The sequence below is a fragment of the Streptomyces sp. NPDC101225 genome (assembly GCF_044767585.1).
Classification (GTDB): Bacteria; Actinomycetota; Actinomycetes; order Streptomycetales; family Streptomycetaceae; genus Streptomyces.
This window is the reverse complement of sequence record NZ_JBIWOE010000055.1, coordinates 1-47,308: the sequence shown is the minus strand read 5'-3', so window position 1 is coordinate 47,308 and position 47,308 is coordinate 1. Positions and strand designations below refer to the sequence as shown.

Genomic DNA, 47,308 nt, shown 5'->3' with positions numbered 1-47,308 from the left:
GCACCCCACTCAAACCGAACCCACCCACCGCCAACGACGCACCCTCCCCCACATCCACCACCGCATCAGCGGCTGTGGCGACCACCTTGTCCATCCGTGAAGCCCCATCCCGTCCGTGTACCCGGTCCTCAATTACTCAGGGCACTGAGCACTTCGGTGAAGTTTCTTTCACGCTGCCACTGTCCCCGCAAGGCGTCAAGACCTCGACGAAATGCGAGGTCAGTGACGGCCTCCGGGAGGGAGACAGTTCTTGTGGTCTCCGGGTATCGTCAGTGCACCAACGAATTCGACCTCGGGAGCGCACATGGCCGCGGTGGACCTCACCACCCACCCCGGGCACCTGGCCCGGCGGCTGCAGCAGGCCCACTACCTGCTGTGGAACACGATGGTCTCGGAGGAGATCACCTCGCCGCAGTTCGCGGTCCTCAACGCGCTCGTCGCCGAGCCGGGCCTGGACCAGCGCACGGTGGGGGAGCGGGTGGGGCTCGACCGGTCGACGATCGCCGAGGTGATCAGCCGGCTCGGCAGGCGGGGGCTGGTGGACAAGGTGCGTGATCCGCAGGACGGCCGCCGTTTCCTGCTGCGTCTGACCGAGGAGGGCCTGCGCACCCACCGCAAGCTGACCGTGCGCACGGCGCGGATGAACCAGGTGTTCCTGGCGCCCCTGTCCGCCGACGAGCAGACGGTGTTCTTCGAGCTCATCCGGCGGGTCGCCGACGCCGCCGAGGGGCTCCGCAACCCGGTGGAACCCCTCGTGGCACAGGGCTGACCCGGTCACGACGCCTGGGCCAGCACCACCCACACCTGGCCCTTGGCGAAGTTGACCGGCTTGCCGTCCTTCGTCGTGAAGTCGGTGCCGTCCGTGGCCTTGCCGCGCTGCCAGTCGACGTCGTAGACGCGCCCGTCGCGCAGGACGCTCGCCGTTCCCGAACCCACCGTCTCGGTGTACGGCGTGTTGTTGCCGAGGACGTCGTGGAAGGCGGACTTGTGCACCTTCACGTACTGCACGACGACCGTCGCGGGTGCCACCCGCTTGCCGTCGGTCGTCACGGTGGGCGTCCCGTCCATCGCGACCAGGTAGCGGTGCAGGCGCGGGGACCAGGTGAAGGTGAAGCCGGCGGCCGGGTAGTGGACCGTGCGCGCGGTCTCGCGCCTGCCGCCGGCGGGCGCGGCGCCGTAGCGGAAGCCGGTGGTGAGGGCGGCCGGGCCCGGTGCCGAGTGCATCAGGCGGGCGGGCCGCAGGTAGAGGTTGTGGGGTGCGGGTTTTCCGCTGCCCCGGAAGTAGGCGCCGGTGGCCTTCGAGGGCGGCTCGGGGTTCAGGGGTGCCTGGTCGATGAGCGGCAGCAGTTTGTGCTGGGCGCCGGAGAAGGCGAGCGTCGGATTGTCGAACTGGCGCAGCAGCTCCAGGTCCGACTCGCGGGCGCTGCGCACCGGCCCGACGGCCTGCGGCAGCGTGGTCGCGTACACCGCCATCAGGCGGCTGAGGCCGCCCTCCACCTGCTCGGCGTAGACGACGTCGGCGGCGTCGAGGCCGGTCTGGGGCCGGGCCGCGGGCGCGTTGTCGATCTTCACGGCGAGTACGGGGCGGACCGCGGCGGTGTGCCGCGGGGTCGGCGTCCTCAGCTCGCCGCGTCCGTCGTCGGCCGGGCCGTGCTGTCCCGTGCAGCCGGCCGCCAGCGCGGCCGTCACCGAGGCGGCGAGCAGCGCCACCGTCGTCGAGGTGCGTCGCAGGCGTTTCTTCCGTCTCATGTTCACCGTGGTCACCACATCCCGTGTAGATGATTGTGCGCTTATACGTTCATTGGTGGCCATACCCGCGTGGTTCTGATTGCGCGCGTTGAATACGCCCATTGGCCCCTCGACCCGCTTCGGGAGGCGGACGCGCGGGTACCCGGGCCGCACCGCGGAAGGGGACGGACCGGAGCGACGGAGGGAGCGCCACGCGATGAAGGCAGTGACCTGGCAGGGGAAGCGGGACGTACGGGTGGAGGACATGCCCGATCCGAGGATCGAGCAGCCCACGGACGCCGTCGTCCGCATCACGTCGACCGGGCTGTGCGGCTCGGATCTGCACCTGTACGAGGTGCTCACGCCGTTCATGACGCCGGGCGACATCCTCGGACACGAGCCGATGGGCATCGTCGAGGAGGTCGGGCCCGGGGTACCGGATCTCGCGGCGGGCGACCGGGTCGTGGTGCCGTTCCAGATCGCCTGCGGCACCTGCTGGATGTGCCTGACGGGGCTGCCGACGCAGTGCGAGACCACCCAGGTGTCGAGCGAGGGCATGGGGGCCGCGCTGTTCGGCTACACACGGCTGTACGGTGCGGTGCCGGGCGCCCAGGCCGAGTATCTGCGCGTGCCCCAGGCCCAGTTCGGGCCGATCAAGGTGCCGCAGGGCCCGCCCGACGACCGCTTCGTCTACCTCTCCGACGTGCTGCCGACCGCCTGGCAGGCGGTCGAGTACGCGGGCGTCCCCGAGGGCGGCAGTGTCGCCGTGCTCGGTCTCGGGCCGATCGGCGACATGGCCTGCCGGGTCGCCCAGGTGCGCGGTGCCGGACAGGTGTTAGGCGTCGACCTGGTGAGCGACCGGCTGCGCCGGGCCCGCGCGCGGGGTGTGGAGACGTTCGACATCAGGAGTTTCGACGGCGAGAAGGAACTCGTCGCCGCGATCCGCGACCGGACCGACGGCCGCGGCCCCGACGCGGTGATCGACGCGGTGGGTACCGAGGCACACGGCGGCGCGGCGGCCCGGCTGGCCCAGGCGGCCTCGTCCGTCCTGCCCCGCAGGATCGGCGGGCCGTTCGCCGAGCGCTTCAGCATCGACCGGCTGGCCGCCCTGCACACGGCGATCGACCTGGTGCGCCGCGGCGGCACGATCTCGCTCAGCGGGGTCTACGGCGGCACGGCCGACCCGATTCCGCTGCTCACGCTGTTCGACAAGCAGATCCAGATACGCATGGGACAGGCCAACGTCCGCCGCTGGAGCGACGAGATCATTCCGTATCTGACGGACGAGGACCCGCTCGGCGTCGACGGGTTCGCCACCCACCGGCTGCCGCTGTCGGAGGCGCCGCGCGCGTACGAGATGTTCCAGCACAAGCGGGACGGCGCGGTGAAGGTGCTGATGACGCCGTGAACGGCACGGCGGGCGGGGCTCAGCGGGGGGAGCGCAGGATCTCGGCGAGGTCGTAGCGGACCGGCTCCTCCAGCTGCGCGTACGTACAGCTCTCCGGAGCGCGGTCCGGGCGCCAGCGGCGGAAGCGGGCCGTGTGCCGAAAGCGCGCGCCGTTCTCCATGTGGTCGTAGGCCACCTCCGCGACCCGCTCGGGGCGGAGCGGCACCCAGGACAGGTCCTTCTTGCCCGACCAGCGGCTCGGCGCGCCGGGCAGCCGGGCGTTCTCGTGCGCGGCCTCGTCGGCCCAGGCCGCCCACGGGTGGCCCGCCGGGTCCGCCATCCGCAGCGGCTCCAGCTCCTCGACGAGTTCCGCGCGCCGCTTCATGGCGAAGGCGGCCGACACGCCCACGTGCTGGAGGCGGCCCCGGTCGTCGTGGAGCCCGAGCAGCAGCGAGCCCACGACCGGGCCGCTCTTGTGGAAGCGGTAGCCGGCGACGACGACGTCCGCCGTCCGCTCGTGCTTGATCTTGAACATGGCGCGCTGGTCCGGCAGGTAGCGCAGGGTGAGCGGCTTGGCGACGACACCGTCCAGGCCCGCCCCCTCGTACTGCTCGAACCAGTCCCGCGCGACCTCCACGTCGGTGGTCGCCGGCGCCAGGTGGACGGGGGCGGTGACGCCCGCCAGGGCGCGCTCCAGCAGCGCGCGCCGGTCGGTGAGCTCCACGTCCAGCAGGGACGCGTCGGCCAGGGCCAGCAGATCGAAGGCGACGAAGGACGACGGGGTGCGCTCGGCGAGCGTGCGCACCCGGGAGTCGGCGGGGTGGATGCGTTCGGTGAGCGCGTCGAAGTCGAGCCGTCCCTCCCGGGCGATCACGATCTCCCCGTCCAGCACGCACCGCTCGGGCACCCGCTCCGTCAAGGCGGCCACCAGCTCAGGAAAGTACCTCGTCAGAGGCTTTCCGGTACGGCTGCCGAGCTCGACCTGGTCGCCGTCGCGGAACACGATCGCCCGGAACCCGTCCCACTTCGCCTCGTACTGCATGCCCGGGGGAATCGTCGCCACCGACTTGGCGAGCATCGGTTTCACGGGCGGCATCACCGGAAGATCCATGGTTCCGATTCTGCGCGCATACAGCGGCTGCCGCCCGGTGTGCGAGGTTTACGGGAGGCGCCTACGGTGGCGGCATGGGTGCAGCGGTGGAACTGGAGGCGGGCGGCCGCACGGTCCGGCTGTCCAGCCCGGACAAGGTCTTCTTTCCCGAGCGCGGTTTCACCAAGCTGGACCTCGCCCGCTACTACATCGCGGTCGGCCCCGGCATCCTGCGCGCCCTGCGCAACCGGCCCACCACCCTGGAGCGCTACCCGGACGGGGTGACCGGCGAGTCCTTCTTCCAGAAGCGGGCGCCCAAGAACATGCCCGGCTGGATCCCGACCGCCCACATCACCTTCCCCAGCGGCCGCAGCGCCGACGAGATGTGCCCGACCGAGGAGGCCGCCGTGCTGTGGGCCGCCCAGTACGGCACCCTCACCTTCCACCCCTGGCCGGTGCGCCGCGACGACGTCGACAGCCCCGACGAACTGCGTATCGACCTCGACCCGCAGCCCGGCACCGACTTCGACGACGCCGTCCGCGCGGCCCACGAACTGCGCGCCGTCCTCGACGAGTTCGGCGGCCTGCGCGGCTTCCCCAAGACGTCCGGAGGCCGCGGCCTGCACGTCTTCGTGCCGATCGAGCCGCGCTGGACCTTCACCCAGGTCCGGCGGGCCGCCATCGCGGTGGGCCGCGAGCTGGAGCGGCGGATGCCGGAGCAGGTGACCATCAAGTGGTGGAAGGAGGAGCGGGGCGAGCGCATCTTCGTCGACTACAACCAGACGGCGCGGGATCGCACCATCGCCTCCGCCTACTCGGTGCGCCCCCGCCCGCACGCCCCCGTCTCCGCGCCCCTGACCTGGGACGAGGTCGGGGTGGCCCACCCTCAGGACTTCGACATCGCGACCATGCCCGCGCGCTTCGCCGAACTCGGCGACGTGCACGCGGACATGGACGACCGGCGCTTCTCCCTGGAATCCCTGCTCGAACTCGCCCGCCGGGACGAGCACGACCACGGGCTGGGCGATCTGCCGTACCCGCCCGAGTACCCCAAGATGCCGGGGGAGCCCAAGCGGGTACAGCCGAGCCGGGCGAAGAAGACGGACGGCACGATTCCGGGTTAGCGGCCGCTCCGCACTGACGCGTCCTCCCCCGCGGCGAGCGTGTGAGCGCTCTCACCCGCCCGCCCGCCTGGGGTTATCCTGATCGGCACCCGCCGATGAGGAGCCCCGAAGTGACCGACGCAGCGCCGCGACCCACACTGGAGGCCGTGGCCGCCCGGGCCGGCGTGTCGCGGGCGACCGTGTCCCGGGTGGTGAACGGCGGCGACGGGGTGCGCGAACCCCTCGTCGAGCGCGTGCGCCGCGCGGTGGAGGAGCTCGGGTACGTGCCGAACCAGGCCGCCCGCAGCCTGGTGACACGGCGGCACGACGCCGTCGCCGTGGTCATCGCCGAACCGGAGACCCGCGTCTTCGCCGACCCGTTCTTCGCCCTCCAGCTGCGCGGTATCAGCAAGGAGCTGACCGCCCACGACAACCAGCTCGTGCTGCTGCTCACCGAGGGCCGCGACGACCACGCCCGGGTCGGGCGGTATCTGGCGGGCGGCCATGTCGACGGCGCGCTCGTCTTCTCCCTGCACCTCGCCGACCCGCTGCCCGGGCTGATCCAGCACGCCGGTGTGCCCACCGTGTTCGGTGGACGCCCCGGCTGGAGCGACGGCCGCAGCGACGCGGTGTACGTCGACTGCGACAACCGCAGCGGGGCGCGCGAGGCGGTGGAGCACCTGGTCGCCCTCGGCCGCACCCGGGTCGCGCACATCACCGGGCCGCTCGACCAGACCTCGGCCGCGGACCGGCTCGACGGTTTCCGGGACGCACGGGTCGACGCCGATCCGCGGCTGGTCGTGGAGAGCGACTTCACGCCGGCCGGCGGCGAGCGGGCGATGCGTGAGCTGCTGGCACGGCGGCCCGACCTGGACGCGGTCTTCGCCGCCAACGACCTGACCGCCGTGGGTGCCCTGCGGGTGCTGCGCGAGCACGGGCGGCGGGTCCCGGAGGACGTGGCCGTCATCGGGTTCGACGACATGCTGCCGGTGGCCGAGCAGAGCGAGCCGCCGCTGACGACGGTGCGTCAGGACATCGAGGAGATGGGGCGGTTGATGGCCCGGCTGCTGCTGCGCCGGCTCGGCCAGCGGGCCCCGGAAGAGGGGGAGACGGGCCCGCCGTCCAGCGTGGTGCTGCCCACCACGCTGGTACGGCGCGCCTCGGCGTAGCGCTCCGCGGGCCGGGCGGATGTGCGGCTGCTGCGGTGCGGCCGTGCGGCTGCGGTGGTGCGGTTGTGCCGTGTCGGGTTGGTTCTCGGCCGTTGCGGCGTCACGGCCGGTCGCGCCCTTCCCCGCCCCCGTGAAGGGGCGCCTGCCCGTGCTCGCTCACGGCTGTTGCGGGGCGCTCTTGATCACGGCGAAGCGGGCGCCGTAGGGGTCGGCCAGCTTGGCGATGCGGCCGACGCCCTCGATGTCCGTGGCGGGGGCGCGCACGCTGCCGCCCAGCCGGCGGGTCAGGGCGACCGCGGCGTCCGTGTCGGCCACCTCGAAGTACGGCAGCCAGTAGGCGCTCTGCTCCGCGGGGTCCTCGGCCAGGTCGACGATGCCGCCGAACATGGCGTCCTCTCCGGCGCCGACGGGGTTGACACAGGTGTACGTGCCGCCGGGGAAGGGCACCGCGGAGGTCTCCAGACCCAGGGTCTCGTGGTAGAACCAGGCCGCCTGGGCCATGTCGAGGGTGTAGAGCTCGACCCAGCACAGGGCGCCGGTCTCGTTGGCCTTGTCGACGCCCTTCGTGCGGCCCGGCTGCCAGATGCCGAACGGCACGCCCGCCTTGTCGCCGAGGATCGCCATACGGCCCTCGCCCATCACGTCCATGGGCTGCATGAGCACCGAGCCGTGCGCCTGCTCGGCCGCCTTGGCGGTGGCGTCCGCGTCGGCGCTCTGGAAGTAGACGGTCCAGGAGGGCGGCCCCTGCTCGGGGGTGGTCTGCATGCCGCCGGCCACGGTCCCGCCGTCCAGCTGGAAGAAGCCGTAGCCGCCGGCGTCCGGGCCCGCCGACCGGAACTGCCAGCCGAAGAGACCGCCGTAGAAGGTGGTGGCGCCGTCGATGTCGGAGGTGCCGACGTCGATCCAGTTCGGAGCGCCGTTGACGAAACGGGTGGTGAGCATCATCGCCCTCCTCGGAAGGGTCCCGTTCTCTGCACTGCCGAGTCTTGCATCCCGCACCGACAATCGCTGCCGGAGTGTCCGGGCGGGGCGGAGGAGGCGCTTCACCGGGCGCGCCGGCCGTGACGACCGGGAACGGCCGACGGGGCTCGGACGGGTTCGCGGCGTGCTCCGCGCGCCGCCGTGCGCCACCGGGGGCGGGCGCGCCACCATCGAGGCGGCCGCGGGCCCCGGCGGCGGCGTTGATCGGGCGTTGATCGAACGTTTTTCGCCGCCCGGCACGCTCTCGCCCATGCACATCGACATGACAGCCCCGACGGACCTCGCCTGGCAGGCCGAGGCGCTGTGCGCGCAGACCGGGGCCGACTTCTTCTTTCCCGAGCCGGGCAGCTCGGTGCGTGAGGCCAAGCGCATCTGCGGCCTGTGCGAGATGCGTCCGGTCTGCCTGGACTACGCCCTGCGCAACGACGAGCGCTTCGGTGTCTGGGGCGGCCTGTCGGAGAAGGAACGGCTGGAGCTGCGGCGGCGCGAAAACCGGTGAGCCCGGCAGGCCCGGATGCGGTTAGGATCCCAGGGCGCACCCGGGCGTAGCGCAGAGGCAGGCGCACCCGCCTTGCCCAGGCGGACGACATCGGTTCGAATCCGGTCCCCGGGCTGCGTCCGTGGGCCCTGTCGAGCAGAGGCAGACTCGCCGCCTTCTCAGGGCGGATACGCCGGTTCGAATCCGGCCGGGGCCCACCCGCAGGGGACGGTAGCGCAGAGGCAGGCGCACCTTCATGGCATGAAGGACACGCCGGTTCGAATCCGGCCCGGCCCACCACACGGCAGGGCAGGAACGGGGCGGGACACATGACCGACGTGATCGGCGACGAGGAGCTGGCCGCCTTCCACCGCACCATGGGCCGGCTGCGCGAGCTGCCCGTCGACGACCCCGTGCGGCTGCGCGCCGAGCAGGTCGCCGCCTCCTTCGCCCGCGACGGCCGGCTGCGGCGGCGCAAGGCGCGCGGTGCCAAGCTGTCCGCGGCGGACGCCGACGCGATGGCCGCGACCGCGACCGGCGCCCGGGACCGGCGCGAGGACGCGCCGCTCGCCCTCCCCGGCAGCCCGGGCGTCTTCCGCAGGCCGCGCAGCTGCTACGTCTGCAAGTCGCCCTATCGGCAGGTCGACGCCTTCTACCACCGGCTCTGCCCGGACTGCGCCGCCGACAACACGGCACGGCGCGCCCTGAGCACCGACCTGGGCGGGCGCCGCGCGCTGCTCACCGGCGGCCGCGTGAAGATCGGCTTCCAGCTCGCGCTGATGATGCTGCGCGACGGCGCGCAGCTCCTGGTCACCTCCCGCTTCCCGCACGACACGATGCGCCGCTTCCGCGCCGAGCCGGGCAGCGAGACGTGGCTGGACCGGCTCGCCGTGCTCGCCGTCGACCTGCGCGATCCACGCCAAGTGCTGGGGCTGTGCGAGGAGTTGCGTGCCGAGGGCGAGCCGCTCGACATCCTCGTCAACAACGCCGCGCAGACCGTGCGGCGCCCGCCCGAGTCGTACGCCCTGCTCGCCGGGGGCGAGTACGACGGGCTGCCCGAGGGCGCCCGGCAGGCGCCCGGCTTCACCCCGATGCGGATGCTGGGGAGCGGCGCCGCGTCGCTGCCGGTCGCGCTGCGCGAGGCCGACGAGGCCGGGCTGCTGCCCGACCCGTCGCCGGAGAACTCCTGGTCGGCGCGGCTCGGCGCGCTCGACCCGGCCGAGGTCCTGGAGACCCAGCTGGTCAACGCCCTCGCCCCGGCGCTGCTGTGCGACCGGCTGCTGCCGCTGCTGCTCGCCTCGCCGCACCCGCGCCGCTACGTCGTCAACGTCACCGCGGTCGAGGGCAGGTTCGCCGTCCGCAACAAGATGGCGGGCCATCCGCACACCAACATGGCCAAGGCCGCCCTCAACATGCTCACCCGCACCAGCGCCGCCCATCTCGCCGGGCGGGGCGTCCACATGTGCGCCGTCGACACCGGCTGGATCACCGACGAGAACCCGGCGCCGAAGAAGGAGCGCATGGCCGGGGCCGGATTCCGCACCCCGCTGGACATCGTGGACGGGGCGGCACGCGTGTACGACCCGATCGTGCGGGGCGAGGCCGGCGATCCGGTGTCCGGGGTGTTCCTCAAGGACTACCGGGAGGCCCAGTGGTGACCGGGGAAGCGGGCACTCCCGCCGGGGCCGGCCGTGACGGCGCGGTCGCCGGGGTCGGCGCGGTGGCCGGTTGCGCCGGTGTGCCGCGCGTCGTGCCCCGGCCGGTGGCCGAACTCGGCCCGCTGCTGGACTGGCTGCGGGCCGGACGCCCGGCGGGGGAGCGGCTGGACTTCTCGGCCGGTACGGCCCTGCCCGACGGCCGGCTCGACCTGTGCAAGCAGAGCCTGGGTGCCCGGGGCGCCGCCCTGGTCGCCGGCGCACTGTCCCAGGGCCCCTCTCCGGTACGGCATCTGCTGCTGGGGACCGACGCGCTGGGCGACGACGGAGCCGCCGCCGTGGCCGGGACGGGCGCCGGCGTCGAGACGCTCTACCTCGGCTGCAACGGCATCACCGCGGGCGGCGCCTGCCGCATCGCCGACCAGCTGCGGGCCTCGCCCCAGGTGGTGACCGGTGTGTGGCTCAAGCGCAACCCGCTGGGCGGCGGGGGCGGCCGGGCCGCCGCCGAACTCCTTGATTCCGCACGGTCGCTGCGCACCCTCGACCTCGTGCAGACCGGCCTGGACGCGCCCGGGGCCGGCGTCCTCGCGGACGCGCTGCTCGCCGCGGCGGGCAACGGCCGCCGGATCGAGCGGCTGTTCGCCGGCGGCAACCCGCTCGGGCAGGCCGGAGCGGCGGCGCTCGCCGAGGTGGTGGCGGCCGGCGCGGTCGACGAACTGTACGTGTCCGCGGCCCGGTTGGGGGACGCGGGGGCGCTCCACCTGGCCGACGCGCTCGGCCGGGCGCCGTACGGACGCCTGGCGCGGCTGTCCGTGGCCGGCAACGGCATCGGCCCATCGGCCGCCGCCCGCCTGGTGACGGCGGCGACCGCGGCCGGGGTCACCCTGCTGGACCTCGGCCGGGTGCGGGCGGCGGCCGTGCTCGGGGCGGCGGACAACCAGGTCGACCTGGCGGCCGCCGCGACCATCGCGGACGCGCTCGCGCGGTCCGAGCACCGGCTGGCCCATCTCGTGCTCGCCCACACGGGGATGCGCAGCCGCGAGGCGCACCGCCTCCTGGACACCGCGCCCCGCGCCGCCACGGCGACGCGGTTCGTGCTGGGCCGCGGGATCGCCGCGAGCGTCAAGCGCCGGCTGGAGGCGCTGAGCGCACACGTCCCGCTGCCGTCGGTCCCGGCCGATGTCGCCGCCGTGCGCAGTGTGCACCGTACGCCGCCGCCGGCCGGAGCCGGCGGGGTGCGCTGAGCACGCCCGGTGTCAGCGCCGCAGCGTCATGAACACCTCGGTCCAGAACCGCTGCTGCCGCGCCGACGCGCCCACCAGGTACGTCGCCCGCAGCTTCGCCGGCAGCAGCGCGACCAGGCGGCTCACGGCGGCGCGGTGCTTCTTCAGCTGGGACAGCTCGGCATTGGCGAGGATCTGGTGGACCACGTCGCTGTCGTCGCCGCCCTCCAGGGAGTGGCCGGCGGCGCGGCGCAGCCGGGCCTCCCACGCGTCCACGTCGCGTGCCAGCTCACGCAGGCCGGTGACCGGGCGGCCCTGGAAGCGGTCCATCAGCGCGGTCAGCGGCACGGGGGCGTACTCGCCGTCGCCGAGGTAGACGGTGCCCATCTCCAGCGGCAGCCCGCGCCGGTGCAGCTCGATCAGCCGCTGCAGCGTGCGCTTGGTGATCCATGCGCGGCCCTCGTCGTCGATGTCGTGCTTCCACCACTCCAGGACGGTCTCGGCGTCCTGGCCGTAGCGCGCGAGCAGCCACTCGTTGGCCGGTATGTCCTCCGGCTCCACCTGCAGCGAGGCCGTGAACCGGGTCGCCTGCGCGATGTTGTTCCGCGCGACGAGCAGCTTGCGGCCCAGGTGGTAGGGCGGATTCTGCACCGCGATCTGCGCCCGCAGATGCTCGATCCGCCGGCCCGCCAGCGACCACTCCTGGGTGATCTCCATGAGCTTGGCGAACGCGGCCTTGTCCTTGGGCCGGTTGTACTCGTCCCACACGACGGCCTTCGCCTCCGGCCCCGTGAACCCGGCCGCCAGCAGGTTGTCCAGCGTGCCGTCCGGCGAGGGGACCGGCGCGCACAGGTCCTCGACGTTCGTCACCGGCAGCGAGAAGTACAGCGGCTCGTGGCCCAGGCCCTCACGCAGCGTCTCGCGCACCAGCTCCGTCTTGCCGCAGCCGGGCGGTCCCTGCAGCAGCACCGTCCAGCGGTTGCGCAGGGCGGCGCGCACGACCTGCCGTACCGGGTCGGGAATCCGCGGCGGATTGGGCACGCCGAGCGCCTCGGCGATGCGGTCCAGGATCTCCGCCGTGCGGTTCTGCCCCGGTCTGCCGTCCGGGCCGGGCTCCGCGAGCCGCAGCCGCTCGCCGTCGACCAGAGGCAGCCCCCAGCGCAGCGGGAAGCCCTCCTTGGCGTTCGCCAGGACGTGGTCGAGGGTGCGCGGCGACAGCAGCTCGCGCAGTGCCGGGGACAGCGACGCCCACAGGGAGAAGACCGCACCCAGGTCCCACGGGCGGTACCTGGCCGCCAGATGGCGGCGCCAGGCCGTGTCGTTCGCCGTGATCCGCAGGGTCACCATGCGGTCCAGCAGCGCGAGGTCGCTGCGCCGGGCCGACGTCTCGGCCTGCGACTCGTTGTCGGTGAGGAAGACGCCGACGCAGCCCAGCGCACGCAGATCGTGCTCACCGAGCGTCCAGTTGCAGGCGATCTGCATCAGCTGCGACTGGATGGTCTCGCCCGCCTGCAGGGAGTCGTCGACGAGCAGCACGAACGGCCGGCCGGGCTTGAGCTGGCTCATCACCAGCTGGCGCAGCACCAGTTCACCGGTGTGCGGGTCGCGCACCGGCGCGTTGACCAGCAGGTCGTCCGGCGTCAGGTTCGCCGCCGGGACGTACACCAGGGTCGTGTCGGGGTGGGCGCGGGCGATGTGCGAGAAGAACGTCGCCGTCTTGCCGATGCCGTGTTCGCCGAAGACCTGGCCCGTGTGACCCATGTCGATCATCGCGTCGATGAAGGTCTCGAGGCGGGAGAGCCCGGCGGGTCCGCGCGCCGCGTCGCCGCGGTTCGGCCGGCCTTGTCGCGCGGGCATGTGCCGCGTGGTCATGAATCCCTCACCTCGATCCTGTCGTGACGCGATGGCAGTCCATCGCCGGGGTGTGCCGCTCGGGCCATTCGTCGCCGCCCTCGGTGATCAGCCAGATCCATTTGTCCGGCTCGGCGGGTGTGATCGGTGGGGCGTAGCCGTCGGTGAGCATCACCACGGCGTCCGGGGTGACGTCGAACCGCCGCCCGTGCACCTCCGTACGCCCCTCCACGTAGTCCGCGACCGCCTGGAAGCTGGTGCCCCCGCCGCCGAGGACGCGCTCGCCCGGCCTGAACGGCATCACGTGGGCGTCGAAGGACAGCCAGTGCGCCTCGACGCCGTCGATCCGGCCCACCAGCCGGGTCAGCCAGGTGATGACGTGCTCCGGCATGGAGCCCGAGGTGTCGTAGGCGACGACCAGCACCTTGTCGCGGACCGGGCCGCGCCGGGAGAGCATCGGGTCCTGGCCGAGGGCGGCGAGCAGCGCACCGCGCTTCTTGGGGTACACCAGCCGCTCGCCCTCGCGCAGCTTGGAGCCGAGGACGTCCACCAGCCAGCGCTGCCACCAGTGGACCGTGCGCGTGCGGGTGGTCTCGCCGCGCAGCGCGCCCGCGCCGAGGCTGCCCCAGATCTTCGCGGCGCGCGCGTTCCCGTCCTCGGTGCGGCTCATCAGGTCCAGCAGCTCGCCCTCGGCGCCCGGATGGCCGCGGCGGGCCGCCAGCAGGGAGTTGAGCAGCGCGGAGGAGGCGACCGCGTCGACGGTCTCCTGGTCGGCGGGGACGGCGTCGTCCAGCAGGTGCAGGCACAGCCGCCGGTCCGGGACGGGCGGCCGGTGCATCCGCTTCAGCTCGCCGTACACCCGCATGTCCGTCCCGGTGAACGTCTCGTACGGCACCGGCCGCAGGCCGTGCGCCGTCAGATCCGCGACGTAGAGGCCGTGGACCCGGCGCGGGTCGACGCCCGTCGGGCGGCCGTCCAGCAGCGGCAGCTCCTCACGGCCGAGACGGACGAGGGCGACATGGTTGACGGACACCTCGGCGGCCAGCTCGAAGACCGGGTCCTCGCGCAGCTCGGGGTCGGCGAACAGGTGCCGCTGCAGCAGGTGCCGCGCCTCGTGGAACAGCACGAACTTCACGCCGTCCAGGCCGAGTCCGACGAAGAAGGCGGGGTTGTAGAGCAGCAGGCAGGTGCCGTCGCCGGAGGCCACCACGGCCGCCGTGTCCACCGCCGTCGTGGGGATCTGGTGGTGGCACTTGGCGTACAGCCACGACGCCACCGCCGACTCGGTGAGGCCGAAGTCCAGCAGCGCGGCCTCCTTCAGCCGCCGCGCCTCCTCGACGACGGCCTCGTCCGCCGGGCGGTAGCGCTCCAGCGCCCTGCGGTCGGCCAGGTCGACCACCGGGCGCCGCCGCCCCCGCTCTCCGTACGCCATGTCCCGCCCCCGTGCCCGTGTCCCCCGTGGATCATTGGTACCAGCGCCCCACCGACAACCGGCCAACGCATTACGCTCGGGCCTCAAGGGCGGGGCCGTAGCGCAGCGGCAGGCGCGCCGGTCTCCAGAACCGGAACACGCTGGTTCGAATCCAGCCGCCCCGCCCCCTGCGCGGGCGGTCCCCGTCAGGCGACGGCGCCCGCCGTCGCCACGAGTTCCGGCACGGTGCCGTGGAAGCCGTCGACCAGCTGGGCCAGCACCGCCCAGGCCTCCTCGCGGCCGCCCAAGTGGTCGCGGACGAGCGGCCGCAGCGCGTCCTCGGCGTCGCGGACGCGGGCCGGGAAGAGCAGGTGGCCCAGCGAGAGCACCTGGAGGGTGTCCGAGGCGGGGCCGTGCGCCGTCGCGTACTCGGCCGGGCCGTCCAGCACTCCCGCCCCGCGTACGCGGTTCGTGAACTTGCGGTGCACCCCGAACTGCGTCCGCAGCCGCGGCGGGCAGTCCGGGCGCACCGCCAGGGCCCAGCGCGCGTAACCGGGCAGCGGGCGCTCCGCATCCGCCTCGCCGACCGTCCGCCAGTCGGCGCGCTCCAGCACCATCGAGGCCGCCTTCCGCGCGGGTGCCATGGCGGTGGCCCGGCGCAGTGCGCCGATCAGTCCCTGCCGGGCGTAGCAGGCGGGCACCGGGGGTTCCCCGCTGTGGCGCAGGACGGGGGCGACCGGGACCCGCGCCGTGCGGCCGGGACCGAACGGCACACCGCGCAGGATGGCGCGGCGCATGAAGTCGTCCGCGTGGGAGTGGCGCCACACCACGGCGTTGAGGTCCGGGTCGTCCTCCTCCAGCACCCACAGCAGCACGGAGGAGGGCACCGCCCGCCACGTCCACGAGGAGATCAGCCGCGCCCGTTCGCCGGCGCTGTCCACGCGCGTGTGCGGGGGCACGCCGATCCGGCGCCGCACCCGCTGCGCCGCCCCGGCGTCGATCAGGTCCAGCAGAAAGCCGGCCGCGCGCCGGGACGTGCTGTTGTCACCCATGGCCCGCATGATGGCGCGGGCCAGGGGTGATCCGCACCGGAAATTCGGCGCATGGGAACGTCGGCGCACCGGATGTGCGCTGCACCGCGGATCCGGTGCGCCGTCAGGCTCCGGCCCGGGCCGCCATCCGTGCCTTGCGCGCGGCGAGCTTCTCGTCGAACTTCAGGGCCTCCGCGTCGAGGCCGCCCATGAACAGGCCGAGCTCCTCCTGGGCCTGGACGCCCTCCGGGCCCAGGCCGTCGATCTCCAGGACCTTCAGGAAGCGCAGCACGGGCTGGAGGACGTCGTCGTGGTGGATGCGGAGGTTGTAGACCTCGCCGATGGCCATCTGGGCCGCCGCGCGCTCGAAGCCGGGGATTCCGTGGCCGGGCATGCGGAAGTCGACGACGACGTCGCGCACCGCCTGCATGGTGAGGTCCGGGGCGAGCTCGAAGGCGGACTTCAGGAGGTTGCGGTAGAAGACCATGTGCAGGTTCTCGTCGGTCGCGATGCGCGCCAGCATGCGGTCGCAGACCGGGTCGCCCGACTGGTGGCCGGTGTTGCGGTGCGAGATGCGGGTCGCGAGTTCCTGGAAGGCGACGTACGCGACCGAGTGCAGCATCGAGTGGCGGTTGTCCGACTCGAAGCCCTCGCTCATGTGGGACATCCGGAACTGCTCGAGCTTGTCCGGGTCGACCGCGCGCGAGGCGAGCAGGTAGTCGCGCATGACGATGCCGTGCCGGCCCTCCTCGGCGGTCCAGCGGTGCACCCAGGTGCCCCAGGCGCCGTCACGGCCGAACAGCGAGGCGATCTCGTGGTGGTAGCTGGGGAGGTTGTCCTCCGTCAGCAGGTTCACCACGAGCGCGGTGCGGCCGATCTCGGTGACCTTGGACTGCTCCTTCTCCCAGGCCTCGCCGTCCTCGAAGTGACCGGGGAAGTTGCGGCCGTCCGACCACGGCACGTACTCGTGCGGCATCCAGTCCTTGGCGACCTTCAGATGCCGGTCGAGTTCCTTCTCGACCACTTCCTCCAGGGCGTACAGCAGCCGGGCGTCGGTCCAGACGGCGGGAGCGCCGAGGTGCGGGGAAGTGATCGTCACGGGAACTCCAGGGGACGCGACAGCGGGGACGGGCCGGCGAGCGGTGCCGGAACCTACGGGATCGTAGGCTACGAAACCGTAGGTTACGAAGCCGTAGGTTAAGGGCGCTGTAAAGATCCCTGATCAGGTGGGCTGCCCAAGGCGTCCGAGGCCATGTCAAAACGGTCCGGGACCCGCAGGTCCCGGCGCCGCAGGGGTGAGTGGGTCACCCGTCAGGCGTACAGGTCCCGCATCCGGACCGAGAGACATGTCACACAGCCTTCGAGCTTCTCGAACTCGCTGATGTCCACCACGACGGGCTCGAAGCCGAGATCGGCGAGCAGTTCCGCGGACTTCGGGGCGCTCGCCGCCATCAGCAGCTTCTCGCCGCCGAGCTGCACCACATGGGCGCCGCTCTCCTCGGGCACCGACAGGAAGCGCGGGAACAGCGAGGGCCGGTCCACCTTCGGGATGTGCCCGATGACCGTCCCGTCGGGCAGCGCGGTGACCGCCGACTTCAGGTGCAGCACCTTGCTGACGGGTACGGCGACGATCCGCGCCCCCAGCGGCTCCAGGGTGGCGCGCAGCTGCTGGACGCCGGCCGCGTTGGTGCGTCCGCCCCGGCCGACGTAGATCGTGTCGTCGATCTTCAGCACGTCGCCGCCGTCCAGGGTGCCCGGCTCCCAGATCCAGTTCACCGAGCAGCCCAGGCGCGCCACGGCCTCCTCGACCCCGGCCGTCTCCTCCCGCCGGGACTCGGCGCCGGGCCGGGTGATCAGCGCGACGTTGCGGTACATGACGACGGTGTCCTCGACGAACACCGCGTCGGGGCAGTCGTCCTCGGGGTCGACCTCGATGGTCTGCCAGCCGTGCAGGCCCAGGGCCTCGACATAGGCCTCCCACTGCTCCGCCGCGAGATCGGCGTCGACCTTCTCCCGCTCGATGTGCGTCACCAGCCCGTCGGCGAGACGCGGGCCGGGGCGGCGGACGAGGGCCTTCTTGCTGGGCACGACGGGACTCCGTAACGGCGGGACGGCGGACCGGGCCCCTCGGTGGGGGCCCGGACGGCCATCATGCAGCGCGGATGTGCGCGGGCAAAACCCCCGTTGCCAGGATGTGCCCCTCCTGAGACGCGCCGCCGGGACGCGTCATCCCACCTCCTCCGGCGCGGTCTCGCGCAACTCGCCGTCCAGCAGCAGCCACCGGGTGATCCCGATCGACTCCAGGAACGGCAGGTCGTGGCTGGCCACGACCAGTGCTCCCTCGTACGACTCCAGGGCCGACGTCAGCTGCCGGACGCTCGCCATGTCGAGGTTGTTCGTCGGCTCGTCGAGCATCAGCAGCTGCGGGGCCGGCTCGGCCAGCATCAGCGCGGCCAGGGCCGCCCGGAAACGCTCGCCGCCGGACAGCGTCGCCGCCTTCTGGTCGGCGCGCGCGCCGCGGAACAGGAAGCGGGCGAGGCGCGCCCGGATCCGGTTGTTGGTGGCGTCCGGCGCGAAGCGGGCCACGTTCTCGGCGACGGACAGCTCGCCGTCGAGGACGTCGAGCCGCTGGGGCAGAAAGCGCAGCGGCACGTGCGCGTGCACCTCGCCCGAGACCGGATCCAGCTCACCCGCGATCGTCCGCAGCAGCGTGGTCTTGCCCGCGCCGTTGCGCCCGATCAGCGCGATCCGCTCCGGACCGCGCAGGTCCAGCCCGCCGGCCACGCGCGCGCCGTGCGCGAGCTCCAGATCCCGCAGGGTGAGCACGTCCCGTCCCGGTGGAACGGCCGTGAAGGGCAGGTCGACGCGGATCTCGTCGTCGTCCCGTACGGCGTCGGCCGCCTCGTCGAGGCGCTCCTTCGCCTCGGTCAGCCTCTCCTCGTGCATGATGCGGTGCTTGCCCGCGGACTCCTGCGCCGCACGCTTGCGCGCCCCCATGACGATCTTCGGTTCGCGCTTCTGGTCCCACATCTTCTGCCCGTAGCGTTTGCGGCGGGCCAGCTTGACCTGGGCGTCGGCCAGTTCGCGCTTCTGCTTGCGGTAGTCGGCCTCGGCGACGCGCACCATGCGCCCCGCGGCCTCCTGCTCGGCGGCGATGGCCTCCTCGTAGGCGGAGAAGTTGCCGCCGTACCAGGTGACCTCCCCGGAGCGCAGGTCGGCGATCTGGTCGACGAGTTCCAGCAGTTCGCGGTCGTGGCTGACCACGACCATGACGCCCGGCCAGGCGGACACGGCCGCATGGAGCCGTCTGCGCGCGTACAGGTCGAGGTTGTTGGTCGGTTCGTCCAGGAGCAGGACGTCCGGGCGGCGGAGCAGCAGGGCGGCCAGCCGCAGCAGCACCGACTCACCGCCCGACACGTCACCGATCCTGCGGTCCAACTCGATGTGGCCGAGCCCGAGTTCGCCGAGGGTGGCGAGGGCTCGCTCCTCCACGTCCCAGTCGTCGCCGACCGTCTCGAAGTGCTCCTCGGACACGTCGCCCGTCTCGATGGCGTGCAGCGCGGCCCGCCGGGCGGCGATGCCCAGCGCCTCGTCCACCCGCAGACGGGTGTCGAGCGTGACGTTCTGCGGGAGATACCCGACCTCGCCCGTGGTGCGGACGACGCCGTCGGCCGGGGCGAGTTCACCGGAGACGAGTTTCAGCAGGGTCGACTTGCCCGACCCGTTGACGCCGACGAGCCCGGTCCTGCCGGGGCCGAAGGACACGTCCAGGCCCTCGAAGACGGACGTGCCGTCGGGCCAGGCGAAGAAGAGGGACGTACAGGTGATGGATGGAGACATACGGGCCTCGCGGTTGCTTGATGCGGTCAGGGGCAAACGCGTATCGAGACACCGGTGACCCACGGCGGGAGAGCGGGGTTCCACAGAGGGAGGAGGCCTCGCAGAACGGGGCCGGGGCGTGAAGAACGCCCTGTTCCGTCGGGACGGCTCGACTGCCGAGGTCGCACACGGCGCACACCTGTGGTGTGTCACACGGTGTCTCAGGACCTCAGAGGAGCAACGTCCTTCTCCGATCGACGGCAGCAGAATCGCTGTACACCGTACGAGCGGCTCTGGCGGCTGTCAACGCAATAACGAACTACCGTGATCTTGACGATGCCGCAGCAAGGAGACCTCGTGCCCCACGGTTCGCTCTCGATCCCGGCCCGGCTGTGCCTCCTGGCCTGGGACCCCGCCGGCGCCGAGGCGGCGGCCGCGCACCTGGTGCGGGCCGGCGCCCTCATCGAGCTGGTCCGGCGCGGCCTGCTCACCGACGAGGACGGCATCGCCACCCCGGCCGACCTGGACACCCTCACCGGGGACGCCGTCCTCGACGGGCTGCTGGAACTGGTCCGCGAGTCCATGCCGCACCGCTGGCGGGCGTGGGTGGGCCTGCACGCCCGCGTGACGGCGGACGCCGTGCGGGAGCAGCTGACCGCCGACGGCTGGCTGCGGGCGGAGAAGAAGCGGGTGCTCGGTGTCTTCCCGAGCGTGGAGCACGTCCTGCAGCGCGAGGACGCCGTGGCCGCGCTGCGGCAGGAGGCACGGGACGTGTGGCGGGGGCGCGGCGAGGTCTCCGGGCAGGAGGCCGCCGCCGTGGCCCTGGCGGCCGCCGCGGGGGTGCGCGGTCTGGTCCCGGACGGCAGCCGTGAGCAGCTCAAGGGGCGGGTCGAGGAGCTCGTCGGGCGCGGCGGGGCGGGCGGGGTCCTCGGCGAGTTGTGCTCGGCCCTGACGTCGGCGCCCTGACCCCGGACGTACCGGTCGGATTTCTGCCAGCCTCCGCCCCGCGCCCGCTGGTTGGGTGGGCGGCATGACGACGAACGAGAACCTTCGCGCGCGTGCCCTCGCCTTCCGCTCCCTGCACGTCCCCGGTACCCCGCTCGTGCTGCCGAACGCCTGGGACGTCACCAGTGCCCGCATCGTCGAGGGCGCCGGTGCCGCGGCGGTCGCGACCACGAGCGCGGGTCTCGCGTGGGCGCTCGGCGCGGCGGACGGCGACCGGCTGGCGCGCGACGCGGCCCTCGGTGCCGTGGCCGGGATCGCCGCCGCCGTGGACGTGCCCGTCAGCGCGGACATCGAGTCCGGCTACGCGCGGGACGCGGCGGGTGTCGCCGGCACGATCCGCGCGGTGATCGAGGCGGGCGCGGTCGGCGTGAACATCGAGGACGCGCTCCACGAGGCCGGGACGGGGCCGTTGCGTCCCCTCGCGGAGCAGGCCGAGCGGACCGCGGCCGCACGGGAGGCGGCCGACGCGGCCGGGGTGCCGCTGTTCGTCAACGTCCGCATCGACACCTTCCTCAGGGGCGCCGGGGGAGTGGACGAGACACTGGAGCGGGCCGCCGCCTTCCTCGCGGCGGGCGCCGACGGGATCTTCGTCCCCGGGGCCGTCGACCCGGGGACGGTCAAGCTCCTCGTCGACGGGATCGAGGGACCGCTGAACGTGCTGGCCGGTCCGGGCGCGCCGCCGGTCGCCGAACTGGCCGCGCTCGGCGTGGCCCGGGTGAGCGCCGGCTCGAGCATCGCGCAGGCCGCCCACGCACTGGTCCGGCGCGCCGCAGGGGAGCTGCTGGGCGCGGGCACGTACGACTCGCTGGCGGGCGGGCTGGACTACGGCGAGCTCAACACCCTGATGGGCGGGGGCCGTCAGGCCGCGTCGCGCATCAGTTCCGCGAGGCCGTGATCGAGGTCCAGCTGCAGGTGCTCCATGCCGACGGGGACCAGGGCGTTGGTGGCGGAGAGGAACCGGTGTATCGCGTCCGAGTGGACGTGCACGACGGCGGTGCCCTCGGGGGCGTGGAACTCCAGGACGGTGCGCTCGTAGCCGTAGGGGCGCACCCGGACGTCGCCGTCGCCCGCGGGCTCCTCCAGGCCGTCCGTGAGGAGTTCGCGCGAGAAGGTCCAGCAGACGTCCACGCCCTCCAGAGTGGCCGGGGCGGGGAAGGTCATGCGGACCGCGAACGGATCGCTGCGGTCGTAGTGCAGCGTCGCCGGGATGCTGGGCATACGTGGCGCGGCGGCCACGAGGCGGGCCTCCACGGACTGCTCGATGACGGTGGACAACGCCTTGCTCCCTTGTTGACGGCCGGACTGCTGGACGGTGGGGCGGATCGGCCCGGGCTCCGGTGCCGATGGGACCGGGCACTGCTAGAGACGCCGGAATCGGCCAATCCGTGCACCCCGATTTCGAGTGACCTCCGTCACCGCGTTCATGCACAGGAGTGACGGGGTCCACTTTCCGTGCACTCCTGTGCATTTGCGGTTCGGTCGGGTCCTCTGGACGGTGTCCGCGGGGTGGACTAGCTTCGCCCGCCATGAGGCGCATGGGGAGCTCGCGACGCATCAGACGTACGTTCCGCACGGTGGCCGTGGGGGCGGTGTGTTCGGCGGCACTGGCCGCGCCGACCGCCACACCCGCGCAGGCGCAGGAATCCGCACCGGCGTCAAAGGGTCATCGGGCACTCCACTGGGCGCTGAAGGACACCGGCGCGAGCGGCGTGCGCTTCCGGGGCCTGTCGGCCGTGGGCCGGGACACGGCCTGGGTGGCCGGCGCCGAGGGGACCGTGCTGCGCACCACCGACGGCGGGGCGAGCTGGCGCGACGTCTCGCCGCCGGGCGCGGGCGAACTGGAGTTCCGGGACATCGAGGCGTTCGACGCGCGCCGCGCCGTGGTGCTGGCCATCGGCGAGGGCGAGGCGTCCCGCGTCTACCGCACCGAGGACGGCGGTGCGACCTGGACCGAGTCCTTCCGCAACACCGACGCCCACGCCTTCTACGACTGCCTGACCTTCTTCGACCACCGTCACGGCCTGGCCATGAGCGACCCGGTGGACGGCAGGTTCCGCATCCTGTCGACCGCCGACGGCGGCCGTTCCTGGACGGTGCTGCCCGGCGACGGCATGCCGCCCGCCCTGGACGGGGAGGCGGGCTTCGCGGCGAGCGGCCAGTGCCTGGTCGCCTCCGGTCCGTCGGACGTCTGGCTGGCGACCGGAGGCGGTGCACGCGCGCGTGTGCTGCACTCCCGCGACCGCGGGCGTACCTGGACGGCCGCCGACACCCCGATCCCGGCGGGCGACCCGGCCAAGGGCGTCTTCGCGCTCGCCTTCCGCGACCGCACCCACGGCCTCGCCGTCGGCGGCGACTACCGCCCCGGCCAGACCTCGCCGCGGGCCGCCGCCCGCACCGCCGACGGCGGCCGCGCGTGGCAGCCGTCCGCCCAGCCGCCGCCCGCCTACCGCTCCGGCGCCGCCTGGCTCCCGCACAGCCGCACCACCGCCCTCGCGGTGGGCCCCACGGGCACCGATGTGACCACCGACGGCGGCCGCACCTGGCGGACGGTCGACACGGGCTCCTACGACACCGTCGACTGCGTGTCCGGCCCCGCGCCCACCTGCTGGGCGGCCGGCGAGCAGGGGCGGGTGGCCCGGCTGGAACGCTGACGCGGGACACCGCGAGGCGGGTGGTCGTTCCCCGCCGCAAAGGCCCGCCGCGCCGTCGGCAAGGACGGACCGGCCCGCGACCGGCTCCACGACGAGGCCGGGCGGTGTGGCGGGGGTGGCTGCGGCGGCCCTGAACGCGAGGAGGAGCCGAGGCGCGGCTCAGCCGAGCGTCTGCCGGTGGTGCGCCAGCTCCGGAGCCGTCTTCGTGGCGCGGAACTCCGTGATCCGGTAGGCGCACACACCGGCGACGGCGAAGGGGTCGCCCGCGACGATCTCCTCGATGCACGCGCGGTCCTGTGCGACGGCGAGCATCACCCCGCCGTCGCGGGGCTCCTTGCGCCCCGACGCCAGGATGACGCCCTTGCCGTACTGCTCGTCCAGCCACGCCACATGGTCCGGCAGCAGGGCGTCCACGGCGTCGAGCGGGGCGGTGTAGGTCAGCTCCAGTACGAACATGATCGCGAGCCTACGCCGCGCGGTCCGGGCCCGTACGCTCGTTCCCATCATGACGACCGTGAGCATCCCCGCGGGCTGGCCCGCGACCGAGGAAGAGGCCCGTGCCGTCCAGGACGAGCTGCGCGGGCGCGTGCTGCTCGACGAGGTGGGACCGCCACCCGGCACGGGGTACGTGACCGGCGTCGACGTGGCCTACGACGACGAGCGGGACGTGGTCGCGGCCGCGGCGGTGGTGCTGGACGCGGGGACCCTGGAGGTGGTCGAGGAGGCCACGGCCGTCGGCCGGATCTCCTTCCCGTACGTGCCCGGTCTGCTCGCCTTCCGCGAGATCCCCACGGTCCTCGCCGCCCTCGGCGCGCTGGCGTGCCCGCCCGGCCTGGTGGTGTGCGACGGCTACGGCCTCGCCCACCCGCGCCGCTTCGGCCTCGCCAGCCACCTGGGTGTCCTGACGGGGCTGCCCACGATCGGCGTCGCCAAGAACCCCTTCACCTTCACCCACCACGATCCGGGCGCCGCGCGCGGCAGCGCCTCACCGCTGCTGGCGGGCTCCGAGGAGGTCGGCCGGGCCCTGCGCACGCGGGACGCCGTCAAGCCGGTCTTCGTCTCCGTCGGCCATCGCGCCGGCCTCGACAACGCCTGCGCGCACACCCTGGCGCTGACCCCCGCCTACCGGCTCCCGGAGACGACGCGCCGGGCGGACGCGCTGTGCCGCCGGGCGCTTCAGGAGGCGACGATCCGCCACTGACCGACCTCGCGGTACCCCGAGTCGTACACGGCGGCCTCGTCCCCGGGCTTGGCCCCTTTTCCGCCAACGGCCGCGGGATCAAGGGCCGCGGCGGCGGAAAGTCTCCAACCGCGCTTGCGGGAGTGGGCCTGCGCGCGTGGTGATCCGAGTACGCGTACTGAGTAGCCGTACGGATGTGGCCGCGGTGCGCCGGCGGACAGGCTGTGCCGCATGACGACGCACCGGGCCCCGAAGCCCCTCGCCGACCCCGACCGTCCCGTAGAGCGGGCCGTGACGGCTGTGCTGATCCTCGCCGTGCTGGCCGGGGTCGGCTGGATCGCCGGGATGATCTACACCGTGGCCGGCTGGTCGATGTAGGGGCGGCCGAGGGCCGGCCCCGGCCCCCGTCCCGGCCTCAGCGGCCGGCGGCGACCCGGAAGGTGATGCCGGCCGCGCGCAGACGGTCGGTCAGCGCGTCGCCCATCGCCGCCGCCGTGGTCACCTGACCGGCCGTCGGCGGCAGGTCGTCGAAGGCCAGCGACAGCGCCGACTCGGCGAACATCTTGGCGGTCTCGCCGTAGCCGGGGTCGCCGCCCGCGACCTCCGTGAACACCCGCCGGCCGCCGCCCTCGCCCACGAAGCGGACCTTGAACCAGCTCTTCGCGCGCTTGTCGGCGTCCGGCCCCTCGCCGGGCCTGAGCCGGTCCGACAGCCAGCGCCGCGCGGGCGGCAGCTGGGCCGCCGTGAACAGGCCGCCGACGGCCGCGACCCCGGCCAGCGCGACGGGCAGGCGGCGCACCGCCGCGTAGTGCCGGTAGCGGAAGTCGGGGCCGTAGCGCTCCAGGGCCTTCGCCGAGCGGTGCACGATCTGCGGGTCGATGGTCGGCAGCGGCAGGGCCCACGCCCCGACCTCCTTGGCGAACTTCGGCGCCGCGGTGGGCGCGGCGGCCCGCCGCCCCACCAGGCGCGGCTCGTGCCGCCTGCGGTCCCGTTCGGCGGCCAGCATCGGGCGCACCCGCGCGAACTGGCCCAGCGCCGAGGCGAACGTGCCGCCGGAGAAGGTGGCGTCCGCCGTCACGTATCCGTCCACGGTCAGCGGCACGCCCTCGGGCAGCTGCTTGACGGTGAAGTACGCCCCGAGGTCGTGCGGGACCGAGTCGTAGCCGCAGGCGTGCACCAGCCGGGCGCCGGTCTCACGCGCGCGTGCGTCGTGGCGCACGTAGGTCAGGTCCACGAACTCGGGCTCGCCGCAGAGGTCGAGGTAGTCGGTGCCGCTGTCGGCGCAGGCGGCCACGAGGTCCTCGCCGTAGGTGATGTACGGGCCCACGGTCGTGGCCAGCACGCGTGCCTGCCCGGCGAGCTCGCGCAGGGCGTCCGGGTCGGACACGTCGGCGCGCAGCACACCGATCTTCCCGCCGCCGGGCAGCCGTTCGCGCAGCCGCTCCAGCTTGCTCGCGCTGCGGCCCGCGACGGCCCAGCGCAGCCCGTCGGGCGCGTGCGCGGCCAGGTACTCCGCGGTGAGCTCCCCGACGAAGCCGGTGGCCCCGAAGAGCACGATGTCGTACGGGCGGTCCGCCCTGTTCAGCCTGCTCATGACACCTCTCGGTCCGCAGCTCGCGCCGTTGTCGGTGGCCGAGGTTAGCGTGAGGAGGCGGCCGCACGGCCGCGGACCCCGACAATTGGCTAAGCGCTTGCTCGCTCAGGTCTTGTGTTCGGTGGAACGTGTTCTTAGCATCACTGGTGTTACATCAGTTGTGTCACAGTGCTGGGGGCTGGATGACAACGGCAGAGACGCCGGCGGCCGGGCAGGGCCCGCTCACCGGCGTGCGCGTGGTCGAGCTGGCCGGGATCGGGCCGGGCCCGTTCGCCGCCATGCTCCTCGCCGACCTGGGCGCCGACGTGGTCCGGGTGGACCGCCCGGGCGGTGCCGGGCTCGCCATCGACCCCGCGTACGACGTCACCAACCGCAACAAGCGCTCGGTGATCGTCGACCTGAAGTCCGCGGACGGCGCCGCGCGCGTCCTGGACCTCGCCGAACGCGCCGACATCCTCGTCGAGGGCTACCGCCCCGGCGTGGCCGAACGCCTCGGCGTCGGCCCCGAGGCCTGCCACGCCCGCAACCCGAGACTCGTCTACGGCCGTATGACCGGCTGGGGCCAGGACGGCCCCCTCGCCCAGCGCGCCGGCCACGACGTCGCCTACATCGCGCTCACCGGCACCCTCGGCATGATCGGCGACCCGGACCGCCCGCCGGCCGTTCCCGCCAACCTGCTCGGCGACTACGCGGGCGGCTCGCTGTACCTGGTCGTCGGCGTCCTCGCCGCCCTGCACCACGCGCGCGCGGGCGGCACCGGGCAGGTCGTGGACGCCGCCATCGTCGACGGCACCGCCCACCTCTCCGCGATGATCCACGGCATGCTCGCAGCCGGCGGCTGGCAGGACCGGCGGGGCGCCAACCTCCTGGACGGCGGCTGCCCGTACTACGGCACGTACGAGACGGCCGACGGCCGGTACATGGCGGTCGGCTCCCTGGAGCCGCAGTTCTACGAGGAGTTCGTGACCCTGCTCGGCATCCCCGAGCACACCGGGGCGCGCAAGGACTGGGCCCGCTGGGGCGAGCTGCGCACCGCGGTCGCCGCCCGCTTCAAGTCCCGCACCCAGCGGGAGTGGACGGCCGTCTTCGAGGACTCCGACGCGTGCGTGGCGCCCGTGCTGTCGCTGCGCGAGGCCCCCCACCACCCCCATCTCGCCGCCCGCTCCACCTTCACCGGCCACGGCGGCATCACCCAGCCGGCGCCGGCGCCCCGCTTCTCCGCGACCCCGACGGCCGTACGGACCGGCCCCGCGCGGCCCGGCGCGGACACCGCCGGCGTGGCGCGCGACTGGGACGTACCCGACCTCGTGAAGGACACCTCATGACGGACCAGGAATCCATGAAGGGCCCCGGATGAAGCGGCAGATCTTCGCCCCCGAGCACGACGCGTTCCGCGAGACGGTGCGCGCCTTCCTGGCCAGGGAGGTGCTCCCGTACTACGAGCAGTGGGAGAAGGACGGCATCGTCTCCCGCGAGGCCTGGCGGGCGGCCGGCAAGCAGGGCCTGCTCGGACTCGCCGTGCCCGAGGAGTACGGGGGCGGCGGCAGCGCCGACTTCCGCTACAGCGCCGTCCTCGCCGAGGAGTTCACCCGCGCGGGCGCCGCTGGCCTCGCCCTGGGCCTGCACAACGACATCATCGGCCCGTACCTGACCTCGCTCGCCACCGAGGAGCAGCGGCGGCGCTGGCTGCCCGGGTTCTGCGACGGCTCGATCATCACCGCCATCGCCATGACCGAGCCGGGCGCCGGCTCCGACCTGCAGGGCATCCGCACCCACGCCGCGGACCGGGGCGACCACTGGGTGCTCAACGGCGCCAAGACGTTCATCTCCAACGGCATCCTCGCCGACCTGGTCGTCGTGGTCGCGAGGACGACCCCCGAAGGCGGTGCGCACGGGCTGTCGCTGCTGGTCGTCGAGCGCGGCATGGAGGGCTTCGAACGCGGCCGCAACCTCGACAAGATCGGCCAGAAGGCCCAGGACACGGCCGAGTTGTTCTTCCACGACGTGCGCGTGCCGAAGGAGAACCTCCTCGGCACCCTCGACGGCGCGTTCGTGCACCTGATGACGAACCTCGCCCAGGAGCGCCTGAGCATCGCCGTCTCGGCGATCGCCGCCGCCGAGCACCTGCTGGAGATCACCACCGACTACGTCAAGGAGCGCGAGGCCTTCGGCCGGCCGCTCGCCACCAAGCAGCACATCCGCTTCGAGATGGCCGAGATGGCCACCGAGTGCGCCGTCACCCGCACCTTCCTCGACCGCTGCATCGAAGCGCACGCAGACGGTGGGGCCGGCGCGCTCGACGCCGTCGACGCGTCCATGGCGAAGTGGTGGGCGACCGAGCTGCAGAAGCGCGTCGCCGACCGCTGCCTCCAACTGCACGGCGGCTACGGCTACATGACCGAGTACCCGGTCGCACGGGCCTTCACCGACGGCCGCATCCAGACCATCTACGGCGGCACGACCGAGATCATGAAGGAGATCATCGGCCGTTCGCTGCTCGGCTGAAGCCTCCCGGCCGGCCCACCCTCGACCCGGCCGGCCGACCCTCACCCCCGAAAGGCTTGCTTGTGAGCACCGAAGCGTACGTGTACGACGCGATCCGCACCCCGCGCGGCCGCGGCAAGGCGAACGGCGCCCTGCACGGCACCAAGCCCATCGACCTGGTCGTCGGGCTCATCCACGAACTGCGCGACCGCTGCCCGGGCCTGGACCCGGCCACGATCGACGACATCGTGCTCGGCGTCGTCGGCCCGGTCGGCGACCAGGGCTCCGACATCGCCCGGATCGCCGCGATCGCCGCGGGACTGCCGGACACCGTCGCGGGCGTGCAGGAGAACCGCTTCTGCGCCTCCGGCCTGGAAGCCGTCAACATGGCCGCCGCCAAGGTCCGTTCGGGTTTCGAGGACCTCGTCCTTGCGGGCGGCGTCGAGTCCATGTCGCGGGTGCCGATGGCCTCCGACGGCGGCGCCTGGTTCAACGACCCGATGACCAACCTCGCCACCAACTTCGTACCGCAGGGCATCGGCGCCGACCTCATCGCCACCATCGAGGGCTTCTCGCGCCGGGACGTCGACGAGTACGCGGCCCTCTCGCAGGAGCGGGCGGCCACGGCCGTCAAGGAGAACCGCTTCGAGCGCTCCCTCGTCCCGGTGAGGGACCGCAGCGGCCTGGTCGTCCTCGACCACGACGAGCACCCGCGCCCGGGCACCACCGCCGACTCCCTCGCCCGGCTGAAGCCGTCCTTCGCGGACATCGGCGACCTCGGCGGCTTCGACGCCGTGGCGCTGCAGAAGTACCACTGGGTCGAGAAGATCGACCACGTCCACCACGCGGGCAACTCCTCCGGCATCGTGGACGGCGCCTCCCTGGTCGCCATCGGCACCAAGGAGGCCGGCGAGCGAGGCGGCCTCACGCCGCGTGCGCGGATCGTCTCCGCGGCGGTGTCCGGCTCGGAGCCCACGATCATGCTCACCGGCCCCGCGCCCGCCACCCGCAAGGCCCTGGCCAGGGCCGGCCTGACCATCGACGACATCGACCTCGTCGAGATCAACGAGGCGTTCGCCGCGGTCGTCCTGCGGTTCGTGAAGGACATGGGCCTGTCGCTGGACAAGGTCAACGTCAACGGCGGCGCGATCGCCCTGGGCCACCCGCTCGGCGCCACCGGCGCGATGATCCTCGGCACGCTCGTGGACGAACTGGAGCGCCAGGACAAGCGCTACGGCCTCGCGACGCTCTGTGTCGGCGGCGGCATGGGCATCGCCACGATCGTCGAGCGCGTCTGAAGACCCCAGCGGCCACACGAGACTTCTACGGAGACCCCCTGATGACCGAGAGCACCACCATCCGCTGGGAACAGGACGAGACCGGCGTCGTCACCCTCGTCCTCGACGACCCCCACCAGTCCGCGAACACCATGAACCAGGCGTTCCGTGACTCCCTCGCCGCCGTCACCGACCGCCTGGAGGCCGAGAAGGACTCCATCCGCGGCATCGTCTTCACCTCCGCCAAGAAGACCTTCTTCGCCGGCGGCGATCTGCGCGACCTCATCCGGGTCACCCCCGAGACCGCTCAGGACCTGTTCGAGGGCGGCATGGCGATCAAGCGCAACCTGCGCCGCATCGAGACCCTGGGCAAGCCGGTGGTCGCCGCCATCAACGGCGCGGCCCTCGGCGGCGGGTACGAGCTCGCCCTCGCCTGCCACCACCGCGTCGCCCTGGACGCACCCGGCTCCAAGATCGGCTGCCCCGAGGTCACCCTGGGCCTGCTGCCCGGCGGCGGCGGAGTGGTCCGCACGGTCCGCCTGCTCGGCATCGCCGACGCCCTGCTGAAGGTGCTGCTCCAGGGCACCCAGTACAACCCGAGGCGGGCGCTCGACAACGGCCTGGTCCACGAAGTCGCCGCCACCCGGGACGAGATGCTCGCCAAGGCGCGCGCCTTCATCGACGCCAACCCCGAGTCGCAGCAGCCCTGGGACAAGCCGGGCCACCGCATCCCGGGCGGCACCCCCGCCGACCCCAGGTTCGCGGCCAACCTGCCGGCCTTCCCGGCCAACCTCCGCAAGCAGACGAGCGGCGCGCCCTACCCGGCGCCGCGCAACATCCTCGCCGCGGCCGTCGAGGGCTCGCAGGTCGACTTCGAGACCGCACAGGTCATCGAGGCCCGCTACTTCGTCGAACTGGCCGCGGGCCAGACCTCGAAGAACATGATCCAGGCGTTCTTCTTCGACCTGCAGGCCGTCAACTCCGGGGCCAACCGCCCGGACGGCGTCGAGCCGCGCAAGGTCCGCAAGGTCGCCGTGCTCGGCGCCGGGATGATGGGCGCGGGCATCGCCTACTCCTGCGCCCGCGCGGGCATCGAGGTCGTCCTCAAGGACGTCTCCCTGGAAGGGGCCGTCAAGGGCAAGGGCTACTCCGAGAAGCTGTGCGCCAAGGCCGTCTCCCGCGGCCGTACGACCCAGGACAAGGCCGACGCGCTGCTCGCCCGCATCACGCCGGCGGCGGACCCGCAGGACGTGGCCGGCTGCGACGCCGTGATCGAGGCCGTCTTCGAGAACCCCGAGCTCAAGCACAAGGTCTTCCAGGAGATCCAGCACCTCGTCGAGCCGGACGCGCTGCTGTGCTCCAACACCTCCACCCTGCCGATCACGGTGCTCGCCGAAGGCGTGGAGCGCCAGGCCGACTTCATCGGCCTGCACTTCTTCTCGCCGGTCGACAAGATGCCCCTCGTGGAGATCATCAAGGGCGAGCGCACCGGCGACGAGGCCCTGGCGCGCGCCTTCGACCTGGTCCGCCGGATCAACAAGACGCCGATCGTCGTCAACGACTCCCGCGGCTTCTTCACCTCCCGGGTGATCGGCCACTTCATCAACGAGGGCGTCGCCATGGTCGGCGAGGGCATCGAGCCCGCGTCGGTCGAGCAGGCGGCGGCGCAGGCCGGCTACCCGGCCAAGGTCCTGTCCCTCATGGACGAGCTGACCCTCACCCTCCCGCGCAAGATCCGCAACGAGTCCAGGCGGGCCGTCGAGGAGGCCGGCGGCACCTGGCCGGCGCACCCCGCCGAGGCCGTCGTCGACCGCATGGTCGACGAGTTCGACCGCCCCGGCCGCAGCGGGGGAGCGGGCTTCTACGACTACGACGAGAGCGGCAGGCGGGCGGGCCTGTGGCCGGGCCTGCGCGAGCACTTCACCAAGCCGGGCCACGAGATCCCGTTCGAGGACATGCAGGAACGCATGCTCTTCTCCGAGGCCCTCGACACGGTCAGGCTCCTCGAGGAGGGCGTCCTCACGTCGGTCGCCGACGCCAACATCGGCTCCATCCTCGGCATCGGCTTCCCCGGCTGGACCGGCGGCGTCCTCCAGTACATCAACGGCTACGAGGGGGGCCTGCCCGGTTTCGTGGCCCGCGCCCGCGAGCTGGCCGAGCGCTACGGCGACCGCTTCACCCCGCCGGCGCTGCTGGTGGAGAAGGCGGAGAAGGGGGAGCGCTTCTCGGACGCGTGACGGCACGGGCGGGGGCGGCGCGGGCCCGACGTGTCGCTGAGCGGTACGCAGGTCTTGCCCCGCGCCCCCCGGGCCCCCGACCCTGACCCGCGAACGCTCCGCACGGCCACCGTCCCCCGGAGGAGCCCCCATGGGTCAGCGTCCCGCCCTCGCCGTCCTGGACATCCTGCGCGGCGAGGGCGTGGACCGCGTCTTCGGCAATCCCGGCACCACCGAACTCCCCTTCCTGGCGGCCCTCGCGGACGCCCACGGCGAACCCGAGTACGTGCTCGGCGTCCACGAGGGCTCCGTCGTCGCCATGGCCGACGGCTACGCCCGCGGCACCGGCCGCCCCGCCTTCGTCAGCCTGCACATCGCCGCCGGCCTCGCCAACGGCCTGATCGGCCTGCTCAACGCCCGCCGCTCGCGCACCCCGCTCGTGGTGACGGCCGGTCAGCAGGACCGCCGCCACCTCCAGCAGGACCCGATGCTCTCCGGCGACCTGATCGGCCTGGCCACCCCGGCGGTGAAGGCGGCGTACGACATCCAGCACGCCCGCGACCTGCCGCTGGCCCTGCGCCGCGCCTTCGCGCTCGCCGTACGGCCGCCCGCGGGACCGGTGTTCCTGTCCCTGCCCATGGACGTGCTCGCCGAGGGCACCGAGGTCGAGGTCCCGGCCCGCACCCCCGCGCCGCCGCTCGGCCCGGCCGCCGGACTGGAGCGCGCCGCGCTGCTGCTCGGCGCCGCGGCCCGCCCCGCGATCGTCGCCGGGGACGGCGTGGGCCGCGAGGGCGCCGTGGACGCTCTCGTGCGGACCGCCGAGATGTGCGGCGCCGTCGTCCACCACCAGCCGATGGCGGACTGCCTCAACTTCCCCACCACGCACCCCCTCCACGCCGGGATGCTGCCGCCCCGGCACGACGCCATCCGCACGGCCCTCGCCTCCTACGACACCGTGCTGATCGCCGGGGCGCACGCCTTCACACCGCACCACTACAGCCCCGGGCCCCCGCTGCCGCCCGGCCTCACGGTCGTCCAGCTGGACTCCGACCCGCACGAGATCGGCCGCAACTTCGCCGCCGCGGCCGGGCTGGTGGGCGCGCTCGCTCCCTCGCTGCACCGCCTGGCGGAGCTTCTGCGGGACCGGGTGCCCGCCCCCACGGCCAAGGCCCGCATCCTGCGCGCCGGCGAGCGGCACACCGCCGACCGCGACCGGGCCGAGTCCGCCGCCCGCGCCGCCTACTCCCCGGCACCGCTCGCCCCCTGGGCCGCCGCCCACGCGGTGGCCCGCGGACTGCCACCGGACGCGATCGTCGTCGAAGAGGCCATCACCGTCGGCCTGTTGCTGCGCCGCCTGGTCCGTCTCGAACGTCCCGGCAGCTACACGCACACCGTCGGCGGCGGACTGGGCTGGGGCATCGGCGCCGCCGTCGGCCGCGCCCTGGCCGAACCCGGCCGCCCGGTGGTCGCCGTCCTCGGCGACGGCTGCACCCTCTTCGGCCTCCAGGGCCTGTTCAGCGCCGCCCGACAGGACGCACCCGTCCTGTTCGTCGTGATGAACAACGGCGTCTACCAGACCCTCCAGGACACCTACGCGGCCCTGGGCAACCCGGGCCCCTGCCCCGGCACCGACCTGGGCGGGCTGGACTTCACCCAGGCGGCCCGCTTCTTCGGCGTCGACGCCGTCCGCGCGGCGAGCGCGGACCACCTGCGCGAACTGGTGCGGGGAGCGGGGGACTTGACCCGGCCGCTGCTCGTCGACGTACCCCTGCGGCCCTGAACCGGGCTCCCGGGCGCCCGGCGAGGGAGGGACCGTTGCCGTCCTCGGCCGCGGTCCCCACCCGCGCCCACCCCGTCGGCCCCCGGACTGCCCACCGCCGGGGCCGTACGCCCCCTCGGCCGCTGCGTCCCGGGCGTGTGTCGCCGGGTGGGCCGCCACCGTGGCGCGGCCGACGTCGCGTCCGCCGCCCGTCCACAAGTGTCTCCGGCCGCCGTGCGGGGCCCCGGCGGCCGGAGACCCGGCAGACGAGGTGCCCGGTCGCGCCGGGCCAGGGCCCGCACCGCGGCCGTCCGGGAGGCGTTCCGGCTCGACGACCGGCACCACCGGGTCCGGAACCGGCCGGACAACGGCCACCACGCCCCGGACCGCTGCCCGGCACCGCGTACGGCACCGCGTACGGCGCGCGGCACCGCGTCCGGCGGGCCGCTGTCGCGCCGCGGGCCCACTCACCACGCCCCGCACCTTGTCACCCGCCCGGCCAGCCACCACCATCGGTCCATGACGGACGGTCAGCTGCCGAAGTCGGTGCTCGCCCGGGGGGTCATGGTGCTGCGCGCCTGCGGCGGCTCCGAGACCGCCCTCACACTGGCCGAGCTGGCCCTGTCCACGGGGCTGCCGAAACCGACCGCGCACCGGCTGGTCGGCGAGCTGGTCCGGCTCGGCCTGGTCGAGCGCACCGAGGCGGGCAGCTACCGCATCGGGCTCGGGCTGTTCGTGCTGGGCCAGTCGGCGCCGTCGGTGCGGGAGCTGCGGGACACCGCCCTGCCCTACCTCGGCGACCTGCACGAGGCGACGCTGGAGAACGTGCACCTGGCCGTCCCCGACGGCACCGACACGCTGTTCCTGGAGAAGGTCACCGGCCGCCGCGCGACCCCGATCGTCTCCCGCACCGGGGGCCGGCTGCCCGCGCACTGCACCGCCACCGGCAAGGTCTTCCTCGCCCAGGACCCGCGCCCGCCGCACCGCACCCTGACCCGCCTCACCCCGCGCACCCTGGTCCTGCCCGGCCAGCTCGCCCGTGACCTCGCCCTGACCCGGGCCCGCGGCTTCGGCGTCAACCTGGAGGAGGCCGAGGTCGGCATCTCCGCCGTCGCCGCCCCGGTCTACGTCCGCGACCACGGCCCCCGCCCGATCGCCGCGATCTCCGTCACGGGCGGCACCCGCCGCCTGGACGTCGACCGCATGGGCGCCAGGGTGTGCGCGGCGGCACGGGCCCTGACCCGCGCGCTGTCGGCCTGAACCACCCCCACCAACGCTCCGGTTCAGCCCGGTTCCGGCACCGCCTGCTGCATCGCCACCGCCAGCGCATGCTCCGTCAGCCGCTCCCCGTGCACCTCGTCCGTCACCCGCCCCCGCACGAACACCAGCACCCGGTCGCACACCTCCGTCAGCTCGGCGAGGTCCGTCGAGGCGAGCAGCACCGCCGCGCCGCCCGCCGCCAGTTCGCCGACGATACGGTGCATCTCGGCCCGTACGCCCACGTCGACGCCGCGCGTGGGGTCGTCGAGGACGACGATCTCCGGGTCGGTCGCCAGCCACTTGGCGAAGACGACCTTCTGCTGGTTGCCGCCGGAGAGGCGGGCCACGACGTCGTAGGGCCCGCCGCGCAGCCGCAGCCGTCGCGTCAAGTCCGTGGTGCGGCGCACCAGTTCGGAGCGGGAAGGCAGGACGCCCCCGCGGCCGAGCGCCAGCCAGCTCACCGTCGTGGTGTTCTCCCACACCGGCCGGTCCGGCATCAGGCCGTAGCGCTTGCGGTCGCTCGGCACGAAGGCGACGCCCGCGCGGACCGCGTCCCGCAGCGAACGCGGCGCCCCGCGGCCCGCGACGTCCACCCGCCCCGCGGACACCGTCCGGCGCCCGCACACCACCTCCAGCGCGTCGAGATGCCCCGCCCCCTGCAGCCCGGCGACCCCGACCACCTCGCCCGCCCGCACGGTGAAGGTCACGTCCGTCAGGCGCCCCGGCACGCGCACCCCGGACAGCACCACCACCGGGGGCCGGTCCACCACGGCCCGCGCCCGGCGCGGCGGCACCGGCGGCCGGCTGCCCAGCATCGCCGTGACCAGCTGCGGCACGCCGATCTCCGCCCGCGCCACCCCCGCCAGCGCCACCCGCCCGTCGCGCAGCACCGTCACGCGGTGCGCGAAGCGCATGACCTCGTCCAGGAAGTGCGTGACGTACAGGACGGCGATGCCCCGCCCGGTGAGGGTGCGCAGGACGTCCGCGAGCCGGTTGACGGCGGCGATGGACAGGGCCGAGGTGGGCTCGTCGAGGATCAGCAGCCGCGGGCCGCGCAGCAGCGCCCGCGCGATCTCCGTCAGCTGCTGGTCGGCCAGGGAGATTTCGCCGAGCTCCTGGCCGAGGTCGAGGTCGAGTCCCAGGTCCGCCAGGACGGGCCGGGCCGCCCGGTCCATCGCGCCGCGGTCGAGCAGGCCGAAGCGCCGTGGCGGCCCCGTGGGGAAGAGGTTCTCGCGCACGGTCAGGTCCGGGAACAGGCTCAGCTCCTGGGAGACGACCGCCAGCCGGCTGCCCGGGGCGGTCCGCACCACCCCCTCGTCCGCGGCCAGCACCCCGGAGAGGATGCGCACCAGCGTCGACTTGCCCGCCCCGTTCTCCCCGACCAGGGCGTGCACCTCGCCGCCCCGCAGCCGGATGCCGGACCCGTCCAGGGCCCGTACACCGCCGTAGGACTTGACCAGACCCTGGGCCACCAGGATGTCCCCGTCCGTCATCTCAGCGGGCGTCCTTCAGCGGCTTGATCCGGGCCTGCTGGTCGGCCAGGAGCTTGTCGATCGTCGGCTTGTACCAGTCGTAGGCGGCCGTCGCGGACTTCTGCCGGGCGATGACGTCGTCGATGTCGGCGGAGTCGACGACCCCGCCGGGGGAGAGGAACCAGCCCTGCGGCAGCTTCCCGTCCTTGTGGCGCACCGAGTCGACGAGGATCGCCGTGGAGAGATAGCCCTTGAGGAAGTGCTGCGGGTCGATGGTGACGAAGTTCGAGCCGTCCTTGACCGCCTCCAGCGTCTTGGGGTCGACGTCGAAGCCGGCGGTCAGCCAGGTGCCGTGCCGCGTCTTCTTGATCTTGGCGAGGTTGTAGCTGTCGGCGTCCCCGACGCCGAGGAACGCCAGCGCCTCGGGGTGCGCGTTCACCTGCGACGACCAGGAGCTGTAGTTCTGCCCGGGATCGCTGTACGTCTGGAAGGGGCCCAGGACCTTCACCCCCGGCGCCAGCTTCCTGAACGTGTCGGAGATGCCCTTCGCCCGGTTGTCCAGCACGGGAGTCCCCGGGTTGGGCACGCCGATGACGATCTCGCCCTCGGGGTGTGCGCCGAGCCGCTTCAGCGCCTCCTTGGCCATCAGCTCGCCGAGCGCGTAGTTGTCGTTGCCGACGTAGAAGCCGATCTTGCTGCCGTCGGTGGGGGCGGTGTCCAGCGCGACGAGGGGGACGCCCTTGTCCACGGCCTGCGCGGCGGGCCGGGTGAAGATCGGCGGGTCGAGGTTCTCCAGGACGATGCCGTCCCTGGCGGTGGTGGTGAGGTTCTGGAAGAGCTGCGCCTCGGCCGGGCCGTCGGTGTTCGGCGGGCCCACCGCCTTGAAGTTGACCTTCCCGGCGTGGCCGGCGGCGCTCTCGGCGCCGAGCACCATCTCGTGCGCGAAGTTGAGCGAGATGTTGGCGACCGCGATGCCCATGTCGAGCTCGCCGCTCTTGCTGCCGGGGCTGTGGTCGCCGCAGCCGGCGGCGCCGAGCAGCACCAGAGCGCCGCACGCGGCGGCGGTCGTACGGAGTCGGGGATGCATCACGGCCTCCAAGAGCCTTGCGCAGGCTGGGTGTTCACTTGCGTCGGCGTCCGGTGCGCCGCAGCGCGCTGTCGGCCGCGACGGCGACGAGGATGACCGCGCCGGTCGCGAACGACGTCCAGTTGATGGGTACTTCGAAGAACACGAGCCCCGAGGCCACGACCGCCAGGATCATCGCCCCGGCCACCGCGCCGATCACGGAGCCGCGGCCGCCGGCCAGCGGGGTGCCGCCGATGATGCAGGCGGCGATGGCCTGCAGTTCGTAGCCCTGGCCCAGGGTCGGGTCACCGGCGCCGTAGAAGGCGAGGGCGAGCACGGCGGCGCACGCCGTGGTGAGCCCCGACAGGGCCAGGGCCTCGACGCGGGTGCGGACCACCGGGATGCCGCTGAAGGCGGCGGCGTCGGGGTTGGACCCGATCGCCCGCACCCGGGCCCCGAAGCGGGTGCGGGCGAGCACCACGGCCAGCACCGCGAGCACGGCCGGCAGCACCCACAGCGCGAACGGCACCCCGCCGGGGTCCCCGCCCACGACGGTGAAGAACGAGTCGTCCAGCGGCAGATCGGTGATCTGCTTGCCGTCGGCGAGGGCGAGACCGACGCCCCGGTAGAGCATCAGGGTGCCGAGGGTGACGATGAAGGACGGCAGGGCGAGCAGTGTCGTCACCAGCCCGTTGAACACACCGAGGGCGATCCCGGTCAGCAGCATCACCGGCACCGCCAGCCACGGGCTGAGCCCGTCGCGCACCAGCAGCGCCCCGACGACCAGGCACATCGCGTAGCTGCCGCCCACCGACAGGTCCACCTCGCGCATGGCGAGGACGAAGACCATCCCGCACGCCATCAGCGAGACGTAGACGGAGTTGTGGGCCGTGGAGAGCAGGTTGGAGGTGTCGAGGAAGTCCGGGTAGCGGATGCCGATCCCGGCGATCAGCAGCGCGAGCACGAGCAGCACGCCCAGCTCGTCCCGGAGCAGCCGCCCGGGCAGCGGGGCGAGCCGGCGCAGCCCGCCCCACTGATCGCGGGCGCGCTCGGCGTCGTCCACGGCAGGCTCGGTCTCGGTCATCGGGCACGGCTCCCGTACGGCTGGTACTGGCGGCAGGACCTGGCCGCAGCGTCGGCCCCCGGAGGGCGGGCGGCAACAGAGCCGTTTCAGCGAGTGGAATGCGTCCTTGCCGAGCGACTGACGGCTCATCACACTCGGGCCATGGACACGCGTACCGCCCTGGTGACCGGAGCGGCACAGGGCCTCGGGCAGGAGTTCGCCGTCGCGCTCGCCGGGCGCGGCTACCGGGTCGCCGGGCTCGACATAGCCCCGCAGACCGAGACCGCCGGGAGGATCCTGGACTATCTGGGGCTGGTGGGCGACGCCGCCGACGACGAGCAGGTGCGGGCCGGGATGGAGCGCGTGATCGACCGGTTCGGCACGCTGCACGTGGTGGTCAACAACGCGGGCGTCTACCCCGCCGGGCCCTTCGAGGAGACCACGCTCGAGGACTGGCGCCGGATCATGCGGGTGAACCTGGAGGCGCCGTTCGTGGTGACGCGGGCCGCGCTGCCGTACCTGAAGGCGGCCGGGTGGGGCCGTGTCGTCAACATCGTCTCCGCCGCGGTGTTCACCGCACCGCCCGACATGGTCCCCTACGTCACCTCGAAGATGGGCCTGATCGGCTTCACGCGTGCGCTGGCCTCGGCGCTCGGCCCGTACGGCATCACCGCCAACGCGATCGCGCCCACCATGGTGCGCACCGCCACCGCCGAGCGGACGGTCGGCGCGGACGGCGGCTTCGAGGCGGTCCGCGCCGGACAGGTCGTGCGGCGCACCCAGCAGCCGTCCGACCTGGTCTCGACGCTGCTGTACGTGGTGGACGAGGGCAGCGGCTTCCTGACCGGGCAGACGCTCAACGTGTCAGGCGGAGCGGCCTTCCTGTGACGTGGCCGGCTCCGGCTGCGTGTCCGCGAGCCACTGGTGCACCTCCTCCTTGAGCGAGCGCTGGAAGGTCGTCAGCAGGGCCTGCACCACGAGGGGCTGCATGTGCGCCGACAGCAGCTTCACGTCCTGCTCGTCCCGCTCGGCCACCTCGCCGCGGAACAGCTGCGACAGCTCGTGCGCCGCCGCGCGCGAGTGCTCGATCAGCACCGTGCGGGAGGCGAGGATGGCCGCCTCCGACAGGGGCACGTCCAGGAGCTGCACCCCGAGCCGCAGCAGCCCCGAGTCGACCCGGAAGGCGTCCCCGTCGGCCCGGACGACGCCCATGGCGGCGAGCCGCTCGGTGTCGTCCGCGCTGAGCGGTCGCCCGGCCCGGCGGTGCAGCTCCTCGGCCGTGAGCGTCTCCACGGTGTCCGGGGCCCAGGACGCCACGACGGCCCGGTGGATCGCCAGGTCGTGGTGGCTGAGGCCGGGTGGCAGCTGCTCCATGTACCGCTCGATCGCCGCCAGGGTCATGCCCTGGTGCTGCAGCTCCTCGATGAGGGCCAGCCGGGCCAGGTGCTGCTGCCCGTAGCGGCCGACCCGGCGCGGACCGATCACCGGCGGGGGGAGCAGCCCCTTGGTGCTGTAGAAGCGGACCGTGCGGACGGTGATGCCGGCCTGCGCTGCCAGTTCGTCGACCGTGAGCGTCGGCTCCCCGGTGTCGCTGTCGGTGTCGGTCGTCATGTGCAGCAGTATCGCTGTCTCACCAGAACTGTGAAACCCGTACGGCGTGGCCGCCCGGGGCGTACGAGGCCGTTGCGCCGTCCTCGACGCGGGAACCGACGGAGCACACGGGGTGGCCCGCCCGGAAACCCCGGAGCCGTTGTCGGTGGGGGGCCGTACGGTGGCGTCATGCCGAGGACCGTCCGGACCCGGGGTGACGCCACCGTGCCGCCGGTGAAGGGCGTCGCGGTGACCGTGTACGACCATGGAGAGGGCGGGACATGAGCCGCGACATCGACGTTCTCGTGCTGGGCGGCGCGGGTGTGGACACGATCGTGCACGTGCCGCGGCTGCCGCTCCCGTATGCCGACAGCTACATGATCGAGCAGGGCATCCGCACCCGGGCCGGCCAGACCGGCGACTTCGTCGCGCTGGGCCTCGGCGCGCTCGGCCTGCGCGTGCACCATCTCGACATGCTCGGCGACGACCCCGAGGGCGACCTGGTGCGCGCCCTGCACCGGGAGCGGGGCATCGCGCTCACCGCGGTCCCGCAGCCCGCCGGGACGAAGCGCGCGGTCAACCTCGTCAGCCCCGACGGCAGGCGCCTGTCGCTGTACGACGCGAGCCGCACGCCGGTCGAGGACCGCTTCCCCGAGGACACGGTGCGGGCCCTGGCCGCGGCGAGCCGCCATGTCCACGTGACCATCACCCGGCCCTGCGCCGACACCCTGCCGCTCCTGCGCGAGACGGGCGCGACGATCTCCACCGACCTCCACGACTGGGACGGCGAGAACCCCTACCACGAGCCCTTCGCCCACGCCGCCGACGTCGTCTTCCTCTCCGCCGCCGCCCTCACCGACCCGGAGCGCACCATGCGCCGCATCGCCGACCGCGGACGCGCGGAGGTGGTCGTCGCCACGGCGGGCGCGAAGGGCGCCCACCTCCTGGCCGACGACGAACTCACCCACATCCCCCCGGCCGCCCCACCCGCTCCGGTCCTCGACTCCAACGGCGCGGGAGACGCCTTCGCGGCGGCCTTCCTGTTCGGCTGGCTGAACAGGGAGACACCGCGCCGCAGCGCCGTCTACGGCACGATCGCGGGCGCCCACGCCTGCACGGTCGCGTCGACGGAGACGGACTCGACCGGCCGGGAGGACCTCCTGGCGAGGGCCGAGGGTCTGTGAGGGTGGCGGGGAACCGCGCGACCCGCCACACCGGCCCGCAGCCCCCACACCACCGAACCACTTCGCTAGTGCACGTCGTTCGTGGCCGCGATCCTCTTCCACGACTTCGGCTGCACCACGGCGGACTTGGCGAGAGCCGTCCCCGCCGGGGCCGCGGGCTTGCTCGGCCGGAACAGCCAGGTGTCGAAGAGCGAACTCAGCGACCTGCCCGACACCTTCTCCGCGTACGCCTCGAAGTCGGCGACGGACGCGTTCCCGTACGCGTGCTCCCGGGGCCAGCCCTTCAGGACGGCGAAGAACGCGTCGTCGCCGACGGCGTTGCGCAGGGCCTGGATCGCCAGCGCCCCGCGGTCGTAGACAGCGATGTCGAACTGGTGGTCAGGACCGGGGTCACCCGGCTCGACCGTCCAGAACGCGTCGTCCGCCGGATGCGAGGCGTACACGTAGTCGGCGAGTTCCTGCGCCGTGCCCTCGCCCTCGTGCTCGGACCACAGCCACTGGGCGTACCGCGCGAAGCCCTCGTTGATCCAGATGTCCTTCCAGCCCTTCAGCGACACGCTGTCGCCGTACCACTGGTGCGCCAGCTCGTGCACGACGACGGAGGCGTTGGAGCCGTTCGCGAACTGCTTCGGGCTGTAGTAGACCCGCGTCTGCGTCTCCAGCGCGTACCCGGTGGTCGTGTCGGGGACGTAGCCGCCGGCCGAGCTGAACGGATAGGGCCCGAAGTAGCCGCTGAGCCAGTCGACGAGTTCCCCGGTCCGCTCCACGCTCGCCCGCGCCGCACCGTCGTTGTCGCCGAGGTTCTTGCTGTAGGCGTTGACGACGGGCACCCCGTCCTCGGAGGTGCCGGTCGTGATGTCGAACCTGCCGATCGCCAGGGTCGTCAGGTAGGTGGCCTGCGGCTTGTTCTCGCGCCAGTTGTAGCGCGTCCAGCCGAGCTGCGAACTCCTCGACCGCAGCGTGCCGTTGGACAGCGCCTGCGTCCCGTTCGGCACGGCGACGGACACGTCGTAGGTGGCCTTGTCGAGCGGGTGGTCGTTGCTCGGGAACCACCACCAGGCGGCCTCGGGCTCGTCCGCCGCGACCGCGCCGTCCGGCGTGCGGTGCCAGGTGGTGAAGCCGTAGGCGCTCTTCGACGACGGCACGCCGCTGTAGCGCACGACCACGGTGATCGCCGTGCCCTTCGCCAGCGGCGTCCTCGGCGTGATCACCAGTTCGTGCCGGCCGGAGGTGGTGAAGGCGGCCCTGGCGCCGTTGACCCGCACCTCGCCGACGTCCAGCAGGAAGTCGAGGTCGAAGCTGGAGAGGTCCTGCGTGGTCTTCGCCAGGATCGTCGCGGTGCCGGACAACTCGTCGGTCGCGGGCCGGTACTTCAGCCGCAGGTCGTAGTGGGAGACGTCGTATCCGCCGTTGCCGTAGGCCGGGTAGTAGGGATCGCCGATGCCCGGAGCGCCGGGCGGGTAGCTCGCGGCGGACGCCGGGATCGCCAGCATCAGGGAGGCCGCGGCGAGGGCGCCCGGTGCGATGAATCTACGGTGCACGAAAGCTCCAAGTCGTAGGGGCTCGAGGTCTGTCCGGAGCCTGGGGCGCCCCTGTGCCACTGGGCATCCCCACGGCCCCGCCGGTCACACGACCGCCATTCGGCCGTCCTGAACCACCCTGTGACAAGGCCCGATCCGGCCACGCACGTCCCGCCCGGCGTCTCATGTCCCGCACCTCGGCGAGCGTCCCGCCGGCCGGCGGCGCGGCGGCCTTCGCCCGCGCCACGGCGGGCACCACGGCCGCACCCGCGGCAACGCCCCTGAAGGGTGTACGCGACCCGGGCGCCTCCCACCGCGTCCCCATCGGCTGTGCGAGCCGCGGAGAGTCTCCCGCGACTCAGCCCGCGCCCCTGTCTTCCAGGGGCGCGGGGGAACTGCGCGACCAGCCACGACGATGCCACAGACGCATGCACCGCACCCCGCGGAGCACTACAACGGGGCCGGGCAAGCCAGCCCGGCCGCCTCCTCCGCGCACCCCCACGCCACCGTCACACCCGCCCCGCCGTGCCCGTAGTTGTGCACCAACACCCTTTCGCCGTGCAGGACTTCACGCTCCAGCCGCACCGCGTCCCGCACCGGCCGTAGCCCCACGCGGTGCCCCAGCACCCGCGCCCCCGCGATCTCGGGCCGCAGCGCCGCACAGCGCCGTACGATCGCCTCGGCCACCGCCGGATCCGGCCGCAGCGACCAGGCGTCCTCGTCGGCCGTGCCGCCCAGCAGCAGGCGTCCGGGCTGCGGGAAGAAGTACGCCATCTCCCCGTCCGGGCCGGTGGAGACGAGCCAGGTGCGGATGCCGGGGTTCTCCACCACCACCAGCTGTCCGCGCACGGGCCGCACGGACGCGTCCGGAACGAGCTCGCGCGCCCCCAGTCCCGTGCAGTTGACGACGACCGGGGCGTCGGCCTCCGAGAGGCCGGCGACCGTACGCTCCTCCACCACCCCGCCCGCCTTCACCAGCCGCTCCCGCAGCCACGGCAGATGCGTGAGCATGTCGACGAGCGGCAACCGCGCCCACAGCCCGCTCCCGGCGTACTCCCCGGGCGTCGACGCGCGCAGCCCCGGCACCCGGGAAGCCGCCCAGGACTCGGCTCGGTCGAGATCCGCCTCGCCCAGTACCCCTTCGACCAGGCGTACGCCGGTCACCTCGGGATCGCCCGCCAACTCCTCGTACACGTCCAGGGACCGCAGCGCCCACTCCCGTGCCCGGGCCACCGGCTCGATCCGGTACGGCCACCACAGCGCCCCGGCAACCGCCGAGGTGGTCCGCTCGGCGGGATCCCGCGTCCACACCCGCACCCGTACACCGCGCTCGGCGAGAACGACGGCGGTGGTCAGCCCGACGACCCCGCCTCCCACGACGATGACATCGTTGTTCACGGCGCCCTCCCTCCAGGGACGGTAGCGGAATGTGTCATGCCGTGCTCGGAGAGCTCCGACTGCGGGAATACTCACAGCATGTCCGCCGGATACGCGACCTTCGGCCTGGCACCGGCGATGCGCGCCGGTGGCGTCCTCAGCAACGGTGACTACCAGATCCACCGGGACTTCGTGGACTTCATCGTCGACGGGCGGCCGCTGCTGTTCCAGCTCTCCGACCTCGACGCCGTCTCCCCGCTCGCCTCCGACGTCCCGCCCGCGATCTTCACCGAGCAGGTCCGCAGCCTCCTGCTGGAGGCGCGGGCACCGCTCCCGGACGGCCGCTACGTCGTCTACGGCTGCCCGGAGTGCGCGGACCTGGCCTGCGGCGCGGTCACCGCGGTCATCGAACGCGACGGCGAGGACTTCATCTGGCGGGACTTCGCCTGGCAGACCGACGAACACGCCGATCCGGTACGCAACGGCTACCACGGGATAGGGCCGTTCCGCTTCCGGGGCGAGCAGTACCGCGAGGCGCTGGCCGCGCTGCTCGACGGCGAGAGCGCCCCGGGCACGCGGCGCCGGGTCCTGCTCATCGGCGCGCGGGTCGCCCTGCTCGCCAAGCTCGCCGCCGCGCTGCGCGCCATCGGCATCGGCGCCGACATCGCCCATGACGCGCACGGCGTCCCCGCCGACGAACTGCGCGGCTACGGTGCGGTCGCCTTCGGACGCGCGATCGGCCAGGAGCGGCGGGAGGAGGTGCGCCGCTGCTTCGAGCAGGCAGGCGTCGAGGTGGCGTACGTCGAGGGCCTCGCGCCGATCGTCCCGCTGCTCGTCGCGCAGATCGAACACGCCCTGGACCGCAGCCCGGTGGAGCAGCGCCGGCTGACCCGGCTGGTGGCGGCCGGCGGCGAGGCGGGCCTCGAGGTCACCTCGCCCTGCCGGGTCCGGCTGACCGCGTACCGCCTGGACCGGCTCTACCGCGCCCACGCCCACGACGTCTTCGACGGGGTGCTGGAGGCCGGCCGGCACCGCATCGCGCTGGACGCCAGGACGGTCAGGGGCCAGTCCTTCGTGGTGGCGCGGACGGCGGGGAGTGTGCTGGTGGAGACCATGGCCCGGTGAGAACGGCGGGGCGGCGCGGGTCCGTCGGCGGTTAGGATCGGCGGCCTGATGACTGCCACACTCGTCGCCAAGAACCTCGCCGCCGGGCACGGCGACCGCTCCCTGTTCGCCGGACTGGACCTCGTCGTCGCGCCCGGTGACGTGATCGGCCTGGTCGGTGCCAACGGCGCGGGCAAGTCCACCCTGCTCAGGATGCTCGCGGGGCTCCTCGCGCCGGAGCAGGGGGAGCTCAGGCTCTCCCCGCCGTCGGCGACCGTCGGCCACCTCCCGCAGGAGCCGGAGCGCCGCCCCGGTGAGACCGTGCGGGAGTTCCTGGCCCGCCGCACCGGCGTCGCCGAGGCCCAGCGCGTGATGGACGAGGCCACGCAGGCGCTGGTCGACGGCGCACCGGGCGCCGACGACGCCTACGCGACGAGCCTGGAGCGCTGGCTCGGCCTCGGCGGCGCGGACCTGGAGGAGCGGGCGGAGGAGGTCGCCGACTCCCTCGGCCTCGCGGTGGACCTGGACCAGCCGATGACGTCCCTGTCCGGCGGCCAGGCGGCCCGCGCCGGACTCGCCTCCCTCCTGTTGTCCCGCTACGACGTCTTCCTGCTCGACGAGCCCACCAACGACCTCGACCTGGACGGCCTGGAACGCCTCGAACGGTTCGTCTCCGGCCTGCGCGCCGGCACCGTCGTCGTCAGCCACGACCGCGAGTTCCTCACCCGCACGGTCACCAAGGTCCTCGAACTCGACCTCGCACAGGGGCAGATCAACCTCTACGGCGGCGGCTACGCCGCCTACCTGGAGGAACGCGAGGTCGCACGCCGGCACGCCCGGGACGACTACGAGGAGTACGCGGACAAGAAGGCCGCCCTCCAGGACCGGGCGCAGACGCAGCGCTCCTGGATGGACAAGGGCGTGAAGAACGCCCGGCGCAAGGCGGGCAACGACAACGACAAGATCGGCCGCAAGTTCCGCAGCGAGGCCGGTGAGAAGCAGGCGGCGAAGGCCCGGCAGACCCAGCGCATGATCGAACGGCTCGAGGTCGTCGACGAACCCCGCAAGGAGTGGGAGCTGCGCATGGAGATCGCGTCGGCCCCGCGGTCGGGCGCCGTCGTGGCCACCCTGCGCGACGCCGAGGTGCGCCGCGGCGACTTCACCTTCGGACCGGTGTGCCTGCAGATCGACTGGGCGGACCGGGTGGCGGTGACCGGGGCGAACGGCGCCGGCAAGTCGACCCTGCTTGGCGCCCTGCTGGGCCGCCTCCCGCTCGACTCCGGTGCCGCCGCCCTCGGTTCCGGCGTCCTGGTCGGCGAGGTCGACCAGGCCCGCGAGCTGTTCCACGGCGCGGAGTCCCTGCTGGACGCGTTCGGCGCCGCCGTACCCGACACCGAGCCGGTCGAGGTCCGCACCCTGCTGGCCAAGTTCGGCCTCAAGAGCGATCACGTCCTGCGCCCGGCGGCGACCCTCTCCCCGGGGGAACGCACCCGCGCGGCCCTGGCGCTGCTGCAGGGCCGGGGCGTCAACCTCCTGGTCCTGGACGAGCCCACCAACCATCTGGACCTGCCCGCCATCGAGCAGCTGGAGTCCGCGCTCGACGCCTACCGGGGCACACTCCTGCTGGTCACCCACGACCGCCGCATGCTGGACGCGATCCACGTCACCCGCCGCCTGGAGGTGGCGGACGGGAAGGTGACGGAACGCTAGGGCCGTGGCCGGGAAGGGGCGCCGGCCACAGTACGGGGGTCTGCTGCGCCGGCTGCGTCAACTTCTCGCCCTCATAAGGCACTTGGTGGTGCGCCGAACGATCCGGTCGTGCCCATGTTCGGTCGTCGGAGGTCAGTCCCAAAGAGTTGCTCCTGACACCCCGGCGGCGTGCGTACGGTCCGGAGACCGAGACGGGCCGCGCACCGGCCCGCGCAGTCAACGGCACGCAATGGGAGGCGCTGTGGCGAGTGTGGAAGTGTCGCTGAAGGAGATGATGGCCGGGATCGAGGGAGCCCTCGGAGCCGCCGTCGTCGACTACACCAGCGGAATGGCGCTGGGCACGCTCGGCGGGAGCAAGGAGCTGGACCTGACCGTCGCCGCGGCCGGCAACACGGATGTCATCCGGGCCAAGGTCCGCACCATGGAACAGCTGGGTCTCAAGGGCCTGATCGAGGACATCCTGATCACGCTGGACCGCCAGTACCACGTGATCCGCCTGGTGAAGGGCCGATCGGGCAACGGGCTGTTCCTCTACCTCGTCCTCGACAAGTCCAACTCGAACCTGGCGATGGCACGCCACCAACTCAAGCGCGTGGAGGAGGCGATCGAGATCTAGCGCGCCCCGGACTCCGGCGGTCACGTCTGCCCATGATGTGAAGACTTCTTCAAGTCACCACATCAGCATGGTGCCAATGTGCGTTCCCGGCGGGTCCGAGGCGTGAAGGATCGGCTTCGAAGGCGGTCCGCGGTGGGGGGGGGGGGCGGGGGCCCCCCCCCCCCCCCCCGGCCCCCCCCCCCCCCCCCCCCCCCCCCCCCCCCCCCGCCCGCCCCCCCCCCCCCCGCCCCCCCCCCCCCCCCCGGGGCGGGCGC

At 73.3% G+C, this 47,308-nt stretch carries 41 protein-coding genes, 4 tRNA genes and 1 pseudogene; 27 read left to right on the top strand and 19 right to left on the bottom strand.

The features are described from left to right. Positions 1-94 (bottom strand): annotated as a pseudogene (locus ACIRPX_RS41505) (succinyl-CoA--3-ketoacid-CoA transferase); the annotation flags it as partial. A gap of 210 nt (positions 95-304) precedes the next feature. Between ACIRPX_RS41505 and ACIRPX_RS41500 the strand changes: the two are divergent. Next, a complete protein-coding gene (locus tag ACIRPX_RS41500) occupies positions 305-769 on the top strand; it encodes a MarR family winged helix-turn-helix transcriptional regulator (RefSeq protein WP_404205259.1) in 465 nt (154 codons plus the stop codon). 5 nt (positions 770-774) lie between these two features. On the opposite strand, the gene ACIRPX_RS41495 is transcribed toward ACIRPX_RS41500, so the two are convergent. Beyond that, positions 775-1,749 (bottom strand): DUF3048 domain-containing protein, encoded by a 975-nt coding sequence (locus ACIRPX_RS41495; RefSeq protein ID WP_404205257.1) that lies wholly within the window; start codon positions 1,747-1,749, stop codon positions 775-777. A 196-nt stretch (positions 1,750-1,945) separates the two neighbouring features. On the opposite strand from ACIRPX_RS41495, the gene ACIRPX_RS41490 reads away from it, so the two are divergent. Then, positions 1,946-3,136, top strand: coding sequence for a zinc-dependent alcohol dehydrogenase (locus ACIRPX_RS41490; RefSeq protein ID WP_404205255.1), 1,191 nt, complete (start codon positions 1,946-1,948; stop codon positions 3,134-3,136). 19 nt (positions 3,137-3,155) lie between these two features. Here the strand turns inward: ACIRPX_RS41490 and ACIRPX_RS41485 are convergent, their stop codons facing one another. Continuing rightward, positions 3,156-4,226: an ATP-dependent DNA ligase gene (locus ACIRPX_RS41485; RefSeq protein ID WP_404205253.1), complete on the bottom strand. Its 1,071-nt coding sequence runs from the start codon at positions 4,224-4,226 to the stop codon at positions 3,156-3,158. 74 nt (positions 4,227-4,300) lie between these two features. Between ACIRPX_RS41485 and ligD the strand changes: the two genes are divergently transcribed. After that, complete coding sequence (ligD, locus tag ACIRPX_RS41480; RefSeq protein WP_404205251.1) at positions 4,301-5,329, top strand: non-homologous end-joining DNA ligase; 1,029 nt, start codon at positions 4,301-4,303, stop codon at positions 5,327-5,329. A 110-nt stretch (positions 5,330-5,439) separates the two neighbouring features. Further along, entirely contained in the window at positions 5,440-6,477 is a 1,038-nt protein-coding gene (locus ACIRPX_RS41475; protein WP_404205249.1) for a LacI family DNA-binding transcriptional regulator, read from the top strand. Between the two features lie 156 nt (positions 6,478-6,633). Here the strand turns inward: ACIRPX_RS41475 and ACIRPX_RS41470 are convergent, their stop codons facing one another. After that, on the bottom strand, positions 6,634-7,419 hold the full coding sequence (locus ACIRPX_RS41470) for a VOC family protein (protein ID WP_404205265.1): 786 nt from the start codon (positions 7,417-7,419) through the stop codon (positions 6,634-6,636). A gap of 289 nt (positions 7,420-7,708) precedes the next feature. On the opposite strand from ACIRPX_RS41470, the gene ACIRPX_RS41465 reads away from it, so the two are divergent. The 6 genes from ACIRPX_RS41465 (at position 7,709) to ACIRPX_RS41440 (ending at position 10,835) form a co-directional block, all read left to right on the top strand. Beyond that, positions 7,709-7,957, top strand: a complete 249-nt coding sequence (locus tag ACIRPX_RS41465; protein ID WP_404205263.1) for a WhiB family transcriptional regulator — start codon at positions 7,709-7,711, stop codon at positions 7,955-7,957. A gap of 39 nt (positions 7,958-7,996) precedes the next feature. Then, positions 7,997-8,071 (top strand) — tRNA-Gly (locus ACIRPX_RS41460). A 10-nt stretch (positions 8,072-8,081) separates the two neighbouring features. Next, positions 8,082-8,153: transfer RNA gene (locus ACIRPX_RS41455), tRNA-Glu, on the top strand. A gap of 8 nt (positions 8,154-8,161) precedes the next feature. Continuing rightward, positions 8,162-8,236 (top strand) — tRNA-Ala (locus ACIRPX_RS41450). A gap of 29 nt (positions 8,237-8,265) precedes the next feature. Continuing rightward, positions 8,266-9,594: an SDR family oxidoreductase gene (locus ACIRPX_RS41445; RefSeq protein ID WP_404205247.1), complete on the top strand. Its 1,329-nt coding sequence runs from the start codon at positions 8,266-8,268 to the stop codon at positions 9,592-9,594. Beyond that, positions 9,591-10,835: a ribonuclease inhibitor gene (locus ACIRPX_RS41440; RefSeq protein WP_404205245.1), complete on the top strand. Its 1,245-nt coding sequence runs from the start codon at positions 9,591-9,593 to the stop codon at positions 10,833-10,835. The genes ACIRPX_RS41445 and ACIRPX_RS41440 overlap by 4 nt, the downstream gene beginning before the upstream one ends. A 12-nt stretch (positions 10,836-10,847) precedes the next feature. On the opposite strand, the gene ACIRPX_RS41435 is transcribed toward ACIRPX_RS41440, so the two are convergent. After that, entirely contained in the window at positions 10,848-12,671 is a 1,824-nt protein-coding gene (locus ACIRPX_RS41435) for an AAA family ATPase (RefSeq protein WP_404205261.1), read from the bottom strand. Positions 12,672-12,693: 22 nt separating this feature from the next. Next, entirely contained in the window at positions 12,694-14,097 is a 1,404-nt protein-coding gene (locus tag ACIRPX_RS41430) for a hypothetical protein (RefSeq protein WP_404205243.1), read from the bottom strand. Between the two features lie 89 nt (positions 14,098-14,186). On the opposite strand from ACIRPX_RS41430, the gene ACIRPX_RS41425 reads away from it, so the two are divergent. Further along, positions 14,187-14,262 (top strand) — tRNA-Trp (locus ACIRPX_RS41425). A 20-nt stretch (positions 14,263-14,282) separates the two neighbouring features. Here ACIRPX_RS41425 and ACIRPX_RS41420 read toward each other — a convergent pair. From ACIRPX_RS41420 to ACIRPX_RS41405, 4 genes are all read right to left on the bottom strand, one after another. Then, positions 14,283-15,128: a hypothetical protein gene (locus ACIRPX_RS41420; RefSeq protein ID WP_404205241.1), complete on the bottom strand. Its 846-nt coding sequence runs from the start codon at positions 15,126-15,128 to the stop codon at positions 14,283-14,285. 103 nt (positions 15,129-15,231) lie between these two features. Next, the gene (locus ACIRPX_RS41415; RefSeq protein ID WP_404205239.1) at positions 15,232-16,206 is read right to left on the bottom strand and encodes an acyl-ACP desaturase; all 975 of its coding nucleotides are present in this window, start codon (positions 16,204-16,206) and stop codon (positions 15,232-15,234) included. Between the two features lie 212 nt (positions 16,207-16,418). Further along, positions 16,419-17,195, bottom strand: coding sequence for a dimethylargininase (ddaH, locus tag ACIRPX_RS41410; RefSeq protein ID WP_404205237.1), 777 nt, complete (start codon positions 17,193-17,195; stop codon positions 16,419-16,421). Positions 17,196-17,333: 138 nt separating this feature from the next. Further along, a complete protein-coding gene (locus ACIRPX_RS41405) occupies positions 17,334-18,947 on the bottom strand; it encodes an ABC-F family ATP-binding cassette domain-containing protein (protein ID WP_404205235.1) in 1,614 nt (537 codons plus the stop codon). A gap of 336 nt (positions 18,948-19,283) precedes the next feature. Here ACIRPX_RS41405 and ACIRPX_RS41400 point away from each other — a divergent pair, with 336 nt between their 5' ends. Beyond that, positions 19,284-19,892, top strand: a complete 609-nt coding sequence (locus ACIRPX_RS41400; protein ID WP_404205233.1) for a GPP34 family phosphoprotein — start codon at positions 19,284-19,286, stop codon at positions 19,890-19,892. Between the two features lie 64 nt (positions 19,893-19,956). After that, on the top strand, positions 19,957-20,826 hold the full coding sequence (locus tag ACIRPX_RS41395) for an isocitrate lyase/phosphoenolpyruvate mutase family protein (RefSeq protein ID WP_404205231.1): 870 nt from the start codon (positions 19,957-19,959) through the stop codon (positions 20,824-20,826). Here the strand turns inward: ACIRPX_RS41395 and ACIRPX_RS41390 are convergent. Beyond that, positions 20,790-21,206 (bottom strand): SsgA family sporulation/cell division regulator, encoded by a 417-nt coding sequence (locus tag ACIRPX_RS41390; RefSeq protein WP_404205230.1) that lies wholly within the window; start codon positions 21,204-21,206, stop codon positions 20,790-20,792. The two genes, ACIRPX_RS41395 and ACIRPX_RS41390, sit on opposite strands and share 37 nt — an antisense overlap. A 260-nt stretch (positions 21,207-21,466) precedes the next feature. On the opposite strand from ACIRPX_RS41390, the gene ACIRPX_RS41385 reads away from it, so the two are divergent. After that, positions 21,467-22,582 carry a WD40/YVTN/BNR-like repeat-containing protein gene (locus tag ACIRPX_RS41385; RefSeq protein WP_404205228.1) on the top strand — a complete coding sequence of 372 codons (1,116 nt, stop codon included), beginning with the start codon at positions 21,467-21,469 and terminating at the stop codon, positions 22,580-22,582. A 159-nt stretch (positions 22,583-22,741) separates the two neighbouring features. On the opposite strand, the gene ACIRPX_RS41380 is transcribed toward ACIRPX_RS41385, so the two are convergent. Then, positions 22,742-23,038: a YciI family protein gene (locus ACIRPX_RS41380; RefSeq protein ID WP_404205226.1), complete on the bottom strand. Its 297-nt coding sequence runs from the start codon at positions 23,036-23,038 to the stop codon at positions 22,742-22,744. A gap of 49 nt (positions 23,039-23,087) precedes the next feature. Between ACIRPX_RS41380 and ACIRPX_RS41375 the strand changes: the two genes are divergently transcribed. Together ACIRPX_RS41375 and mmpA are read left to right on the top strand one after the other, a co-directional pair. Next, complete coding sequence (locus ACIRPX_RS41375; RefSeq protein WP_404205224.1) at positions 23,088-23,783, top strand: endonuclease V; 696 nt, start codon at positions 23,088-23,090, stop codon at positions 23,781-23,783. Positions 23,784-23,993: 210 nt separating this feature from the next. Continuing rightward, positions 23,994-24,140: a morphogenic membrane protein MmpA gene (mmpA, locus tag ACIRPX_RS41370; protein ID WP_404205222.1), complete on the top strand. Its 147-nt coding sequence runs from the start codon at positions 23,994-23,996 to the stop codon at positions 24,138-24,140. A gap of 37 nt (positions 24,141-24,177) precedes the next feature. Here mmpA and ACIRPX_RS41365 read toward each other — a convergent pair whose 3' ends face one another. Beyond that, positions 24,178-25,356, bottom strand: a complete 1,179-nt coding sequence (locus tag ACIRPX_RS41365) for a saccharopine dehydrogenase family protein (protein WP_404205220.1) — start codon at positions 25,354-25,356, stop codon at positions 24,178-24,180. A gap of 182 nt (positions 25,357-25,538) precedes the next feature. On the opposite strand from ACIRPX_RS41365, the gene ACIRPX_RS41360 reads away from it, so the two are divergent. The 6 genes from ACIRPX_RS41360 to ACIRPX_RS41335 all read left to right on the top strand — a co-directional run bounded on the left by ACIRPX_RS41360 (position 25,539) and on the right by ACIRPX_RS41335 (position 34,352). Beyond that, positions 25,539-26,681, top strand: coding sequence for a CaiB/BaiF CoA transferase family protein (locus ACIRPX_RS41360; protein WP_404205218.1), 1,143 nt, complete (start codon positions 25,539-25,541; stop codon positions 26,679-26,681). A 28-nt stretch (positions 26,682-26,709) separates the two neighbouring features. Then, positions 26,710-27,861 (top strand): acyl-CoA dehydrogenase family protein, encoded by a 1,152-nt coding sequence (locus ACIRPX_RS41355; RefSeq protein ID WP_404205216.1) that lies wholly within the window; start codon positions 26,710-26,712, stop codon positions 27,859-27,861. 62 nt (positions 27,862-27,923) lie between these two features. Then, positions 27,924-29,138, top strand: a complete 1,215-nt coding sequence (locus ACIRPX_RS41350) for an acetyl-CoA C-acetyltransferase (RefSeq protein WP_404205214.1) — start codon at positions 27,924-27,926, stop codon at positions 29,136-29,138. Positions 29,139-29,179: 41 nt separating this feature from the next. Continuing rightward, on the top strand, positions 29,180-31,354 hold the full coding sequence (locus tag ACIRPX_RS41345; RefSeq protein ID WP_404205212.1) for a 3-hydroxyacyl-CoA dehydrogenase NAD-binding domain-containing protein: 2,175 nt from the start codon (positions 29,180-29,182) through the stop codon (positions 31,352-31,354). A gap of 130 nt (positions 31,355-31,484) precedes the next feature. Further along, a complete protein-coding gene (locus ACIRPX_RS41340) occupies positions 31,485-33,113 on the top strand; it encodes a thiamine pyrophosphate-binding protein (protein ID WP_404205210.1) in 1,629 nt (542 codons plus the stop codon). Positions 33,114-33,611: 498 nt separating this feature from the next. After that, positions 33,612-34,352: an IclR family transcriptional regulator gene (locus ACIRPX_RS41335; protein ID WP_404205208.1), complete on the top strand. Its 741-nt coding sequence runs from the start codon at positions 33,612-33,614 to the stop codon at positions 34,350-34,352. Between the two features lie 23 nt (positions 34,353-34,375). On the opposite strand, the gene ACIRPX_RS41330 is transcribed toward ACIRPX_RS41335, so the two are convergent. Genes ACIRPX_RS41330 through ACIRPX_RS41320 form a run of 3 tightly spaced genes read right to left on the bottom strand, consistent with a single transcriptional unit; the run spans position 34,376 to position 37,974 of the window. Further along, on the bottom strand, positions 34,376-35,845 hold the full coding sequence (locus tag ACIRPX_RS41330) for a sugar ABC transporter ATP-binding protein (RefSeq protein WP_404205206.1): 1,470 nt from the start codon (positions 35,843-35,845) through the stop codon (positions 34,376-34,378). A gap of 1 nt (position 35,846) precedes the next feature. Further along, positions 35,847-36,911: a sugar ABC transporter substrate-binding protein gene (locus tag ACIRPX_RS41325; protein ID WP_404205204.1), complete on the bottom strand. Its 1,065-nt coding sequence runs from the start codon at positions 36,909-36,911 to the stop codon at positions 35,847-35,849. A gap of 34 nt (positions 36,912-36,945) precedes the next feature. After that, positions 36,946-37,974, bottom strand: coding sequence for an ABC transporter permease (locus ACIRPX_RS41320; protein ID WP_404205202.1), 1,029 nt, complete (start codon positions 37,972-37,974; stop codon positions 36,946-36,948). A 141-nt stretch (positions 37,975-38,115) separates the two neighbouring features. Between ACIRPX_RS41320 and ACIRPX_RS41315 the strand changes: the two genes are divergently transcribed. Then, on the top strand, positions 38,116-38,841 hold the full coding sequence (locus tag ACIRPX_RS41315; protein ID WP_404205200.1) for an SDR family NAD(P)-dependent oxidoreductase: 726 nt from the start codon (positions 38,116-38,118) through the stop codon (positions 38,839-38,841). Here ACIRPX_RS41315 and ACIRPX_RS41310 read toward each other — a convergent pair. After that, positions 38,818-39,564, bottom strand: a complete 747-nt coding sequence (locus ACIRPX_RS41310; protein ID WP_404205198.1) for a MerR family transcriptional regulator — start codon at positions 39,562-39,564, stop codon at positions 38,818-38,820. The genes ACIRPX_RS41315 and ACIRPX_RS41310 overlap by 24 nt on opposite strands. 260 nt (positions 39,565-39,824) lie before the next feature. Here ACIRPX_RS41310 and ACIRPX_RS41305 point away from each other — a divergent pair, with 260 nt between their 5' ends. Further along, on the top strand, positions 39,825-40,727 hold the full coding sequence (locus ACIRPX_RS41305) for a PfkB family carbohydrate kinase (protein WP_404205196.1): 903 nt from the start codon (positions 39,825-39,827) through the stop codon (positions 40,725-40,727). 65 nt (positions 40,728-40,792) lie between these two features. Here ACIRPX_RS41305 and ACIRPX_RS41300 read toward each other — a convergent pair whose 3' ends face one another. Then, positions 40,793-42,268 carry a M1 family metallopeptidase gene (locus ACIRPX_RS41300; protein ID WP_404205194.1) on the bottom strand — a complete coding sequence of 492 codons (1,476 nt, stop codon included), beginning with the start codon at positions 42,266-42,268 and terminating at the stop codon, positions 40,793-40,795. A gap of 429 nt (positions 42,269-42,697) precedes the next feature. Then, on the bottom strand, positions 42,698-43,645 hold the full coding sequence (locus tag ACIRPX_RS41295; RefSeq protein WP_404205192.1) for an FAD-dependent oxidoreductase: 948 nt from the start codon (positions 43,643-43,645) through the stop codon (positions 42,698-42,700). Positions 43,646-43,723: 78 nt separating this feature from the next. Here ACIRPX_RS41295 and ACIRPX_RS41290 point away from each other — a divergent pair, with 78 nt between their 5' ends. The 3 genes from ACIRPX_RS41290 to ACIRPX_RS41280 all read left to right on the top strand — a co-directional run bounded on the left by ACIRPX_RS41290 (position 43,724) and on the right by ACIRPX_RS41280 (position 47,054). Continuing rightward, a complete protein-coding gene (locus tag ACIRPX_RS41290) occupies positions 43,724-44,749 on the top strand; it encodes an oxidoreductase (RefSeq protein ID WP_404205190.1) in 1,026 nt (341 codons plus the stop codon). Between the two features lie 48 nt (positions 44,750-44,797). Further along, positions 44,798-46,438 carry an ABC-F family ATP-binding cassette domain-containing protein gene (locus ACIRPX_RS41285; protein ID WP_404205188.1) on the top strand — a complete coding sequence of 547 codons (1,641 nt, stop codon included), beginning with the start codon at positions 44,798-44,800 and terminating at the stop codon, positions 46,436-46,438. A 241-nt stretch (positions 46,439-46,679) separates the two neighbouring features. Then, on the top strand, positions 46,680-47,054 hold the full coding sequence (locus tag ACIRPX_RS41280; RefSeq protein WP_384255239.1) for a hypothetical protein: 375 nt from the start codon (positions 46,680-46,682) through the stop codon (positions 47,052-47,054). Positions 47,055-47,308 lie beyond the last annotated feature (254 nt).

Excerpts from the sequence above, each read along its gene's own strand:
- ACIRPX_RS41500 (WP_404205259.1), top strand. The coding sequence starts at position 305 with ATGGCCGCGGTGGACCTCACCACCCACCCCGGGCACCTGGCCCGGCGG.
- ACIRPX_RS41495 (WP_404205257.1), bottom strand. The coding sequence starts at position 1,749 with ATGAGACGGAAGAAACGCCTGCGACGCACCTCGACGACGGTGGCGCTG.
- ACIRPX_RS41490 (WP_404205255.1), top strand. The coding sequence starts at position 1,946 with ATGAAGGCAGTGACCTGGCAGGGGAAGCGGGACGTACGGGTGGAGGAC.
- ACIRPX_RS41485 (WP_404205253.1), bottom strand. The coding sequence starts at position 4,226 with ATGGATCTTCCGGTGATGCCGCCCGTGAAACCGATGCTCGCCAAGTCG.
- ligD (WP_404205251.1), top strand. The coding sequence starts at position 4,301 with ATGGGTGCAGCGGTGGAACTGGAGGCGGGCGGCCGCACGGTCCGGCTG.
- ACIRPX_RS41470 (WP_404205265.1), bottom strand. The coding sequence starts at position 7,419 with ATGCTCACCACCCGTTTCGTCAACGGCGCTCCGAACTGGATCGACGTC.
- ACIRPX_RS41465 (WP_404205263.1), top strand. The coding sequence starts at position 7,709 with ATGCACATCGACATGACAGCCCCGACGGACCTCGCCTGGCAGGCCGAG.
- ACIRPX_RS41445 (WP_404205247.1), top strand. The coding sequence starts at position 8,266 with ATGACCGACGTGATCGGCGACGAGGAGCTGGCCGCCTTCCACCGCACC.
- ACIRPX_RS41435 (WP_404205261.1), bottom strand. The coding sequence starts at position 12,671 with ATGCCCGCGCGACAAGGCCGGCCGAACCGCGGCGACGCGGCGCGCGGA.
- ACIRPX_RS41430 (WP_404205243.1), bottom strand. The coding sequence starts at position 14,097 with ATGGCGTACGGAGAGCGGGGGCGGCGGCGCCCGGTGGTCGACCTGGCC.
- ACIRPX_RS41420 (WP_404205241.1), bottom strand. The coding sequence starts at position 15,128 with ATGGGTGACAACAGCACGTCCCGGCGCGCGGCCGGCTTTCTGCTGGAC.
- ACIRPX_RS41405 (WP_404205235.1), bottom strand. The coding sequence starts at position 18,947 with ATGTCTCCATCCATCACCTGTACGTCCCTCTTCTTCGCCTGGCCCGAC.
- ACIRPX_RS41395 (WP_404205231.1), top strand. The coding sequence starts at position 19,957 with ATGACGACGAACGAGAACCTTCGCGCGCGTGCCCTCGCCTTCCGCTCC.
- ACIRPX_RS41385 (WP_404205228.1), top strand. The coding sequence starts at position 21,467 with ATGGGGAGCTCGCGACGCATCAGACGTACGTTCCGCACGGTGGCCGTG.
- ACIRPX_RS41380 (WP_404205226.1), bottom strand. The coding sequence starts at position 23,038 with ATGTTCGTACTGGAGCTGACCTACACCGCCCCGCTCGACGCCGTGGAC.
- ACIRPX_RS41375 (WP_404205224.1), top strand. The coding sequence starts at position 23,088 with ATGACGACCGTGAGCATCCCCGCGGGCTGGCCCGCGACCGAGGAAGAG.
- mmpA (WP_404205222.1), top strand. The coding sequence starts at position 23,994 with ATGACGACGCACCGGGCCCCGAAGCCCCTCGCCGACCCCGACCGTCCC.
- ACIRPX_RS41365 (WP_404205220.1), bottom strand. The coding sequence starts at position 25,356 with ATGAGCAGGCTGAACAGGGCGGACCGCCCGTACGACATCGTGCTCTTC.
- ACIRPX_RS41360 (WP_404205218.1), top strand. The coding sequence starts at position 25,539 with ATGACAACGGCAGAGACGCCGGCGGCCGGGCAGGGCCCGCTCACCGGC.
- ACIRPX_RS41355 (WP_404205216.1), top strand. The coding sequence starts at position 26,710 with ATGAAGCGGCAGATCTTCGCCCCCGAGCACGACGCGTTCCGCGAGACG.
- ACIRPX_RS41345 (WP_404205212.1), top strand. The coding sequence starts at position 29,180 with ATGACCGAGAGCACCACCATCCGCTGGGAACAGGACGAGACCGGCGTC.
- ACIRPX_RS41340 (WP_404205210.1), top strand. The coding sequence starts at position 31,485 with ATGGGTCAGCGTCCCGCCCTCGCCGTCCTGGACATCCTGCGCGGCGAG.
- ACIRPX_RS41335 (WP_404205208.1), top strand. The coding sequence starts at position 33,612 with ATGACGGACGGTCAGCTGCCGAAGTCGGTGCTCGCCCGGGGGGTCATG.
- ACIRPX_RS41330 (WP_404205206.1), bottom strand. The coding sequence starts at position 35,845 with ATGACGGACGGGGACATCCTGGTGGCCCAGGGTCTGGTCAAGTCCTAC.
- ACIRPX_RS41325 (WP_404205204.1), bottom strand. The coding sequence starts at position 36,911 with ATGCATCCCCGACTCCGTACGACCGCCGCCGCGTGCGGCGCTCTGGTG.
- ACIRPX_RS41320 (WP_404205202.1), bottom strand. The coding sequence starts at position 37,974 with ATGACCGAGACCGAGCCTGCCGTGGACGACGCCGAGCGCGCCCGCGAT.
- ACIRPX_RS41315 (WP_404205200.1), top strand. The coding sequence starts at position 38,116 with ATGGACACGCGTACCGCCCTGGTGACCGGAGCGGCACAGGGCCTCGGG.
- ACIRPX_RS41310 (WP_404205198.1), bottom strand. The coding sequence starts at position 39,564 with ATGACGACCGACACCGACAGCGACACCGGGGAGCCGACGCTCACGGTC.
- ACIRPX_RS41305 (WP_404205196.1), top strand. The coding sequence starts at position 39,825 with ATGAGCCGCGACATCGACGTTCTCGTGCTGGGCGGCGCGGGTGTGGAC.
- ACIRPX_RS41290 (WP_404205190.1), top strand. The coding sequence starts at position 43,724 with ATGTCCGCCGGATACGCGACCTTCGGCCTGGCACCGGCGATGCGCGCC.
- ACIRPX_RS41285 (WP_404205188.1), top strand. The coding sequence starts at position 44,798 with ATGACTGCCACACTCGTCGCCAAGAACCTCGCCGCCGGGCACGGCGAC.